We start from the raw sequence: 57671 nt of genomic DNA, 5'->3' as shown, positions 1-57671 counted from the left end.
TTGGACAGAAACACTCATGTGGCAGAACAGCCCGCTTGACGACCGATGCGGACCCACCATCTATGAAGGAGCGGGGTCGGTCAAGACCCTTGGTAGTGCTGTGTTTCTTCGGTTTTCGGCGGCATAAGGTCAGACGCGTCTAACGGTGGAGGGGTCAAGGCTGGCCGGAGGCCACCCCGCCAGGGGGCTTGGCCTTGACGACGACACCGGGCGCGTCAGGCTGGTCATGCCGAAAGCCGGCACCACCACACAGATTCACGTAACCAGAAGCAGAGATCCTTTCACCGCGGGAACACCGAAGACCAGCCGTGTTCACCAAGAACCGGGGCGTACCCGGCGGCGTGCCGAAGACTCGGCCGCCGTTCATCTATTCGCGTGTCAGCATGGTGAGCTACGACCGTGACCGGACAGGATCAATCAACCCGACGACCACGCCCGAACACAGGGGGTCAGGGTGGGTTCGATCCGTGGCCGGTCACGTCCGAGCCCGCTCACGCCACGCCCACACGACGCTGCTGGGCCAGGGCACGGATGTGCCCGTCGCGCAGGCCGTAGAACACCAGCGTGAGCAGTCTGCGTGCCACCGCCACGGTGGCGATGTTGCGGCCCCGACGCTGCCGGATCCCCTCCCGGGTGGCCACCAGCCAGCCCGCGTCCGCGGGAACCCGCTGGGCGGCCTCGACCACCGCCCACCGCAACAACGTCGAGCCCTGCTTGGTGATCCGACCCCGACGCACCTTCACATCCGACTCTCGATGCCGCGGCGTCAACCCGGCCCACGAACACAAGTGCCGGGGCGTGGCGAACCGGTGCACATCGCCGATCTCGGCCACCAGCACCGCGGCCAGCACCGGGCCGACACCGGGGATGGCCTGGACCGTGGCATACCCGGGATCGCCTGCCAGCCGGGCCGCGATCACCCGGGTCGTCGTCGCGATCTCGAAATCGAACGCCTCGATCAGCCGGCACAACGAGTTCACCCGCGCCCGGTACGGCGGGTCCAACGCGGCCTGGGCCAGCAGTTGCCGGCCCCGGACCCCGAACAGGTCGGTCACCGGCACTCGCAGGCCCTGTTTGGCCAACACCGCGTGCACGCTGGCCTTCAGCCCAGTGCGCTGACTCACCAGCTTCGCTCGATGCCGCACCAGCTCGCGCAGCTCCCGCACCGCCGGCGGGGCGACCCAGGCCTCGGGCAGCCGGCCCATCCGCAGCAGATCCGCCAGGTCCGCGGCGTCCCGCACGTCGTTCTTGACCCGCCGGTAGGCGAATCCCTTGATCCCCAACGGATGCGCCAAATGCACCACGGCCCCGTGTTCGGCCAGCACATCCGCGGCCCAGTACCAGCCGTAGGTGGCCTCCACCACCACCTCCGGCGCCACGCCGGCCTTGCCGATCTCCTCAGCCAACCGCATCGGATCGTTCACGATCCGAACCACGTCCAGCTGCTCACCGGTCGCGGTCTGCCGCACGATCACCGACCGGAACCGATGCAGGTCGATCCCAACGAACTGTTTGCCGTCATACTCAGACACCAGGGGCCTCCCTTGCGTGAGAAGTTGAGCACCCTGAGCATCCCGCTCGGGACCCACCAGGAGCGAGGCCCCGCTCCTTCATCCCATCAACCGACGTTGTCAGTACCGGCAGGATTGACGCCGTGTCGGCCACTCCGAACGCAAGAGCAGCACGTGGTGATCGACAAGACGGTGTGCGGAACACGGACCTTCGACTGGTCGAAGTCCTGGACCTGCGACAAGCTGCTCCCCACGCTGCTTCCGCCCGGTGCGAGCCTGACCGTGGTCCAACCCGATGGGACTACCCTTACCTACGTCGGAGAGGAGGACCCGCTATGAGCGGCTACAGCGCGAGCGCGCCCAGCGAACTCTACGAGGACGGCGGCTTCGACCTGCACGTGACCAGCCCCTCAGACGTGACTACTCTCGTCACCCGCCTTGCCGATCCCTTGACCGGCACGGCGCACATCGAGTTCGAGCAGGGCGAGGGCGTCGTCCAGGCGCATGTCGAGGGCGCGTACGGCTACCTGTTCCACGTCGATGAACGCGGCGCCGCCTACAGCCTGGGCGACCCGGATTCGCCCGCGGTGGACACGGACGAGCAGTCCTTCCCCGCCGGTGGCGGAATCACCATCAACGCCCTGAGCGGCGTGCTGACAGACCTACTGACGAGCAGCAGCCGTCCCACAACCATCGAGTGGCACCCGCTCGACGCTCCTAGCCAGGCATTGACACCCGCCCGACCGTGACGGCTTGTGCCCCTGCCCATTCGCGCGAGCCTGACTTGCTACAGCACGAGACCGCCCCCTCGACCTGTTTTTGCAGGCGAGGGGGCATTTTTGTGCCCCGTCGGGATTACCGCCAGTGCGATTCGAACGCGCACTGAGGTGATCTCACCAAGATCGGTCTGAGGCGGTGGGTGGGCTGCCTCTGACCTGCTTGAAGTGTTGGGATGGCCTGGGGTGAGACGTGGAGTCCCTGGTAAAAGACCTCTCGCCAAAGATGATCTTCGCCAGAAGGACTCCACGTGATCGCCCATCGCGCCATCCTCGATGTGCCCCGCGCACTCGCCCGGTACGTCGGTCGGTTATTACGGGCCGAACGCCGCGAACGCGGCACGCGCCGTGACAGCAGGGCATTGACCTGTTTCCAGCAAGGCGGTGCTTGCCCTGCGCTGGTTCCGGGACGGCCGCGATGTCCCCGCGTTGGCCCGCGACCACGGCGTCTCCCGCGCGACCGGTTACCGCTACCTCGACGAGGCCATCGCAGTGCCGGCCACGCCCGCCCCGGACCTGCACGACGCCCTGCGCCAGGCCAAAGCCAGCGGCGCGACCCACCTCGTCCTCGACGGCAAGCTGTTCGCCGCAGACCGGTTTGGCGAGAAGGCGACCAGTGTCAAAGGAGAGCGAATCGACGCCTGGTACTCGGGGAAAGCGCACGACCACGGCGGCAACTGCCAGGTCGTGATGGCCCCGGACGGCTTCCCGCTGTGGGCCTCCGACGTCGAGCCCGGCTCGACCCACGACCTGACCGCCGCCCGCGAGCACGTGCTGGGCGTCCTGTACTGGGCGGCCTCCCAACTGGGCCTGCCCACTCTGGCCGACGGCGGCTACGACGGAACGGGCATCGGAGCGCTCGCCCCGGTCAAACAGCCCCCTGGCAACCAAGTCCTCGACGCGGACGCCAAGGCGTACAACGCCCTGCTGCGCGACCTGCGCGCCCTCGGCGAGCGCGGATTCGCCCTGCTGACCAGCCGCTGGCGGGCATTTCGGCATACCACCACCAGCCCCCGCAAGATCGGCGACATCGTCAAAGCCGCACTCGTCCTCACCCATTTCGAACACGGCTGGCTCACATGAAACTCGCTGAGACCACTCCACCCATCACCGGTTCGAAAATGTTTCGGAAGCAGTGGCCCTATGGTCCTTCAGGAGTGCCGCTGGGTGATGTTGACCATCCAGCTGATCCCAAACTTGTCCACGAGCGAGCCGGCCTCGTCACCCCACGACTGCCTCTCCAGAGGCAGCGTCACGGTGCCGCCGGCGGACAGCTTCTCGAAGTAGTCACGGAGTTTGGCGTCGTCACCCCCGAGGAAAAGCGCGACGTTGTTGCCCGGCCTGAAAGGCACCCTCTCCGGGACGTCCCAGGCCATCACCGTGTAGCCGTCTGAGGTGCTGAGCACGGAGTGCATGACCTTGTCGGCATCGGCGTTGGGCGCCTCCGGCGAGCCGAAATCGCCGTACGTGCCCAGCGCCAGCTTGCCGCCGAGGACTTCCTGGTAGAACTCCATCGCCTGCCGTGCGTTCCCGTTGAAGGCGATGCACGGGTTGAGCTGGGATCCCATCTGATGCTCCTTGCTGTGAGTGCGGACAGCTCGCACCATAGCGACGGACACTGACAATGTGATCGCGAGCCAGCGTCGCGACCTCGACATCCTGGCGGAACCAGCGCAGGCCTAGCACCGCCTATCGGAAGCAGGTCAACGCTCTGAAGTTCTTGCGGGTGCCGCGTCGGCGGCGTTCGGCGCACAGCACCCGGCTGACCCGCCAGGTCAGTTCGCGGGGCACGTCGAGCATGGCACGACAGGCAATCACGTGGAGTTCTTTGGGCAGATGGATCTTGTGGTGAGAACTCATCTACCGGGACTCCACGCCCATCTCCAGCACCGTCCGATAGAGACGATCTGCCCGTGTCATTCGATCAGGCACTGATCCTTGCCGAGATCACCTCGCTGGACGGGTTTTGCTCGGTTGAACGACGTTGCTATCCAGCTGGGCACAAGGTGCTCGCTGCAGTAGTTGTTCCGGCCAAATTGATTAGAGGTGCGCCACTCTGTATCTGGCCTTTGTTTAGCGAACAGACACTGCGTGTAGTTACGTCATCGGCTTTGATGTAGTCGATCGTGCGGTCCGACTCGGTGAGCACTACATACCATTTATCGCTGGTGGATAGCACGTATCCGACGATGGACTGCGGTTTTCCGTCCACTTTAACGTTAAGCGATTCAGGGGGGAGCCACACACTCCGGACGGCGCGACTTAAGTCGACCCCTTCGATAGGGATGGTGTAACACTGCAATATTAGTCCAACCAGTGGAATTGCCAGCAGGGAGCACTGGAGGCCGTAGACCGCCCGCCAGCGCGGCCTGCGCTTCCGTAACGCCCGGCAGACGGTTAAGAGAGTATTGCGCTGATTCTTACGCCAATCTTCCAGCAATCCCCTGTTGGTCAACTCCCTTTCGGGAGGTTTGATAACCGTTGTGCCGACTCTAATCTCATCGGACCACCCCTCCTCAAGGTCCTTGAGTTGATCGGCGATCATCTTCTTTAGCTCCGCATCGTCTATGCGGCGCAGCCTGGCCGGAGCGGACGCGATACCGCAAATAAATGCGAGTGTCGCGACCCATAGTGGCCAGTGATGGAAAATGTCGACGAGGTGACGTGTCATGAACGGATAGGCCCTTGACCAGGCAAACTGGCCCTGTCTCAAGTTGTCCAGATGGTGAACTAGGCTTTCTTCGAAGTGTTGAAGGTCGGACCCTAGTCTTAGTGTCTGACCCCAGAGTGCCTGCCACCAGGAATTCCATGTGAGGTTTGTAGGGGTGAGTAATATCATTGCACCAAAAGCCACAACTGCCAGCATTGGGCGTCGCGCCACGATAAAGCCGACTAAGAGAAGTGGGAGATATTGTGGAAGCAGCGGGATTAGGGTGCCTAGCAGTGTGCCTGCGAGCCCGCCGGACGATGCAATCTTGGTCGCCACCACGGGATCGTAGTTGGCGACCAATAGTAGTCTTGTGGCAGAAGCGATTAGGATGACAGGGGACGAGCGAATGATGGCCATGAGCCATGGTGGGATCTTCAAATCGTGACCAGCCCCGCTCGATCGGCGGCCTTGGCGAACCGGTCAGCGGACAGCTTGGTTTCCTCGCAGAGCTTGACCGCTTTGCTGAGATGCTCTTTACGGTAGGCGGCTGTCAGGGGCGCGACCGTGCCGAGCCCGCCAATCATGGCGAGTACGGCCTTGGCGAAGTCGAATCTACTGGTTGGTGGCCAAGTGTCGCCCTGCAATGAGGAATGACGGAGTGTCCGCCGCGGCAGCGCGCCGACATCGGAGGTGGCGAGGCTGACGACGGCAAGCAAGACCGTGATGTTCACGCCGAGGGATATCCGCATGCGCTGCGTGTGGCCGGCGGTCCCGCGGAGAAGGGGCAAACGCATAACCATGTGTCATACTGCACCAACGCGGTCTTCGCGATGTCATCTGACACATTCACGACATGATCAGAAGTCAACGTCGCTGCTGACGGCGGCGCTGAGGGTCGATGCGGTGGCGAACAGCGTGTCTTCGAGGTCGGTGACGCGCTGGCGTACCGCCAGCCGCACATGGGTTCGTTCCCAGTACGGCAGCCGCTGGTCGAGAGGCCGCGTGTCCCATGCCAATTCCAGCGCGGGCAGCGCCACGGCGACAGCGTCGATCACGGCGATGATCGCCGTGACTAGCTCATACAGCAGCGGATCGGTCGCCTCCGTGTCGATCGTCGACCGGATTTCCCGCAGCGTGTCGCTGGTGACCGCGAGGCGGCGCAGCCGTCCCAGCCAGGCCCCGTCCAGCAGATCCCTCGGGGCTGATCATGGCGATGCGTCGGGGTGAGGTGCTCGGCGTGCCGTTGGACTGCATTGATCTGCTCGACAAGGAGCTGGACATCAGCTGGCAGTTGCAGCGGGTGGGAAACAAGCTGCTGCACAGGGAGACCAAGACAGAGGCCTCTGAAGACACGCTGCCGATCCCGCCGATCGCCGCCACGGCGATCCGGCTGCGGCTCAAGGAACGCGAGCTGGACCGGTAGGAAGCCGATGTGTCCTGGCAGGAATCGGGGCTGCTCATGACCACACGGCACGGCACCCCGATCGAGCCCCGCAACTTCCTCCGATCGTGGGACCGGCGGTGCGAGAAGGCCGGGGTGCCCAAGATCACGATCCACGACGGGCGGCGGTCGTGTGTCTCGCTGCTGGTGGAGATGGGGGTGCATCCTCGGGTGATCATGCGCATCCTGCGGCACGCGAACATGAAGATCACCATGGAGCTGTACGCCGAGGCATCTGACGAGAGTGTGCGTGAGGCGCTGGACAAGCTCAGCGAGGGATTCGACTGAGCTGCTGTACTGCCAAAGGAAAGGCTCTGTTTGGAATAGTCCAAACAGAGCCTGACCTGCAGTGGGCGATACTGGGATCGAACCAGTGACCTCTTCGGTGTGAACCAAGGACGGCATGGTGCGCTGACCTGCGGAAACACAACTTCCGCAGGTCAGCGCGGAACCGTTCAGAGCGGTTGAATGCAGTTCAGGACTGTTCGGCGCGCCTGCCTGCTCCCCAGTTGCTCCCCGCGCTGCTCCCCAGCTGACCGAAGCCGCTTCCAGTCGCTGCCGATCTGTACATTGAGCTCGCCGACGCACGGCATAGCGACCGGCCTCAAGGAAGCCCTCTATGAGTAGTGACATGCCACGCTCGACCAGGGTGGATGCGGTTATCGGCACGCACAGCGTCCGCGTTCTCGGCATCACCGCACATCCCACCCATGCCTGGGTGATGCAGCCGATCCGCAACCTACTCATGGATCTCCAGGACGCAGCAGACCTCGCGCGGGTCAGGTTCCTCATCCGTGACCGCGACGCCAAGTATCCCGCGTCGATCGACGAGATCCTCAGCGCCACAGGAATCACCACGGTGCTGACCGGTGTCCGGATGCCCTGCACGAACTCGATCACCGAACGCTGGTTCAAGACACTCCGCACCGAGTTGCTAGACCGCACGCTGATCTGGAACCAGGCCCACCTACGGCACGCGGTTCGTGAGTACGAGCGGCACTCCGACCAGCATGGGGCCTGCTCTGGCCCATCGGCGGACGGCGGCTTGGACGAGTTACGCGAGTTCTGTCCCAGCCGGCGTGTCAACTCGGTGTTCTCCGCCAGCAGCGCGGCGTTCTCCGTCTCCAACTGCGTGACTCGTGCTTCCCGCTCCGCCAGGCGCGCGAGCAACCGCTCCAGCGACACACCCCGGGCCTGGGGGACCGACACGCCAAAATCATGCCAGGTCGGCCGCAGGCATCGAGAACCGGCGCAACAAGCCTGAACAGTTACCCAGGCCGATGGTGCACACCAGCCGAAGGCCCGGCTGTTCATTCGCCGGGGTGACAATGGCTGCGGCCGGCGTGATCGCCGGGGTGGAGGGCCACGATGACGGACAAGACCGGTGACTCGCGGTGGTTCGTGCGGGTCGTGGGGTGGCTGTTGCGGCGCAACCGGACGGCGATGGCGGTCGGTGTGGGGTTGTTCCTGCTGGCTGTGGTGTGCGGTTCGCTGCCACCACATTCGGCACTGTTGGCGGTGCTGTTCGTCCTGGCGTCGTGCCTGGTGCTCACCGCCGCGGTGGCTGGCAGATCCCGCCTGCGGTGGTTGCCGCTGATCGTGTTCGCGGTGACGATCTTCGGCGGCCTCATGACCAGCGTCTGGGTGGGCCAGGCCGTGGTGCAGACCGCCGGCCACGACGAAACGTGCCAGTACGTGAACTCCACCGAACAGCAGAGCCAGGACTCGAACGACGTGACGAGGACATCGACCCGGTGGGTGGTGGCCTGTCCGGACGGCACGCACACCTTCAGCACCGACGAGGGTGCTGAGATCGCCAATCCGGACGGGTCCATCACGATGCGCACGGCAGGCCCGCTGTTCACCGTCCTGCCCGTCAGTCAGGCCAACGACTACGCGCTCTGGTACCTGTCGTTGTCCTCCCTGGCCGTCCTGTTCGGCTGCCTGATCACGGCCCTGATCGCACCACGCCCGGCGGACGATCCGTTCTCCCGGCGCCTGGACCGTCCGACGACCGGGGCGTGACGTGAGTCGGCCAGTGCGGACCGTGCCGAACCGGCCTGGTGGACAGGCTGCCGATCATGTGTGGTCAGGGGCGGAACCGGGGGCGGCCCGCCCCTGCAGAGCGTTGGATCGAGAATTCAGTACGCTGTGAGTGCGGTCGTTGCTTCACTGCCGACGGATTCGGCCGATGGCGTGTTCGCTGAGGTGATGTGGCCGCCGGTAATAGGCAGCCCGCGGGCCGGGGCGTTTTGCGATTCTCTCAGGCGACCGTAAGCGCAGGCGGATGGTTGGGCGCACACCCGCTCGCCGGCAACGGGGAACGTTCGCTGTCGTCGCGGTCCGCCCTGCTATCCCGTCGGAATCAGGCCTGCCAGCGGGACCGAGTCAGACCGCACAGGTAGACATCGTGAAAGACGTCCCGGTGCCAGATGCGCTCCGCCAGCCGTCCCTCTCGCTGAAAGCCGGCCCGCGACAGCACCCTGATCGACGCGGCGTTGTCCACCAGCACCGTCGCCTCGATCCGGTTCAACGCCATCTGCTCGAATCCCAGACGCACCACGGCCCCGGCAGCCTCGGACATCAGGCCCCGACCCCAGTACGGCCGCGCGAGGTCGTAGCCCAGGATCGCGAAGTGGTGCTCGCGGTTCCAGCAGGTGTATCCGCAGGTGCCGATGATCTGGGCGGCGCCGGCCAGCAGCAGCCGCCACCGCATCGCCTCGCCTTGCTGGTACTGCGCCACGCTGCGGACCGCCAAGTCCCGGGCCTGATCGATGTGGGTGAAGGTGTCGAACGCGTAGTACCGGGTCACCTCGTCGTCGGAGAAGATCTCGAACAGCCCGTCCGAGTCCGACTCGGTGATCCGCCGCAGCCACATCCGGGCGGTATCCAGCATGGGCAGTTCGGTGAACACATCCTCGACAGCCACCACGTCATGCTCTCAGTCAGCGCTCCGACCAGATAGCAGTGTTCCCGCCCGGCGGCATGAGCGGATGTTCAGCTACAGCAGCCCAACGCTCATGCGGCGTAGCGACGGGGTCCCTGAGAATGGGCAGCGCTCTTGACAGCGTTCGAGTCGGGCTTGCCGACAAGGGGAGGAACGCCTTTCCCTCCATATTCAACATATAGCGCACCGGGGCTCTTGCGGCAAGACCCGGGTCTTGCCGCACAATCACCGGCCGTGCCCAGAACCTGCGAAAATGGGAGCTGCGAAGTGCGTGTGTTGTCGACGACCCGGTCGTGCGGGGATGCGACGCCAGACCGGACGGGGGACGGCCGGTAATGGACGTTGACGTGATCATCGTGGGCGCCGGCCCGACCGGACTGATGCTGGCCGGCGAGCTGCGCCTGGCCGGAGTGCGACCGCTGGTGCTGGAGCGGCAGCCGCGCCTGCGAGAGACCCCGAAGGCCAACGGTTTCTCCGGGCAGATCCTGGAACTGCTGCGCTACCGAGGCCTGCTGGACCGGATGGAGGCAGCCAGTACCGACCGCAGCCACCCGGCTCCCGGGTTCCCGTTCGGCGGTGTGCATGTGGACCTCCCGCACCTGGCAGACCCCCCGTTGCGGGTGCTGGGGCTACCGCAACCGCGACTGGAGCGGCTGCTCGATGAGCGTGCTCGCGAACTCGGCGTCGACATCCGCCGCGGACACGAGGTGGTCGGTGTCAGCCAGGACGATGCCAGGGTGACCGCGGATGTGCGCGGCCCAGGTGGGCCGTATCGGGTGACCGCCCGATACGTCGTCGGGTGTGACGGCGGGCGCAGCCGCATCCGCGACAGTGCCGGCATCCCGTTCCCCGGTACTACCTATCCGGAGGTCAACCGGCTCGGCCAGGTCACCGTGCCCGACTCGGTAACCGTGCTCGACAACGGCGACCTCGACGTGGCCGGGCTGGGCAGGATCCGCGCGGGCTTCACCCGGACAGACCGCGGTGTGTTCGCGTGCGGGCGACTCGCCTCCGGGTGCCTGCTCATCCAAACCACCGAAGACGAGCCCGTCGGTGTCGACGACGACACGCCGATGACCCTGGCCGAGCTCCAGGACAGCATCCGCCGCGTGCTCGGCGCGAACCTCCCCTTGGGAGAACCGCTTCGGCTGTCGCGCTACCAGTTTCAGGCTCGACAGGCCGAGCGGTACCGCGACGGGCGGATCCTGCTGGCCGGAGATGCCGCCCACCTGTTCCCCGCCACGGGCATCGGCATCAACACCGGCATGACCGACGCGGTCAACCTCGCCTGGAAATTGGCCGCGGCTATCCACGGCTGGGCCCCGGCCGGCCTGCTGGACACCTACCACCACGAACGCCACTTCGCCGGCGCACGCGCGCTGCTGCAGACCCAAGCCCAGGTGGCGCTGCGGCGCGGACACGACCCAGCCGCCGATGCGCTCCGGGAACTCTTCCTGGAGCTGCTCACAGACGAGCAGCCCTTGCGCCGTATGGGAGCGCTGATCGCCGGCGCCGACATCCGCTACCCGCTCCCCAACCCCAACCACCACGCCCTGGCCGGCGCCTTCGCACCCGACCTCACCCTGCGCACCGACCAGGGCACCACCAGCGTCGCGGAACTCATGCGCACCGCGCGGCCCATCCTTCTCGACCTCGCCGACCGCCCGGACCTGCGCGAGACGGCACGAGACTGGCAGCACCGCATCGACATCCGCACCGCCGAAACCGACCACCGACCAGCCGACGCCCTCCTGATCCGCCCGGACGGCCACATCGCCTGGGTCGCACCCACCGACGAACCCACCGATACCGCCGCCCCCGCGCTGCGAGAAGCACTTTCCCGCTGGCTTGGCACATCCCAGAAAACGACAATGCCTGTCATCAACCGGCGCGCCTGACCGGCCGACCGAACACGGCCAGCAGCCCACAGCAGTCGCCGTTCGGCCAGACGCCGCGCCCGCCCGGCCGGAGATCCGCTCGTCGGCATGAGCGAGCATCTGTGGCGCGAGCCGAGGTCGGCTGTCCCGTGTTCCGCCTGGCCTCCGAACCTGGGTCAACTCGGCTGCTCCCAGAAGTCCTAAGTGCTCACCTCAGGCGCAGCCACCACGCGCGTCCGTTCAGGGTCGTTGACCTGCGGTTCAGCACAGTTGCGGTCCGTTGAGCGCAGTTGGAAGAGCCCATAGGTGTGAACCAAGGACGACATAGTGCGCCGACCTGCGGAAATGCAACTTCCGCAGGTCGGCGCGGTTCAGTTCAGAGTCGTTGTGCGTAGTTGGGGACCGTTCAGCGCACATGTTTGCTCCCCATTTGCTCCCCGCCGGGCTCCCCGGGGCTGGACGTCGTCGATCAACAGGGCGGCTGTGCATGCAGTCCACGCTGTCCTGTCCCGGCGGAGTTGTCAGCGGGTATGCGTGTCGTCTGACCTGTGTGGACGTGGTTTTCGGCACGCACAGCGTGGCCGTCGACTGCACCCCTCTATTCCAGTCGGCGACCATGAGACAGGCCCTGATTCCCCCATCCCCTCGCACAAGCTTCTCATGGGGAAACCCGAGTGCCCCCGCACTCTGACGTCTTGACCGAACCCCCCGCGCCTGGGTGTTCACTCAAGTGACCGACACATCGCATAGTAGTCATGAGTCACCCGGTGCTGTCAGTAGGTTGAACAGGCATCACCTTGGTGTCAGTAGAATGACGCTCCTTGGATGTGGTGGCCGCGCTGAATACGCAGGTCACGGGGGGTGCGCTGGATTGGTGAACCCAAAGCGTCACTATGCGTGACTGAACCCGTGCGACATCGCTAGGATCTCCAGGTGACCGAGCCGTCACGTGATGACGGCACGCGGGCGACAGGACCGGGGGTGAGTGGTGTCAGGGCCGGCCGGAGAGGGCAGCGGCGAGCTCAAATGGGGGATCACGCTTCCGCTCACCGGGTTTTCCCTGCGGGAGCATCGCCGGTTGGTCGAACAGCTGCCGGAATTCGGCTACACCGACGTCTGGACCGGCGAAGGTACCGGTGTCGATGCCTTCACGCCCCTGGCCGTGAGTTCCGCCTGGGTGCCCTCGCTCCGGCTGGGGACCGGTGTCGTGCCGGTGCACACCCGTGGGCCGGCGGTGCTGGCGCAAACGGCGGCCACGCTCGCCGAAACCACCGATGCGAGCGTGCTGCTCGGTATCGGAACGTCCGTTCCCGAGCATGTGACCGACATCAACGGCATCCCGTACACGAAGCCGTACGCCACCGTGCGGGACACGCTCAGGTTCCTCACCACGGCGATGCGTGGGGAAGTGGTGTCCGGTGAGTTCGAGACGTTCTCGGTCCGTCGTTTCCAACTGGCCCAGCCGCCCGTCAATCCGCCCAAGGTTATTCTCGGCGCACTCCGGCCACGGATGCTCGCTCTCGCCTTCGAGGAGGGCGACGGCGCGATCACCAACATCCTGCGCGCCACAGATATCCCGCAGGTCATCTCCGCGATCGGCTCGCCGAACCACGGCAAGGAACTCGTGGTCAAGATCTTCGTATGCCCGACCGAGGACGCCGAGTTCGCGCGTGGTGCGGGTCGCCGGTTCCTGGCCTGGATCCTCAACCGAAACGTGTACAAAGCTTTTCATGAGTGGCTTGGAAACGGTCAGCCGCTCGCTGAAACACACGCGAAATGGGCTGCGGGCGACTCCCTCGGCGCGGAGCGCGCACTTCCCGAGGAGCTCGTGGACGAGCTGTGGATACACGGCTCACCCGAAAGCTGCGCCAAACAGATCCGACAATTCGTCCAACCCGGCGTGACGGCGGTACTGCTGTATGTGGCGTCGACGCCGGAACTACGGAACGACCCCGGCTCACTTCGAGACGTCCTCCGCACCCTGGGACCTGCCGCCCGCTGACCTCGGACAGGAGTTGCTCGTGTCCACTCTCGCCGACCGCCGCGCGCGGGTGGCTGACTTCTTCGCGACGCTGCCGGTATCGCAGGGCATCCACACCGAAGAGACCGTCATCGGCGATCGGCCCGCGACCTGGACACACCCGCTGGGACGGACCGACGATCGGGCGGTACTGCACTTCCACTTCGGTGGCTACTGGGCGGGATCGGCCCGGTCGTCACTGGCCATCACGTCCTACCTCGCGGCTGCCACCGGCTCACCGGTGCTGTCATTGGACTACCGGCTCGCGCCGGAGAATCCCTTCCCGGCCGCGCTGGAGGACGCCGTCGCCGCCTACCGGTGGCTTCTGGACCACGGGCATCCCGCGGGCCGCGTCGTGTTCCTCGGTGAGTCGGCGGGCGGTGGTGTGGTGGCGGCGGCCCTCGCCGCCGTGCGGCAGGCAGGCCTGCCCCAGCCCGCTGCGGCGGTGTGTCTTTCCCCGTTCGTCGATCTCACTGTCACTGCGGACTCCTATCGACGCTGCGCCGACAGCGACGACGCCTTCAGTCACGAACAAGCCGAAGAGGCCGCCGCGTTCTACCTGGGCGGCCACGATCCCCGAGACGCGTTCGCCTCTCCGGTCTTCGCCGACTTCGCCGGACTGGCCCCCCTGCTCATCCAGGCCAGCGAGGACGAGGTGCTCGCGGACGACGCGAGAATGCTGGCGGACCGGGCCACCGCGACCGGCGGCCACGCGACACTGGAGACCTGGTCCGGGATGGGCCACATGTGGCACGTCTTCGTACCGACCACACCCGAGTCCGTCCAGGCCCTCGACAGCGCCGCGTCCTTCGTGCGCAAGCATCAGAGCTGACCAGGCGTCTGGCGGTACGCGTCCGTCGTCCACGAAAGGAAGCGCATGGACGAGCCAGGCCCGCGACAGGCGTCACCAGCCGGTTATCTCGGCTTCTACCTGGTGTTCTTCCTGGTCGGAACCGAGACGTTCCTGGTTTCCCCGCTGCTTCCCGTCGAGTCCCTACGATTCCTCCTCCGCGACCGCGACAGCAAGTACACCGCCTCCTTCGACGCCGTCTTCGCAGCCGAGGAGATGAACGTGCTGCTCAGCGCACCCCAAGCTCCGCGGATGAACGCCCACTGTGAGCGAGTGATCGGCGCCATCCGCCGGGAGGTCCTCGACCACGTTTTGGTCACGAACGAGACCCACACCCGACGGGTCCTCGCCGAGTACCAGGATCACTACAACAGACATCGACCACACCGCTCCCGAGGCCAGCTGCCACCCGATGTCCAGGAGCAACCCTGCGCCGTCCAAGACTTCGAGGCCCGCAGGCTGGTACGGACCCGGGTTCTCGCGGGAGTCATCCACGAGTACCGCTACGCATCCTGAGCTGCAGCGACGACTTTTCGAGCCTCACAGGCTGAACGCGAACCGCCACGGCTAGTCACTGTCGGCACCGTCGCCTTGGTTGCGAGATCGCTTGGGCACAAGGTTGGCGAACACCTCGCTGGCCTGCCGCAGCGGCTCGGGTATGGAGTCCAACGCCCCGATCCCGCGAGCCCGGGCTTGCGCGCGCCGGCGTGCGGACCACAGCTCCTTGTTCAGCAAGCCGTTCAGGAACATCACGTTCACGCGCCAACCACGGTCCTTGACAACCCCCAGGTTCTTGGCCAACTCGCTGCGGATCACCATGTCGGACAGGAACTTCGTGTGCACGTCCAGCCGACGTCCCCCACTGGTGTCCTGGAGAATCTCGTTGGCCAGGCGAACCTCGTCGATCAACCTGTTCCGCATGGTCGGGTCCGGGAGATACCGCGCCCGCCGGAACAGCCCGCGGCCGGGCACGTGCCGGACCAGACCGTGCGCGACGAGCGCGTCACGATGCCAGTGGAAAGCGTTGCGCCGCCGAAGCCGACGTATCACCAACTTGCGCAGCGACACCGCCTCGGGCTCGTTGGCCAACTCGGCGAGCAGTTCGTCGGCCCAGGCCAGACCGACAGGAGCGGGATCGACCAGGTCGATCACGTGTATGGCCCGGCGAATCTCGGCCCAGCTAAACACCATGTGCGGGCTGCGCCGGAGCAGCAGTTTGCCGCGCAGCGCGAGTTCACCGAGTTCGGCCAGGTCGCAGCCGACCTTGGCCTGGACGGAGTCGATCATCTTGCCGGTGTCGGAGAGCGAGAGCAGCGCGAATTCCTCGGGCAGCGTCAGCCGGCCAGCCATGTGTTCGTCCTTCCCGGGCTAGAACCTGTATCGAGGTGGAGAGCCATTGGTTGATCGCGGCAATGTGGACGGTTGCTTCGCCAAAGCCACCTGGGCAACCAGTGTGGGGGCTGGAGTCCGAATCTCAGACCGTGACGCTCTCACCGACCTCAAGGGACATCAGCGGCACGCCGGTCAGGTCACCTATGACCTGTGCGAACGAGGCACCCCCACCTTCGCTCACGGTCTCGTGCCTACCGGTCCGAGGCCGGCGGGCCGACCGCCGCCGCGCTGGCCCGGCTCGCCGAACTCTGGACCGTCACCAAATCAGCCAAGCCCGGAGTTCGGTGTCGGAACTGCGCGGGTGACCACGGACTTCTCAGGGATCAGCAGTTCCCTGATGGCAGCAGCGATCTCGTTCTGCCATCGGTCGCTGTCGTAGACCGCCGTGTAGAGCGCACGGCGCTGCTCCTCGTCGTCGAAGCGTCTGATCCACACATAGCCGTCCGCGTCCTCCTCGTCGATGAACGACGCGGTGACTGACATGCCCTTCGACTCCTGAAACGGGATGACGACGTCTTCCATATAGCGGACCCAGTCGGCGCGGCGGCCGGATCGGGTCTGGTACCGGCGAATTTCGTAGAACATCTCAGTCCTCCTTGACCCGCAGGACGAGCTTGCCTCGGGTGCGGTCGGTCTCGCCTCGCACGTGTGCCACGGCGACCTGCTCCAGTGGGAAGACCGCTTCGACCCCCACCGACACCTCTCCGGCGTCGATGAGACCGGCGATCCGAGTCAGGGCCGGTCCGTCGGGCTCGACGAGGAACGCGCTGGCACGCATCCCCTTGGCCTCGGCCGCGGCGAGCAGTTCGGCGGAGACGCCGGACGGGATCGCGACGATCAGACCGCCGGGGCGCAGCACGTTCAGCGAGCGGGTGCTGGTGTTGTCGTGTCCGTCGCCGACCAGGTCGACGACGACGTCGACGTCGCGGACGGCGTCCTCGAAGCGGACGGTGGTGTAGTCGATGAGTTCGTCGGCGCCCAGCTTGGTGAGCCAGTCATGATGGCCACGGCTGGCGGTGCCGATGACGTGGGCACCGAGGTGTTTGGCGAACTGGACGGCGAAGTGCCCGACGCCGCCCGCGGCCGCGTGGATCAACACTCGCTGACCGCGCCTGACGTCGGCGGTGTCGACCAATGCCTGCCAGGCGGTGAGAGCGGCCAGCGGCACGGCGGCGGCCTGCTCGTGGCTGACCGTCGCGGGCTTGCGGGCGAACTGCCGGGCCGGCGCCGTGACGTAGTCGGCGTAACCGCCTGCGGCGCGGGGGAACCACGGCATGCCGTAGACCTCGTCGCCGGGCTTGAGCGTGGTCACCCCGAAACCCGTCTCCTCCACCACGCCGGAAACGTCCCAACCGAGGATGAACGGCGGTTCGCCCAGCACGCCGGCCATGCCGTTGCCGGAGCGGGTTTTCCAGTCCACAGGGTTGATGCCGGCGGCATGCACTCTCACGAGGACCTCGGTCGGTAGTGGTACGGGACGAGGGATCCGCTCGACCCGCAGCACTTCCGGACCGCCGAAACCGTGCTGGACCGCCGCGCGCATCGAGGATGCGGACATGCTTCAACTCCTACGGTGAAATGTGATGAAAGACCGTTATGCGGCCTTTCTCGGTACATCGCCACGGTATCCGCAGGGATATACTTACCCGCAAGGGTTACTGCTTCCCTTTGGGAAGTATGCTGGTGAGGGGTGTTCAATGACGACGCAGTGTCAGACGGGCAGGCACAGCGACCACGACGTGTACGCGGCCCAGTGTCCCTGCCGCGCCATGCTCGACCTGCTCGCCAACAAGTGGTCCGCGCTGGCCATCGGCGCGTTGGAGGACGGTCCGCTCCGCTTCGGTGAACTTCAGCGCTGTCTGCAGGGGATCAGCCCCAAGGTGCTCACCCAGACACTGCGCCGTCTTGAGGAGTCCGACCTCGTGGTCCGGACCGTCTACCCCGCCGTGCCGCTGCATGTCGAGTACGCCCTCACCCGACTCGGTCTCAGCGCCGCGGTCCCGCTCGGTCTGCTCCGGACCTGGGTCGAGGTGAACATCGACAGCGTCCCGGCCGCTCAATGCGAATCGTCCCGAGAGGGCGTTTTGTGAGTTTCTTGCAGTTCGTCGCCGCGGGATGGTGTGGTGTTCTGGCTGGTGGTGAGGCCGCCCGGTGCTCGGCTGCGTGGCTGGCCGTGGGCGAGTGTGCTGCTGGCGGTAGCCACGCGGGGCGCGGCGTGGACGGTGGCGGCGCTCGCGCCGGCCGTCGTGAAGACCGATGCGTGAAGGTCAGGACCGCAACGGCGGGGGTTCCAGCGAGAGGGTTCGCGTTCTGTGGCCGGGTGCGGTGACGAGCGTGTGACGATGTGAAACATTTCCCTCCATGTCGGATAGGCCAATCGAATGTGGTGATGGTCTTCGTTTCGATCAGGTCTTTCGCAGCGTCATATCAGTTCGGAGGTTCCGCCTGGGTCGCGGGTGTCGGATTTGGCGCGGTGGCGTAAGGGGGGCGTGCCGCGACCGGGCACCGGATGAACCGGTGCCCGGCCGCCACGCTAAATGGCGCCTTCAGCTGTTCAGCTCCACTGCTGGTTGGCGCCGTTGTTGCAGGTCCACGCAGTGACCTGGGCGCCCGAGCCGACGTTTCCGTTGCTTGCGTTGGCGTCCAGGCACAGGGACGTGTTGGCGGCGTTGTGCAACGTCCCGTCGCCGGGGGCGATCCACTGCTGGTTGCTGCCGTTGTTGCAGGGGTACGCCGTGACGTTGGCGCCCGGGCCGACGTTTCCGTTGCTTGCGTCGGCGTCCAGACACAGGCCAGGGCTGGCGCCGTTCACGATCGCGAACGACGTCGCGGTCGTCGCGGCAGACGCGGGGCCTGCCAGGGCTGTCGTGGCCACTACCGCCGCACCGATGGCTGCCGCCGCAGCGATCTTCCTGATGAGTTTCATGCCTATCATTTCCTCGTGTTCTGATTTCCAGGGCTCGCGGTGACCGCTGACGCCGGAAAGGGTCAACGCCCTCCTGGACGTCGTCGGCCGTGGATGCCATAGGGAAGTCCAAGCCGACAGGTACCGCTGGTGAGCCGTGCCATCACGCTATGCGCGGACGCGCTTACTGTGAATGATTGATGATCCGTGTTTCTTGCGCGATAGTTCAGGTGCGGCAGGCTGTACGAACCGCCACACGGTCAGGTACCGACGAACGACCACGGGTAGGCCCCGGTCGGGGTGCCGAGGCCGGTCTCGGTGTCGAATCCCGACCCCACTTCGGGCACCAACGGGTTCGGCGGAGTCACGGGCAGCCGGCCGAGCACGCTGTAGAGCTTCGCAACCCCGCCGCGGCCATGGACGACGGTGGAGGGTGTCGCGCCGTTCGGCAGTGTGTACGTGGTGACGTCGCGCAACGCCGGACCGTGGGCCCGCTGGTAGAGCACCGGGTTGGCAAAACCGAACGGCTTACCCCCTCGAGCTTGCTGGGCCAGCGCCTGCACACCGGCGAACAGCGGGGTCGACAGGCTGGTACCGCCCAAGTCGGCCTCGACATAGCGCCAGGTGCTCGGGTCCGTGGTCGGCGAACCGGCCAAGGCTGTACCGCCGACCAGCAATCCGGTCGCGAAATCAGCGTCCATGGCGACATCCGGTCCGACTCGGTCCAGCTTGCCGTCAGGCCCCGTGGCCAGCTTGACCGGCACGACACCACGTTGGTACCACGGCTGCGGCTCGCCCAGCGCCCAACCGCCGCCCGCGCCCCCGCCCGGCTGGACCGGCTGCTGCCAGGACGTGCCGTCGGCCGACAGCGTGTTCACCCCGTCACCCCAGCCGGTCTCCCACTCCCGCCTGCCGTTGCGGCCGATCGCCAGGGAGGTGCCACCAACCGAGGTCTCCCAGCCGCCGCTCGACGCGGGATTGAGGTAGCTCCCGGTACGGTCGTTGCCGCCGTCCCCGCTGGCGAAATAGAACCCGACCCCCTGCGACGCCCCCTCCTGGAACGCCTGGTCATATGCCATCCGCATGCCGGGCGCGAGGCTGAACGCCAACGACAGCGATACGATGCTGGCGCGCGTGTGGTCGAGGATGTAGCCCACGCTGTCCAGCGGCGTCGAACCCTCCCATGTGGACAGTCCGACCGAGACGATGTCCGCGTCCGGCGCCATGCCGTGCACCGCCTCCACGTCCAGGGTGGTCAGGGTGTTTCCGGAATGCTTCGGCCACGGCCTGGCCGAGGCGATCGACGCTGTCGCACTCGGCGTCCAGCGTGGCCAACAGCCGCAACGCTGGAGCACTCATGGCTCCTGCGGCGCCGGATTTCCCCGCTGGCCCAAGGCGATCCGCGCGATCCCGGGATGGCCGACTCCACGGCCCGCGCTGCGGCGCTGCTGGCGGGCATGATCGGACAAAGCCCCGCCACGGCCCTGCGGGAACTGATCAACGCCGCGACACATACCGCCAACGAGTCAACGGCTCAGCTCACTGGGCACGGGCTGCTGCCAGTTCGCCGCGCGCTCGGCGGCGGTAGTGCAGCGGTGACTCGCCCACCTCACGTTTGAACGCGTTGCTGAAGGCGCTCTCCGACGTGTAGCCCAGTTCGGCTGCCAGCGACTGAACGGGGACGTCGCGGACGCGCAGAGCCCGCCGCGCCAGCAGCATCCGCCAGCGGCTGAGGTAGGCCAGCGGCGGCACGCCCGCGACGGTGCGGAAGCGTTCGGCGAACGTTGTCCGCGACATCGCCGCCTCGCGCGCCAGTTCCTCCAGGCCCCAGTGCTTTCCGGGTTCGGCGTGCATGAGGCGCAGCGCCGGCCGCAGCCGCTCGTCGGTCAGCACCCGCAGCCAGCCCGGGGGCAGCTCGGCCTGGTCGACATAGGCCCGCAGCACCTCCAGCAGCAGGAGTTGCCCGTGCTGCCGGATCGCGAACGCCGAGCCCAGCCGGGTCCCGGTCACCTCCTCGAACAGCCAGTGCAGCCTCGCGCCCATGGCACCCGTGGGGTCGGCCGCCGCCCGGATGTGCCCCAGCGGCGGAAGCGCCGCCAACAGCAGCGCGTCACCGGCCTGGTTGAGCTCGACACGACCGGCGACGATGAGGTCGCCCACGCCACTGTTGGCACCGATGAGGCGGGCGGAGGAAAAACCCACCTCGGGCAGGATCTCGCGGCGTGGCCCGTCGCCGACGCCGCCCTCGATCTGCACCCACGTCCGGCCGTTGAGGATCGCGACGTCGCCCGGCACGAGCTCGATCGGTCCGTCCACGCCGTCGGTGGACAGCCGGGCCCGACCGCGCACCATCGCGAAGAACTTCAGCGGGAAACCGGCGGAGGATGTCAGCGGGACGGCGGTGGACACGCGGGCCACCCAGGGGCCCCGCTCTCCGATACCACTGGACACCATGCCGCGGACCACCCCGCGGACCTCGACGAGGTCCAATGCCTCGGACAGTTGGTCATCGACCACCGCCGTACTATCGCGCAAGTAATACGGACCGTCAATCATTCACAGTACGAGCGGCCGGACATAGCGTAACGACATGCCTCACAACACAAGCGGCACCCGATCGGCCTCGGCTCCACGGCGGCGCCCACGGCCGACGACATCCTGGAGGGCGTCACCTGGGCTCCGGTCGGTGAGATGAAGACCGTGACCGGATGAGCCGGTCTGGTGTGTGAACCGCTTGGAGCGGTTGGTTGGTCTGCTGGCCGCCCGTCTAACCGCAGCCCACTACGACCTTAGCCCGCAGTGTCGCCAGTTGTCGGAATTCATGGTCAGCAGTACTCCGGATTCACCAACTCGTCAGGATGTCCACGTGGAACTCACGAAACACACGCACTCCACCGTCGTCTTCACCAAGGACGCCTCTACCCTCGTGATCGACCCGGGGGCGTACACGCCCAACTCAGCGGAGCTCGTGGCCGGCACGACAGCCGTACTCATCACGCACGACCACCCTGACCACTTCGATGCCGGCATCCTGACGGCAGCTCTCGATGCGCAGCCATCGCTGCGGGTGTGGGCACCCGCAAACGTGGCGACCGAGCTCGGCTTGCACGACGGTCGTGTCGTGGCGGCTTCCGCCGGCGACAGCTTCGAAGCCGCAGGATTTCATGTGGCCGTCTTCGGCGAGCACCACGCGGTCGTCCACGCCGACCTCCCGCTCATGACCAACCTCGCCTACCTGATCGACGACACCGTGTACCACCCCGGCGACTCCTACTTCGTGCCTGGCGTCGCGGTCCAAACGCTGCTGGTGCCGGCGAGTGGCCCGTGGACCAATCTCGGCGAGGGCATCGACTTCGTGCGGGCCACAAAGCCGTCGCGCTCCATCCAGATCCACGACCTCACGCTGAGCGAAGGTGAGGGTGCCTCGTTCGCACAGTTCATTGGTGACCTGACCGGCGTGCCGCTGACGACCCTTGAGGTCGGTGAGAGCGTCACGGTCTGAGATTCGGGCTCCGCCCTACCGCGTGTCCAGGGCTGGCGTGAGGACTTCTGCCCACGCTATGACGCTGCGGCGTCACCGTAACTTCGATTCGAGCCGTAAAGGAACTTCATGCCCGTGACTTCCCCGCTCAGTCCCGACGAGCTGAGCACCGACCTCGAGTTCACCGGCGCGCGCGTCGTCGTCACCGGCGGAACACGAGGCATCGGCGCCGCCACCGCGGCCCTGCTGGCCGAATCCGGCGCCCGAGTGGTCGCTATCGCCCGACGGTCGGCCCCCGTCCCCGCCGGCGTGCACCTGATCACCGCCGACCTGGCGACTCCCGACGGCACCCACGTGGCAGCCGCCGCCGCGCTTGACTACCTCGGCGGCATCGACGTGCTCGTCGACAACGCCGGCGGCAACACGCAGGTCCCCGACGGCGTCCTCGCCGCCACGGACAACGACTGGCACGCGAATCTCGAGGCCAACCTGCTCTCGGTGATCCGGCTCGACCGGGCTCTGGTCCCGCACATGACCGCTCAAGGCAGTGGGAGCGTCGTGCACGTCTCCTCCAACGCGGCCCGCTTCCCGCAGGCCAACGGCGTCCCCTACGCCGCCGCCAAGGCCGCCCTCAATTGCTACAGCAAGAGCCTGGCCACTGCCTGCGGTCCGTACGGCGTCCGCGTCACCGCGGTCATGCCGGGCGTGATCGAGACCGACGCCGTCGAAGCCAGCCTCGTGCGGGCGGCGGAGCGGACCGGCCGCGATCTCGACGCCGTCCGTGCGGAATTCCATCAACGCCTGGCCGCGCCGATCGGCCGCCCCGGGCAACCGCGCGAGGCCGCCGAGCTGATCGCGTTCCTTGCCTCGCCGCGCGCCTCATATCTCACTGGCGTCGCCATCTCGCTCGACGGAGGACTTCTACCCACGCTATGACGCCGCGACAGGCCTGATCAACCGCAAATGTGGACCATCCGATGAGGACCCCGACCTGCTGCTCGCGCGGTCCTCCGGCCACGGTTGCCGGTCGGCGGCCTCACCGTAACCTCGATACAGGCTCGCGTCTGGGGAGGACGGACACATGGTTGGCGCGCTGACGCTGCCTGAGGAATTCGCGTTGCTCTCGCTCGCCGATACCGGCAAGGCGATCGACTACGGCCAGGCCATGGCCGGCTGCGCGTTGGCGGAACTCGGCGAGCTTGCGTTGCGCGGCAAGCTGCTGATCCGGCCGCACAACTTCACGGTGTTCGGCCTGAAAGGGTCCGCCCCGAGCGCGGCGAAGATCGAACTGGTCGACGCCGCTCCTGTTGGCCTGGCCTGGGCCGACGAGCTGCTGGCCGAACTCGTGCACACGGGCGAGACGGTGGCGGTGTCCAAGTTGTTGCGGCGGCGGCGCCGGCGCGACGCGTTCGCCTTGCATCGCGACGCGCTCGTCGCGCGCGGTCTGGTCCGGCAGGTGCCGGTCAGGGGGCTGTTCCGGCGGGAGCGGTACTACCCGGACCCGACCGTGCGGAACGGGTTGATCGACGAGGTTCGCCTGGCCACCGGCGGGGAACGTCGCCTGGACGGGCACATGCTGTTTCTGTCCGACCTGGTGGTCCGCGGCGACCTGCACAGGGGCCTGCGGATTTCGCTGAAGAGGGACCCGCGGAGGTCGGATCTCATCAAATCCATCCGCGAGCGGAACCGGGCTCGCTGGATGTGGGTGGTGGAATCCGTGCCCGAGCCGCTGCGGGAGACCAGCGAGAGCCTCGCCTCGTTGTTGTGGTTCTTGACCAGGCGGTCGGGGGACGATGGCGGTGACTAGTCATGACGGTTCGGCCCAGAGGCCTGTGCCTGTGGGGTTTCATTACTCACGCGTGGTGTTGACCTGCTGTTTCGTGTGGTCAGCCAGTCGTGGATGATCATCGACCGTGATCTTGCGGCTGCTGTATATGATCTTCTGTCAGCTTGTGGCTTGGCTGAGCCTGCTCACCCGGTCCTCGGTGGCCAAGGATGTGGAGATCTTGGTCTTGCGGCATGAGGTCGCAGTGTTGCGTCGTGGGGCGGACCGGCCGCGAATGTCCTGGGCGGATCGGGCGATCCTGTCCGGCTTGGCGCGTGCGTTACCGCGCCTCCTGCGGTCGCATCGGTTGGTGACGCCGGGCACGCTGCTGAGATGGCATCGCCGGTTGGTGGCCCGGAAGTGGACCTACCCGCGACGGGGTGGTCGGCCGCCGACCGATCCCGGTGTGGTGGCGCTGGTGGAGAGGCTTGCGCGGGAGAATCCGCGCTGGGGCTATCAGCGCATCGTGGGTGAACTGCGACACCTGGGTGACCGGGTCAGTGCGGCGACGGTTCGTCGGATTTTGGCGGCGGCTGGGTTGGGGCCGGCGCCGCGGCGGGCGGATGACCGGTGGCGCGACTTCGTTCGCGCTCAGGCGCGGGGAGTGTTGGCCTGTGACTTCTTCTCCGTGGACACGGTCAGTCTGCGTCGGCTGTACGTGTTCTTCGTGATCGAGGTCGGGAGTCGGGTTGTCCACGTGCTGGGTGTGACCGCGCACCCGACCGGGGCGTGGGTGGCGCAGCAGGCGCGGAATCTCCTAATCCAGTTCGACGAGCGTGGGCAGGTCTTCCGATTCTTGATCCGTGACCGCGATACCAAGTTCACCACTGCTTTCGACGACGCGTTCACCGCGGAGGGCGTGACAGTGATGAAGACGCCGGTGCGAGCACCGAGGGCGAATGCCTTTGCCGAGCGGTGGGTGCGGACCGTCCGCGCCGAGTGCACCGATCGCCTGCTGATCATCGGTGAAGGTCATCTCCGCGCCGTGCTGAACGAGTATGTCGACCACTACAACCGGCACCGGCCGCACCGAACGCTGGCGCTGGCAGCGCCGCGTCCAAGACATGACCAGCCACCAACTGAAGGACCGGTACATCGCCGAACCGTGCTTGGAGGGCTGCTCAACGAGTACCACAGAGCGGCCTGAACTCACTCCGCCGGTCCAGGTGAACCGCCAGGTCAGCGCGGTGAGCCGAGTTTTGAAACCCTTCAGGCCGGGCTGAACCCGAAGGAGTGGACACCGCGAGAGCTACGCCACAGCTTCGTGTCACTGCTCTCGGACGGAGGGCTGTCGGTCGAGAAGATTGCGCTGCTGATCGGTCATAGCGGGACGGCGGTGACGGAGAAGGTCTACCGCCATCAGATCCGGCCGGTGATCCGCGATGAGTCGGACACGATCGACCGACTGTTTCCCGACTCAGCGGCTTAGTCAGGCAGTTAGTCAGGCAAAGACAAAATCAGGCCCTGTCCACTCTACTGTGGACAGGGCCTGACCTGCGTGGGCGATACTGGGATCGAACCAGTGACCTCTTCGGTGTGAACGAAGCGCTCTCCCCCTGAGCTAATCGCCCCTCTGGAGTTGTGTTCCCCGCTCTCGCGGTGATGTGGATACCTTACAACATCACCCCCGCAAACGCGAAAACGGGGGGTCCAGTAGCGGGTGGTGGATGCCGAACCAGCCCGCTACCAGGGAGAACATGCCGAGCAGCCAGAGGGTGGCGAGGATGACGAGTCCGGTGGCGGCGAGGACGAGCAGGCGCAGGGGGAGGGGTTGGCGGCCGAGCCAGGCGGTCCACTGGTCGTAGCGGGCGCGGGCGTAGGCGAGGACGCGGCCGGCCCAGGCGAATTCGGTGGCGAGGATGGCGAGGCCGGCGAAGACGACGAGCCAGCCGGGGCCGGGGTAGGGGATGAGGATGACGCCGAACACCAGCACGGCGCTGCCGCCGATGGCGACGCCGACGCGGCGGGCGGTGCGGAGCGGGCTCAGTTGGTCACTTCTCCGTTGGCGATGACGTCGGTGGGCTTGGCCGGCAGGCCGCGGCCGGGTTCGAGGGAGATGGCGAACTTCTGGTGTTGTGCGGCCGCATTGTCCCATTTGATCAGTTCGGCCGCACTGCTGGCGACGTCGAAGGAGCTGAGCGCGATGGGGGTGCCGGTGGACAGGCCCCAGACGACGTAGGTCTGGTCGGCGGCGTTGTTGGGGCGCAGCCCGGTGGGCAGGACGGCGGCGGAGGTGGGGGAGGAGAGCAGCACGGCGGCTTCCTGCCCGTCGCCGGCCCGCAGCACGGTCCGGTGCATCGCGGGGTCGCCGAGCACGGCGAGCAGCTGCGACTGGGTCTGCTGCTGCCCGGTGAGGTTGCTCACCTGCCAGCCGAGTGCGCCGACGGCGACGGCGAGCACCAGGACGACCGCGGCGGCGGCGAGTCGCGGGACCCGGCTGCGGGGCCGTGGGAGGGCGACGATCTCGGCGGGTCGCCCGTCGGACGGTGTGGACAGCGAGGAGCCGATGCGGAACGGCAGCGGTTCGTACGCCTCCTGCGGGGTGTGCGCGACGGACCCGAGGACCTTCTGCCGCAGCCGTGTGGGCGGGTCCTCCTGCGGCAGCGAACCGCCCAGCAGCGCGGTCACCTGTTCGGTGGAGCGCACGATTTCCTGGCACACGGGGCAGCCGGGCAGGTGGGCTCGCAGCGCCTGCTCGTCGTCGGGTTCCAGGGCCCGCAGCGCCCAGCCGACGGCCAGTTCCTCGTTCGGACAGCGCCCGTCCTCTCGCGGCGTGTTCACCGCTGTGCCCCCGTCCGCACGTCGGTCGTCCCGTCTCCGTCGCCCAGCAGCGACGACAGCAGCCCCCGCAGCCGCCTGAATCCGGCGAAGGTCCGCGACTTGACGGTGCCGAGCGGCACGCCGGTCAGCGCGGACACCTCGCACTGGGTGTAGCCGCCGAAATAGGCCAGCGCGATCACTTGGCGCTGCTCGTCGGGGAGCAGCCCGAGCGCCTCCCGCACCTGGCCGCCGACGACACCGAGCAGCGCCTGGACGTCGGCGCCGGGGCCGGGCGGCACCAGCCGTTCGGCCACCTCGTCGGCGCCGGGCACGGTCTTTCGGCGCCGCACCGCCTCCCGCCGCACCGCGTCGACGGCGCGGTGGTGCACCAGGGTTAGCAGCCAGGTCGCGAAGCCGCCGCGGCTCGGGTCGAAGCGTCGCGGGTCGCGCCAGAACGCGAGGAAGGCCTCCTGCACCACGTCCTCGGCGAACTCCGGGTCCACGCACACCCGCCTGGCCAGCGAGTACGCCGGCCGGCAGTGCCGGTCGTAGAGCTCGGCGAACGCCGCCTGGTCGCCGTTCGCGACGCGGCCGACCAGATCGGCGTCGGCCGCGGTGGACCTGGCCGGTGGGACGGGCACGTCAGCCACCACGGAAATCCTCACGTCCAACATTCGCGCAACATGCGGTACCGGGTTCAGGTTAAACCCAGCAAGATGGGGGTCGCCGAACCACAGGGTGCACGGAGCGTGGTTGGCCGGTCGCTCAGGGGCACAAGTCTGGCCCGGACGGGTGAAGTCGGTCGTCTCCGCGAGCGGTGTTCCTCACTTCGGCGTCACAACTGAGGAGCTCGGTCGTTTGCTGGCCGGGAAGGGAGCAGAAGGGTAACGACGATGCGCAACGACCATGTGACGCTCCGCTCGACCGCGGTGTTCGACCTGCTCGCCCCGCGCACGCCCGCGGTGCCCGTGCAGGTGGAGCTCCGCTACGACACCCGCGACCCCTATGCCGTGGTCGCCGCCTTCCGCACCGGGCGCGCCGGTTGGGTGGAGTGGGTGTACGCCCGCGATCTGCTCGCCGACGGTCTGATCGCCGAGGCCGGTGACGGCGACGTGCGGATCAAGCCGGCCACCGACGACCCCGAGGTCGTGGTGATCGAGCTCAACTCGCCGTCCGGGCACGCCACCTTCGAGGCCGCCTCCGAAGAGCTGGCCGACTTCCTGGACAGAACCTACGACGTGGTCGTGCCCGGCAACGAACACCTCTGGGTCAACGTCGATCAGGCGCTCACCCACCTGATCTCCAACGACATGAGCTGACCTCCCCGGACATCCCCTCTGACCTGCGGCGATGTCCTTGGTCGACCCCCGATTTGATCCAGAGCGGGACCATCGGATAAGGTTTCACCAGCACCACGGAGAACGGATCCCAGCCGGGAGATGAACCCCAGGGTTCACAATCGGAGATCCACTCCCGAAGTCGCATGCGGACGTAGCGCAGTTGGTAGCGCATCACCTTGCCAAGGTGAGGGTCGCGAGTTCGAGTCTCGTCGTCCGCTCGGGTAACGGCCCCGCGTCATTCGGGCCGGAGTTCCCGGAGTACCATCCGGGACAACGGCGGAGTGGCCGAGTGGCTTAGGCAAGGGCCTGCAAAGCCCTGTACACGGGTTCGATTCCCGTCTCCGCCTCGGGCGATTAGCTCAGTGGGAGAGCACTACCTTGACACGGTAGGGGTCACTGGTTCAATCCCAGTATCGCCCACCAGTTATATACGCTGGTGACAAGAACGACCGACGATCTTTGTCGGTCGTTTTTTGTGTTCCGGGAAGATCAAATGGGGCCAAAATGGGGATGGGCTCCTCGCACGGCATCCCGCGGCAACGCGTCGATCATCACTCGTACGTGTGGAAACCAGGAGGCGAGCCTGGCCTGCTCCTCCGGCAGCAGCGCCGCCAGCGATGACTGCCACCGGGCCTCGGTCACCTCGATGGCCTGCCGGCGCATCTCCGGTGTCACGTGGTCGTAGACCCGACCCATGCCCTTCATCTTCTGTCCGAGACGAGCCCTGCGCGCGACCTCGGGCACGCCGTCCGCGGCCAGCCGGGGCGAGTGAGTGTGGCGGCCCTCGTGGAACGTGAACCGCGGCAGAGTCGCGGCATGTGGCCTTCGGTGTACGGATCGTTCGGCAGGAGCCCGTCCCACGTCGGCCGCCAGTGCCGGAGCTGAACGGCGGGTACTTCAGGTGAGCCGTTCGGCTCGAACTCGCCACTGGTCACCCTGAAGTCGCCACACGGGCTCGTCGGAATCATGCGCGATTTCGCCGCAGTCTTCATGATCGTAGCGGTCCGCGGTTGGAGGCCGTGCTTCTCGTTGAAGGCGGCAAGGAGCTGCTGGACGTAGACGGCCCGAGGTAAGGGCGTGATTGTGAACGCTCGCTCCACATGTTCGCGTCGACCACACTGTCGAGTCACGGTCGACTTGCTGCGCCGCCGCGGGAGCGTGTGGTTAGATGGCCGAGTCCGACTGGACCAAGGGGGGGCAAACGGGGGGCGCTAATGACGGCTGGGTCTGCGCGGAAGTCACGCTCGGAACATGAAGCATTTCGCCGGCTTTTTTCGAGTTTGCGGGGTTCCGTCTCGTATCGGGCGTTGGCCGAGCGCACAAACTACGACCACAGTCATCTGGCGAAAGTCGAACGCGGGGAACGGGCGCCGACCCGTGATCTGGCCGAACAGCTGGACCGCGCGCTGGGGACGCGCGGGGAGCTGGCGGCGATTTTCCACCGCCGGCCGGCGCAGTTGCCGGCAAGCGCCGCCTTTTTTGTGGGTCGGCGCGCGGAGTTCGAGAGAATCGACGAGGCGGTGGCCCGGGCGAATGGCGACAGCTGTCCCATCCTGATCGCACTGTGTGGGTCGCCAGGGGTCGGCAAGACCAGTATCGCCCTGCACTGGTCCCGTGAAGTCGCTGGTCAGTACCCCGACGGCGTGCTGTTCGCCGACCTGCGCGGCTACGCCGGGACGGCGGCGGCGCTGCCGTCCACCGTGCTCAAGGAGTTCCTGCTGGCATTGGGAATCGCGGCCGGTTCCATCCCGGAGGACGAGAACGCGCGGGCGTCGCTCTATCGGAGCATTGTCGCCGGGCGTCGACTGCTGATCGTTCTGGACAATGCCAAGGACTCGGCCCATGTTCGGCCGCTGCTGCCCGGTGCCTCGGACTGCGTCGTCCTGCTGACGAGCCGGCGTCGCCTTTCCGGGCTGGTGATCAGGGAAGGCGCGGTCATTGTTCCGGTCCAGCCGATGGATTCGGCTGATGCGGGCGCGATTATCGGCAGAATCGTTGGCGAGGACCGGGTGGCCGCCGAGCGGCAGTGGGCAAATGAGCTCGTGATTCGGTGTTCTCATCTGCCGCTCGCATTGAGGGTCGCCGCGGAACGGGTCGCCAGGAATGATCACCGGACGCTGGCGGATCTGGTTCTCGATCTCGAATCTGCGGGTGACCGGCTGGATTTCCTGTCGGCCACGGAGGACGATTCGACAGCGGTGCGGGTCGTTTTCTCGTGGTCCTACGACTATCTGGCCGCGGACACCGCGCGGATGTTCCGGCTGCTGGCCCTGCACCCCGGCCCGGACTGCGGCGTGGCCGCCGCCGCGGCGCTGGCCGGCTGGTCCGTCACCCGCACGCGGCACCATCTGGACCTGCTGATCAGCATGCACCTGCTGGAGCGGACGCCGCGCGACCGCTACCAGTTCCATGAGCTGACCCGGGCCTACGCCCTGGAGCGCGCGCACGTCGACGAGCGGGAGACCGACCGTCGCGCCGCCCAGCGCCGGCTGTTGCTGTGGTGCCTGGCCATGGCTTCGGCGGCGAACCAGGCCATGGCGCCGTACCGGCGGCGCTCCCCGCTGGCGGCCAGCCGGGAGCGGTTGGTGGCGGTCGAGTCGCGGGCCGGGGCCGCGTCCTGGTGCGACGAGGAGCTGGCGGCGCTGACCGCGATTGTCCGGACCGCCGCCGACTGGGGCTTCCCGGAGTTCGCCTACCAGCTGCCGATCGCCATGTGGGACCACTACTGCCGGCGTGGGGCCTCGCCGACGTGGCTGGAGATGAACGAGGTCGGCCGGGTCCAGGCCCGTGACCTCGGTGACGACGCCGGCCACGCGTGCATGCTGCACAACCTCGGCCACGGCTGGCTCGACCTGCGGCGGTTCGAGCGGGCCCGGGAGTACTTCGACGCCGCGCTGGCCATCCGCTGCCGCATCGGCGACCGGGCGGGCCAGGCCTGGAGCCTGCTCGGCCTCGGCACCGTCGCGGCCGAGCTCGGCCAGCACGTGGCCGCGCCGCGCCTGCTGGCCGAGGCAGTCGAGATCTTCGCCGATCTCGGCGACCGCTGGGCCGGCGCCGTGGCCATCGCCCACCAGGCCGAGCTCGGCCGTCGGCTGGGCCACGCGGACGAGGCCCGCTCGCAGCTGGAGCACGTGCGGTCCGTCCTGCACGAGGTCGGCGACCACCTCGGCGAGAGCTACGTCCTCGACATGCTGGGCCGGCCCGTCGTCGAATGCCAGCACGCCGCCACCGCCCGCTGCGACGACGACGGCCGCTCGGCCGCCCTGCACGTCCTGAGCCGCATGAGCCGCCAAGATGAGGAACACTCGGAAGTGCTGACGCGGACCGACATCGTCGTCCGCCGAACCGCCTGAGCCACCTCACACCCGGCTCGGCCCCATGAACTGTCCGTCCTGGCCTTCGGCCTCCTGACCACACGACTTTCGACCCCGCTGGCGTCAGCCGGCGGGGTCTATTCGCAGGTGGAGTGCTATTTCTTCGCGGTGTGGCCGGGCTGGCCACAAATGTCCACACGGTTGGCCGCCGTCGCGGACGTCGAAAGTGCATAGTGACTGTCACGCGGCATAACCGCGGAGGCGGTGGGACGTAATCGAGCGGGGTGGCTCGAAGCGTCCACGGTGTTGTCGACGCCGCCGACGGGAAACTGGGTTCCGGAGCACGGGGGGTTGACTTCGCTATGGTTGATCAACTGGTCGCCGCCCGCGGTATTGATTCCGCGGTGGAGATGGTGTCTATTGGGCTGTTGGTCGCGGGCGACTCGCCGCGGCTGGATGGGGCGAGTGACGAGCATTCTCGGCTGCTCGCCGATTCGAACGCGGTGTTGCCGCCAATTGTGGTGCAGCGATCGTCGATGCGGGTGGTCGATGGTGTGCACCGGCTGCGGGCGGCGATACTGCGGGGCGACACCCAGATTCGGGTGCGCTTTTTCGAGGGTGATGACGACAGCGCGTTCATCCTAGCTGTCGAATCGAATGTCGCGCACGGGCTGCCGTTGTCGCAGGCCGACCGAATGGCGGCGGTGGCCCGGATCGTGGTGGCCCGGCCGGAGTGGTCGGACCGGAAGGTCGCGGCGGTCGCCGGGGTGTCGTGGACCAGCGTGGGCGCGGTCCGGCGCCGTTCGAGTGACCAGCCCGGGCAGTTGAACGCCGGCGCGCGGATCGGCCGGGATGGCCGGGTCCGGCCGGTTGACCAGGTCGAAGGACGACTGCTGGCCAGCGAGCTGATCAAGAGCCGGCCGGAGGCGTCGATCCGGCAGATCGCCGCGGCCGCCGGCGTCTCGCCGGCGACGGCGCTGGACGTGCGCAACCGGCTGCGAGACGGGGCGCACCCCGTGCCCGACGGTCTGCGCGCGTCGCGGCCCGAGAAGAAAACGCGGGAGAGTGCCCGGACCGACGGTGCGGTTCGCAGTCGGAATGCACCGGCCGGCCCCGACTTCGACACGGTGCTGCACATGCTGCGAAAAGATCCTTCATTGCGTTTCTCCGAAGCGGGACGTGCTCTTCTGCGGTGGCTGGACGCGCAGACGACGGGTGTGGTCCAGTGGAAGCAGTACGTCGACAATGTGCCGTCGCACTGCGTGGAGGTGATCGCGGAGTTGGCGCGCCGCAATGGCGAGGCGTGGCTCGAGATCATGCGCTATCTCGAACAGCGCGCTTCCTGAGACTCAGCAACTTTCGGGTTTGGTTTGGGGTGCTCATGTCTGAGGTCCGTAGGCTGCTGCTCGACCGCCTTCTGCAGGCCGAGGGGCTCGGTCCGGCGGAGGAGTTCGGCATTCCTCGCCGGGACGGCGCCACGGCAGCGCTGTCGTTCGGGCAGGAGCGGCTCTGGTTTCTCGACCAGCTCGCACCGAATACCGCAACTTACAACAGTGCGCTTGTTTTTCGCTTGTCCGGCACTGTGCGGGCCGAGGATTTGCGCGGGGCGCTGCAGACGGTCGTCGACCGGCACGAGACGCTGCGGGCCTCGTTCCCGGTCGCGGCCGGCCGGCCCGACGTCCGCATCGAGCCGGGCCACCGGATCGAGCTCGCACGGCAGGACGCCGAGGGACTGGGCGCCGACGAGGTCGAGGCGGCGATCCTGGCGTCCGTCGCCGAACCGTTCGACCTCGCCACCGGGCCGCTGATCCGCGCGCTGCTGATCCGCACCGCGCCCACGGCCCACACGCTGGTGGTGACGGTGCACCACATCGCCTTCGACGGCTGGTCGCAGTCGGTGCTGGTGAAGGAACTGACCACGGCCTACAGCCAGCTGGTCGGTGGCAGCGCGACCGTGCTGCCACCGCTGCCGATCCAGTACGGCGACTTCGCGGCGTGGCAGCGGACGCAGTTCGCCGACGGCCACCTGGACAAGCAGATCGCGTACTGGCGTGATCACCTCGCCGGCGCGCCGGCGTTGCTGGAGCTGCCGACGGACCACGCCCGGCCCGCCGCGCAGACCTTCCGCGGGGCCCGGTCCGCGGTGACGATCCCGGCCGACCTGACGCGGCGGCTGCGGGACCTCGGCCGGCAGCACGACGCCACGTTGTTCATGACCCTGTTCGCCGGGTTCACGCTGCTGCTGTCCCGGTACAGCTCACACACCGACATCACGGTCGGCACGCCCGTCGCCAACCGGACCCGCACCGACCTCGAACCGCTGATCGGCTTCTTCGTCAACACCCTGCCCATTCGGACCCGGCTGGACGACGACCCGACGGTCGCGCAGCTGCTGGACCGGGTCCGCGGCAACGCCCTCAAGGCGTACGACCACCAGGACGTGCCGTTCGAGAAGCTGGTCGAGGAGCTCGCGCCGGAACGCGACCTGAGCCACTCGCCGCTGTTCCAGGTCCTGTTCATCCTGCAGAACACGCCCACCAACGAGGTGCGGCTGCCCGGTCTGACCGCTGAGGTCGTGGACGTTGACCCGGGGGTGGCCAAGTACGACCTCACGCTGTCGCTGAAGGAACAGGGCGACGTGATCAGCGGCGGCATCGAGTACAGCCTGGACCTGTTCGAGCCGGCCACCGTCACCCGGCTGACCGGGCATTACCTGAACCTGTTGCGGGCGCTGGCCGATGCCGGTTCCGGCACGCGGGTCAGCCGGCTGCCGATGCTGTCGCCGGACGAGCACCGGCGCATCACCCGGGACTGGAACGCCCAGCCGGCGCCGGCGCCGATCAATCCTGGCCTGCACCAGTTGTTCGAGGCGCAGGCGGACAAGACGCCGGACGCGATCGCCGCCCGGCACGGGGAGAACCGGCTCTGCTACCGCGAACTCGACGAGCGGGCGAACCGGGTGGCGTGGTGGCTCATCGACCACGGCGCGAAGCCGGGCGCGATGGTCACGCTGCTCGTCGACCGATCGCTGGACACCTTGGTGGGGCTGCTGGCCATCCTCAAGTCCGGCGCCGCCTACCTGCCGCTGGATCCGTCGCATCCCCAGCAGCGCCTGCACCACATCCTGGACGACGCGCGGGCATCGCTCGCGCTGACCCAGACCCACCTGCGATCCCTGCTGCCGGAGACCACGACCGCGCTCGCCCTCGACGACGACGGCGAGGTCGAGGGCCGCTCGACCGAGCGGCCCGATGCCCGCACGACGGCGCGCGACCTCGCATACGTCATCTACACCTCGGGATCCACCGGCAAACCCAAGGGCGTGATGATCGAGCACGCCAGCATCGTCAACCACATGCTGGCCTCGATCGAGATGTACAACGCGACCGAGCAGGACGTGCTGCCGGCGCTGACCACCATCTCCTTCGACATCTCGGCGTTGGAGATCTTCATGCCGCTCAGCTGCGGCGCGACGGTGGAGATCGTCGACGAGGACACCGCGGTCGACGGCGACCTGCTGCACGGCCTGCTGGCGCGGTCGAACGCGTCGATCGTCCAGGCCACGCCGTCCGGCTGGCGCCAGCTGCTGGCGTCCCAGTGGCCGGGCGACCCGACCCTGCGGGCGCTGTGCGGCGGCGAGGCGCTGCCGGCCGACCTGGCGCGCCAGCTCGGTGCGAAGACCGGCCGGCTGTGGAACATGTACGGGCCGACCGAGGCCACTGTCTGGTGCTCCAGCGCCGTGGTGGATCCGGACGCCGAGCGGGAACCGGCGATCGGCCGCCCGCTGCCCGGCCACCGGCTGCACATTCTTGACCGGCACGGAAATCCGACGCCGGTCGGCGTGCCGGGCGAACTGCACATCGGCGGCCTGGGCCTGGCCCGCGGCTACCACGGCCGGCCCCGGCTGACCGCGGAGCGCTTCATCCCCGACCACCTCTCCGGCGAGCCCGGCCAGCGGCTCTACCGCACGGGCGACCTGGCCCGGTACGAGGCCGACGGGACGATCCGGTTCCTCGGCCGCGTCGACCACCAGATCAAGCTGCGCGGTTTCCGCATCGAACTCGGCGAGATCGAGCACACGCTGACCCGCCACCCCGAGGTGCAGGCGGCCGCGGCCGTGCTGGACCAGCCGACGCCGGACAACGCCCGGATCGTCGCGTACGTGGCCACCGCCGACGGCTCGACTCCGGCGACGCTGGCCGACCACCTCAAGACCAGCCTGCCCGACTACATGATCCCGGCCGCTGTGGTCGCGCTCACGGCCATCCCGTTGACCCCCAACGGAAAGCTCGACCGGGCGGCGCTGCCCGAGCCGACGTTCGCCGGCGGCGACCACACCGGCGCCCGCGACGAGACCGAGCAGCGGATCCTCGACCTGTGGTCGGCCACGCTCGGCCGGCCAGCCGAGTCGATCGGCGTCCACGACAGCTTCTTCACCCTCGGCGGCCACTCGCTGCTGGCGATGGCGCTGCTCGCCCGCCTGCGGGAAGCCTTCCCGGAGCGGAAGATTCCCCTCCGAGCGTTCTTCCACACGCCGACCGTCGCCGGCATCGCGGCGATCGTCGCCGGCGCGGGGGAGAGCCCGGCCCGGACCGGGCCACGGCGGCGGTCCGAGCCGGCCGGGCTGTCGTTCGGGCAGGACCGGTTGTGGTTCCTCGACCAGCTCGCACCGAACACCGCGACCTACCACAGCACCGTCATCCTTCGCTTGCGGGGCAAGGTGAACGTCGCGGCGCTGCGCACCGCGCTGCAGGTGATCACCGACCGGCACGAGACGCTGCGCACCGCGTTCGCCGTCGACGACGGCCAGCCGAAGCCCCGCATCGACGGCGAATTCCGGCTGCGGCTCGGTGAGCACGACGCGACCCGGCACCGCGCCGACGACGTGGCCGAGCTGGTGAAGGCCATTGCCACCAGGCCGTTCGACCTCGCCACCGGGCCGCTGGTGCGGGCCCATCTGATCCACACCGCGCCCGATGCGCACACGCTGGTGCTGACCGTGCACCACATCGTCTTCGACGGCTGGTCGCAGACGGTGCTGATCAACGAGCTGACCGCGCTGTACGGGCACCTGGCCGGCGGCGACGACCGTCCGATCGAGACGGTGCTGCCGCCGCTGCCCATCCAGTACACCGATTTCGCGGCGTGGCAACGAGACCTGTTCGCCAACGGCCAGCTGACGGACCAGGTTCGCCACTGGCGCGAGCATCTGGCCGGCGCCCCGCCGCTGCTGGAGCTGCCCACCGACCGCCCCCGGCCCCACGCGCAGACCTTCCGCGGCTCCCGGGCCCCGCTGACGATCCCGCCCGAGCTGACGAACCGGCTGCGCGAACTGGGCCGGCGCCAGGACGTCACGCTGTTCATGGTGTTGTTCGCCGCGTTCAACGTGCTGCTGTCCCGGTTCGGCGGCCGCACCGACATCACGGTCGGCACGCCGATGGCCAACCGGACCCGCACCGAGTTCGAGCGGCTGATCGGGTTCTTCGTGAACACGCTGCCGATCCGGACCCGGCTCGACGACGACCCGACCGTCGCCGAGCTGCTGGCCCGGGTCCGCGACACCGCGCTGAAGGCCTACGAGAACCAGGACGTCCCGTTCGAGAAGCTGGTCGAGGAGCTCGCGCCGCGGCGCAGCCGCAGCTATCCGCCGCTGTTCCAGGTGATGTTCATCCTGCAGAACACGCCGGTGACCGAGCTCCGGCTGCCCGAGCTGACGGCCGAGATGGCCGACATCGACCCGGGCGTGGCCAAGTACGACCTCACGCTGTCGCTGAAGGAGCAGGGCGACGCCGTTGTCGGCGGCATGGAGTACAGCCAGGACCTGTTCGAGCCGGCCACCGTCGCCCGCCTGACCGAGCACTACCTCAACCTGTTGCACGCCTTGACCGCCGCCGACCTCGACAGCCGGGTCAGCCGGCTGCCGGTCGACGGTCCGACCGCCTGAAGGGGAGCACCGCCACCGTGGACTACTCGATCATGTTCTTCTCGAGCACCCCGCGTCAGCGGGGTCGCTACGACCTGGTGCTCGAGGCCAGCCGCCTGGCCGACGACCTCGGCTTCGCCGCGGTCTGGGTGCCGGAGCGGCACTTCGGCGACTTCGGCGGCATCTTCCCCAACCCGGCGGTGATGGCCGCCCACCTGGCCGCCTCGACCCGCCACATCGGCCTGCGGGCCGGCAGCGTGATCACGCCGCTGCACGAGAGCATCCGGGTCGCCGAGGAGTGGTCCATGGTGGACAACCTCAGCGGCGGCCGCGTCTCGGTGTCGATCGGCAGCGGCTGGAACGCCAACGACTTCGCCCTCGCCCCGGACCGCTTCGCCGACCGGCGCGAGGTGATGTGGGAGCAGTTCGGCGAGCTGCGGACGCTGTGGTCCGGCGGGCAGGTCGAACGCCGCAACGGCGCCGGCGAGACGCTGCGTGTGGGCATCCAGCCGCAGCCGGTGCAGGCCGAGATCCCGGTCTGGGCGACCAGCGGCGGCAGCCGCGGCACGTTCGAGCAGGCCGGCCGGCACCGGGTGAACGTGCTGACCCACATGATCGGGCAGGACCTGCCCGCGCTCGCCGACAACATCGCCGCGTACCGGGGCCAGCTCGGCGGGGCCGACGGCCTGGTGACGCTGATGCTGCACACCTACGCCGGCGCGATCGGCGAGGACGTGCGGTCGACCGTGGGCGAGGCGATGCGCGGCTACCTGCGCTCGGCGCTGTCGCTCAAGCAGAGCGAGCTGTCCGGGCGGGGCCGGTCCGACGTGTCGGCCGCGGCCGAGGACGAGGAGATGGTCAACGAGCTGCTGGACGTGGCGTTCGACAAGTACTACGAGCACGGTTCGCTGCTCGGGTCGGTGGAGAAGATCGGCGAGATGATCGAGAGGGTCGGCTCGGCCGGGGTCGGCGAGATCGCCTGCCTGGTCGACTTCGGCCTGCCGCCGGAGGCCGTGCTCGACGGCATCAAGCGGTTCGCGGCGCAGTTCCTGGGCTGAGCGATGACCGCCATCTACACCTCGATCCCGCCGATGCGGGCGGGCGAGGCGCTGGACCGCTACCGCGGGCGGATCGTCGACGTGGCCGGCCACACCGAGGAGGCCGGCTTCGCCGGCATCCTCACGTTCACCGACAACCGCAGCCTGGACCCGTGGCTGCTGGCCCAGCTGATCATCGGGCACACCGACCGGATCGCCCCGCTGGTCGCGGTGAACCCGGTCTACAGCCACCCGGTGGCGGCCGTCCGGATGATCAACACGATCGGCGGCCTGTTCCGCCGGCGGGTCGACCTGAACCTGGTCAGCGGCGGGTTCGCCCGGCACCTGCGGGAGGTCGGCTGTGCCCTGCCGCACGACGACCGGTACGACCGGCTGCGGGAGTACGGCGAGATCGTGCAGCGCATGCTGCTGGAGGAGCGACCGCTGAAGTTCGCCGGGGACCACTACCGGCTCAACGGCGTCCGGCTCTCGCCGCGGCTGCCGGCCGACCAGGTCACGCGGCTGTTCCCCAAGATGTTCGTCTCCGGCGCGTCCGACGCCTGTCGCCGCACCCAGCAGGCACTCGGCGCGACCCGGCTGGCCTATCCGCAGGAGATCGACAACCAGCCGGCCGGCCTGCCGTTCGCCGGCAGCGGTGTCGGCTTCGGGATCATCGCCCGGGACAGCTCGGAGGAGGCGTGGCGGGTGGCCCGCGAGCGGTTCCCGGTCACGGCGGAGGGCGAGCAGCTGCACGACCTCTCGGCCACCCGCACCGAATCGCGGTGGCACCGCAACCTCGCGGACGACGTCTCGCGGTCGCCGGTGCGGGAGGACGTCTACTGGCTCTACCCGTTCCGGTCGTCGCGGACGTTCTCGCCGTACCTCGTCGGCAGCCACGCCGAGGTCGGTGAGCTGCTGCAGCGCTATTTCTCGCTGGGCGTGTCCACCGTGATCCTGGACGGCCTCCTCGACGAGGAGGACCTGCACCACGCGGCGATCGCCCTCAAGCTCACGGCCGACCGGGGAGGAAGGGCGAGCCATGGTTCGGACCCTCTATGACTTGTTCGCGGCCTCGGTGGCCCGGCACGGCGACGAGGTCGCGATCGAGGTGGGCGAGGACCGCCTGACCTACCGGGAACTGAGCGACCTGGCCGACGGGCTGGCCGCCGCGGTGCTCGCGGAGCACCGCACGGCGCCTCGCCGGATCGGGCTGCTGGCCGCCGGTCGGACCTTGTTCGCGTATGCCGGTTACCTTGCGGTGCAACGGCTTGGTGCCACGGTGGTGCCGCTCAACGCCGCCTTCCCGGTGGCGCGGAACGCGGCCGTCGCCGCGGCGGCCGGGCTCGACCTCGTGCTGGTGGAAGACGGCATGGAGGTGGAGCTGCCGGCGCCGATGCTGTACCGGTCGCCTCGATCCGCGCCGGCGGCCGCGCTGCCGCCGTACCGCGGGAATGCCGACGACATCGCGTACATCCTGTTCACCTCGGGTTCGACCGGCGTCCCGAAGGGCGTGCCGATCCGGCACGGCAACGTCACCGCGTATCTGGGACATGTCGTGCCCCGCTACGACATCGGCCCGGGCAGCCGCGTCTCGCAGACCTTCGACCTGACCTTCGACCTGTCGGTCTTCGATCTGTTCGCGACGTGGGCCGGCGGCGGCACGCTGGTCGTGCCGAACCGGGCCGAGCTGATGGCTCCCTCGCGGTACGTCGCGGGCCGGGAGCTGACGCACTGGTTCTCGGTGCCGTCGGCGGTGTCCTTCGCCCGCCGGCTGCGGGCGCTGCCGCCGGACAGCATGCCGACGTTGCGCTGGAGCCTGTTCTGCGGCGAGCAGCTGACCCGCAACCAGGCCGAGGCCTGGCGGGCCGCGGCGGTGAACGGCGAGCTGGAGAATCTGTACGGGCCGACCGAACTGACCATCAGCTGCGCCGAATACCGGCTGCCCCGAAACGTGGCCGACTGGCCACACACGGCCAACGGGACGATACCGATAGGCAACCTCTATCCCGGCCAGGAACAGCTGCTGATCGGCCCCGACGGACCGTCGGATACGGCGGGTGAGTTGTGCGTTCGCGGCCCGCAGCGTTTTCCCGGGTACTTGAACGCAGTCGACAATGTGGGCCGTTTTGTGCGCTGGGACGGCGGCGAGGTCGTCGTACTCGACGAAACCACACCGCTGACCGACGATTTGTGGTACCGGACCGGTGACTGGGTCGTGGCCGACCACGGCGGCCTGGTACACCAGGGCCGGGTGGACCAGCAGATCAAGATCCGAGGCTTCCGGATCGAGCTCGGCGAGGTGGAGGCCGTGCTGCTCGCGCAGCCCGGCGTGCGGGACGCCCTGGTCCTGGCCGTGTCGGAGGGTGCGGACGAGCCCCGGCTGGCCGCCGTGTGCACCGGGGTCGGGCTCGCGCCGGACGTCCTGCTGACCGCCCTGCGGACCCGGCTGCCGGCCTACATGGTGCCGGCGGAAGTGGTGATCCAGGACGATTTTCCGCGCAATGCGAATGGGAAAGTCGATCGCAAGGCGATTCTGCGCGAACTGGTGAGCCCGGCCTGATATCGGCGTGTTCGACTGACCAGTGCGGGCAGTTGAACGGCGGTGGCGTCGAGCGGGGGAGCCGTCCTATTCTGACCCGGTCGCCTTCGTTGTGGGAGACGTCCTCGTATTTGTCCGAGCGCCGGTTCTCGGCAGTCGGGACAGGGGCTGATCGAAGCCGAAAAGGAGAGCTCCAGTCATGCGGGTTGACCATGTTCAGTTCTATGTCGGCGATATCGACGCCGCGTCCGCCGAGTTCACCGAGAAGTACGGCCTGACCCGCTACGCCGCCGCCGGCCGGCCGGCCGGCGTGCGGTCGGTGGCGCTCGGCCAGCAGGACGTCCGGTTCGTGCTGGTCGCGGCCGGCGGCGAGGACCACCCCGCGGCCGGCTTCGTGGAGCGGCACGGCGACGGCGTGGCCGACATCGCGCTGCGCGTGCCCGACGCCCGGGCGGCCTTCGAGGAGGCAGTGGCCAAGGGGGCGTCCGTGGTCGCCCGGCCGGAGACCCGCGACGGCGTGACCACCGCGACGATCGGCGGCTTCGGCGACATCACCCACACCTTCGTGGACCGCGCCGACGGCGTGGACGAGCGGCTGCTGCCTGGCCTCGTGCCGGGGGCCGCCGCGCCGGCCGGCCGGTTCGGCGAGATCGACCACTTCGCGGTCTGCCTGGAGGCCGGTCAGCTGGCCCCGACGGTCGAGTTCTACGAGCGGGCGTTGGACTTCGAAATGATCTTCACCGAGCGCATCGAGGTCGGCCGCCAGGCGATGAACTCGCAGGTGGTGCAGAGCCGGTCGGGCGCGGTCACGCTGACCCTGATCGAGCCGGACGTGACCCGCGACTCCGGCCAGATCGACTCGTTCCTCAAGGACAACGACGGCCCGGGCGTGCAGCACATCGCCCTGACCACCACCGACATCGTGGCCGCGGTCGGCGGGCTGGGCGCGGCCGGGGTCGAGTTCCTGCGCACCCCGGGCGCGTACTACGACATGCTGGGCGAGCGGCTGGAGCTGACCAAGCACTCGGTCCCGGCGCTGCGCGAGCTCAACGTGCTGGTCGACGAGGACCACGACGGCCAGCTGTTCCAGATCTTCGCCCGCTCGACCCACCCCAGGAACACCTTCTTCATGGAGGTCATCGAGCGGATGGGCGCCCGGACCTTCGGCAGCGGCAACATCAAGGCCCTGTACGAGGCGGTCGAGCGACAGCAGGCCGACCGGTGACGGTCTGCCTGGCCGACATCGAGCGCCGGGCGGCGCAGCGCGTGCCCGCCGCCGTGTGGGACTTCGTCACCGGCGGCAGCGGCGACGAGAGACTGTTGCGGGCCAACCGCTCGGCGTTCGACGAGGTGGCGCTGCTGCCGCGGCTGCTGCGCGGGATCGGCGCCGCCGCGACCGACACCACGCTGTTGGGCCGGCCCGCGGCGATGCCGGTGGCGGTGGCGCCGATGGCTTACCAGAAGCTCCTGCACGCCGAGGGCGAGCTGGCCGCCGCGCGGGCCGCGGCTGCGGCCGGTGTGCCGTTCACGGTCAGCACGCTCAGCAGCTGCCCGGTCGAGGAGATTGCCGAAACCGGTGCGGACCTGTGGTTCCAGCTGTACTGGCTGCGGGACCGCGAGCTGATGGCCGACATTGTCCGGCGGGCCGAGGCTGCCGGCTGCCGGGCCCTCGTGCTGACCGCGGACGTGCCGATCATGGCCAGGCGGCGTCGCGACCTGCGCAACGAGTTCACGCTGCCGGCCGACGTGCACGCCGTGCACCTCGCCGGTGGATCGGCGACCGAGGCCCACCGCCGGCGCGGCGCGGGCTCGGCCGTCGCCGTCCACACCGGCGTGATGTTCGACCCCACCCTGACCTGGTCCGACCTCGGGTGGTTGCGTGAGCGGACCGAGATGCCGTTGGTGGTCAAGGGAATCCTCCACCCGCAGGACGCCGGCGCGGCGATCGACGCCGGTGCCGGCGCGGTGGTGGTGTCCAACCACGGGGGACGGCAGTTCGATGGCGCCCCGGCGGCCGTGGCCGCCCTGCCCGGGGTCGTCGCCGAAGTCGCCGGCCGCGCGGAAGTGTTGCTGGACAGCGGAGTCCGCACGGGCACCGACGTCCTCCGCGCGATCGCGCTCGGCGCCGACGGGGTGCTGCTCGGGCGGCCGGTGCTGTGGGGGCTCGCGGTGGACGACGTCGGCCTCGTGCTGTCGACGCTGCGGACCGAGCTGGTCGAGAGCCTCGTGCTGACCGGGTGCGCGGAGCTGGCCGCCGCCCGGGAGCTTGCAACGGTGGGAGCGACATGATCGACATGACCACGGCCGACCTGAACGGCGCCCTGGAGGACGCCGGGCTGGCGTCGATGAACTTCCTCAACGAGATCGCCGGCCGCTACCCGGACGCCATCGCCTTCGCCGCCGGCCGCCCGGCCGAGACCGACTTCCGCCTCGACGACCTGCACGAGCACCTGGACCGGTACTGCCGCTACCTGCGGGAGGAACGGGGGCTCGGCGAGGCCGAGGTGCAGCGCACGATCTTCCAGTACGGCCCGACCAACGGCGTCATCCGGGAGCTGGTCGCCCGCAACCTGCACGTGGACGAGGGCATCACCGTGGACCCGGAGTCCATTGTGGTCACCGTGGGGTGCCAGGAGGCGATGTTCCTGACGCTGCGGGCGTTGCGGGCCCGCGAGGCCGACGTGCTGCTGGCTGTGGCCCCCACCTACGTCGGCCTGACCGGCGCGGCCCGGCTGGTCGACCTGCCGGTGCTGCCGGTGGCGACCGGCACAGCGGGAATCGACCTCGACGACATGATGCGGACCGTGCGCGCGGCCCGGCGGACCGGGCTGCGGGTACGCGGCTGCTACGTGATGCCGGACTTCGCCAACCCATCCGGCGCGAGCATGGACACCGACACCCGCAAGCGGCTGCTGGACGTGGCCGAGAGCGAGGACTTCCTGCTGCTGGAGGACAATCCGTACGGGCTGTTCCACACCGGCCAGGACCGGCTGCCCACCCTCAAGGCGCTCGACCACGGGCGGCGCGTGGTGTACCTGGGCTCGTACGCCAAGACCGCGCTGCCCGGCGTCCGCGTCGGCTACGTCGTCGCCGACCAGCCCGTGCGCACCCGCTCGGGCGAGACCCGGTCGCTGGCCGAACAGCTCGGCAAGATCAAGAGCATGGTCACCGTCAACACCTCGCCGGTGGCCCAGGCCATCGTCGGGGGCAAGCTGCTGGCCACCGACTGCAGCCTCGCCGCCGCGAACGAGGGCATCCGCGCGCGGTACGCCGACAACATGGCGCGCATGCTCGCCGGTCTGGCGCGGCGGTTCCCGGCCGGCGGGCCGGTCACCTGGAACGCGCCGGCCGGCGGTTTCTTCGTGGTGGTGACCGTGCCGTTCCCGGTCGACGACGAGCTGCTGGTGCACTCGGCCGAACAGCACCGTCTGCTGTGGACCCCCATGTCGCACTTCTACGGCGGAACCGGTGGGGAGCACCAACTCCGGCTGTCGGTCAGCGTGGTGACGCCGGCCGAGATCGAGACCGGTCTGGACGCGCTGGCCGCGCTCGTCGCCGAGCGCCTCGGCTGACCACCCGCACACGTGAGTCACGGCTTCGAAAGGGAGAACGGTGAAGGGCACGGACCGTTGTTTGCATGAGTTGTTCGAGGCTGTGGTTGATGGTGTGGGTGGTGGTGCGGCGGTGGTGTGTGGTGGTCGGGTGGTGGGGTTTGCGGAGTTGGATGAGTGGTCGAATCGGGTGGCGTGGTGGTTGCGTGGGTGTGGGGTGGGTCCTGAGGTTGTGGTGGGGTTGTGTGTGGGGCGGTCGGTGGAGTTGGTGGTGGGGTTGTTGGGTGTGTTGAAGGCGGGTGGGGTGTATTTGCCGTTGGATCCGGGTTTGCCGGTTGGGCGGTTGGGGTTTGTGTTGGGTGATGCGGGTGTGGGTGTGGTGGTGACGGAGCGGGGTTTGGTTGGTCGTTTTGGTGGTGTGGGGCGGGTGTTGTGTGTGGATGATGGTTCGGTGTTGGCGGGTGTGCCGTCGTCTCGGGTGGTGTCGGGGGTTCGGGCGGGGAACGCGGCGTATGCGATTTACACGTCGGGGTCGACCGGACAACCCAAGGGCGTCACCGTCCCGCATTCCGCCATCGTCAACCACATCTCGTGGATCACCTCCGAGCTCTGGTCCGGCGAGCCGTTGCGCTTCCTGCAGATCACCTCGCCCAGCTTCGACGCGGCCGGCTGGGAGTTCTACGGTCCGTTGACCACCGGCGGCACGCTCGTGATGGCGCCGCCGCAGTTCAGCGTGGACAGCAAGGCCCTGCGTGAACTCGTTGTCGCCGAACGGATCGACGTGCTCGGCCTGCCGCCCGCGGTGCTGCGCCAGTTCGTCGCCGACGGCGGCCTGACCGGCACCTCGCTGCGGTGGATGGTGTGCGGCGGCGAGGCGCTCGACCACGAGCTCGTCGCCCAGTGCCAGGCCCAACTGCCGGGCCTTCAGGTCGTCAACCTCTACGGCCCCACCGAGACCACCATCAACTCCACCTTTCACCTGCCCGTGGGCGACGTCTCCGAGGGTATGGTGCCGATCGGCCGCCCCATCACCGGCACTCGTGTGTACACAGTGGACGAATCACTGGAGCTCACGGCGGAGGGAACTCCCGGCGAGCTGCTGATCGGCGGCGCCGGGGTCGCCCGCGGCTATCTCGGACGGCCGGCGCTCACCGCGCAGCGGTTCGTGCCGGACGCGTTCAGCGGCATCCCGGGCCAGCGGCTGTACCGCACCGGTGACCGGGTCACCACCGGCCCCGGCGGCGAGCTGGAGTTCCTCGGCCGGATCGACGACCAGATCAAGCTGCGCGGCTTCCGGATCGAGCCGGGCGAGATCGAGAGCGTGCTCGGCGGCCTGCCCGGGGTCACCAACTGCGCGGTCGTTCGCCGCGACGACCCGCGTGCCGGCGCGCGGCTGGTCGCCTACCTGACCGGCGACGCCGACATTGATGAGCTTCGCGACGCGCTGCGTGACCGGCTGCCGCACTACATGGTTCCGTCGCTGTTGGTCCGCCTCGCGGCGCTGCCCCTGACGGTGAGCGGCAAGATCGACCGGAACGCGTTGCCCGAGCCCGGAACCGCCGTCGAGCCGCGAGTCGTGGAAGGGCCGCGCGACCCGGTGGAGCAGGCGCTGGTCGAGCTCGTCGCCGATGTGCTCGGACTGCGCCCGCAGGACGTCGGCGTACATGACGACTTCTTCGACCTCGGCGGCCATTCGATGGCCGCGACCAAGCTGTCCTCGGCCGTACGTGCGGTGCTGGCCGCGGAACTGGCCCCGGTGGATGTGCTGCATCAGCGCACGGTTGCCGGCATCGCCGACCTTGTGCGGTCCCGTGGAGCGGCCGGGACGTCCGCGCCCGTCGTCCCGGCCGACCGCAGCGCCGGCATCGCGCTGTCGGCCGGGCAGCAGCGGATGTGGTTCCTGGAACAACTGTCGCCCGGACTGTCCACCTACACGGTGCCGTTGGCCTATCGGCTGCGTGGCGAGCTGTCGACCGAACACCTCCGGGCCGCCGTGGCCGATGTGGTGGCCAGGCACGAAGTTCTGCGCACTGTCCTGCCGACCGTCGACGGCCGTCCCGCGCCGGCGATCCAGTCCGATGTGGATGTTCCATGGGAGGTCGTCGACGCGACCGGTCTCTCCGAGGCCGAGGTGGTCGACCGCGCGGAGCAGCTGGTCCGATGCTCCTTCGATCTGGCGACGGGGCCGGTGATCCGGGCCAGTCTGCTGCGGATCGGGCCGGCGGACCACCTGGTCGTGATCGCGATGCACCACATGGTGTTCGACGGTTGGTCGGTGGACGTGTTCACCCGTGAACTGGTGCACCACTACGAAAGCCGGGTGTCCGGCGTCGAGGCCGCACTGCCTGCGCTGTCCCTGAACTACGCGGATTTCGCGGCCTGGCAACAGGAATGGCTGGGCACGGAGGCCGCCGAGGCGCAGGCCCGGTACTGGCAGGATCGGCTCGTCGACGCGCCGACCGTGCTGGAGCTGCCGTCCGACCGCCAGCGACCGGCGGTCCAGACGCATCGTGGCGGAGTGGTCGAGCTGACCATTCCGGGCGATCTCGCCGCCGCCGTCCGGTCCCTGGCCGCCCGCGAGGGCGTGACCACGTTCATGACCCTGTTGGCCGCGTTCGATCTGCTGGTCGCCCGGCACACCGGGCAACGCGACTTCCTCATCGGTGTCCCGGTGGCCACGCGCGGCCGGGCCGAACTGGAGCCGCTGATCGGGTTCCTCGTCAACACCCTCGCCCTGCGGGCGGATCTGTCGGACGACCCGTCGGTCGGCGAGTTGCTGGCCCGGGTCCGCCAGACCTGCCTCGGCGCGTACGCGCACGCCGACCTCCCGTTCGAGAAGATCGTGGAGACCCTTCAGCCCGAGCGGGACCCGAGCCGCTCGCCGGTGGTGCAGGTGATGTTCGGCTACGAGATGGCCCCGGCGCCGTCGCGGCCGATGGCCGACGTGGCGGTGGAACTCACGCGCCTGCACAACGGCGCCGCCATCTGCGACCTGATGCTGAGCCTTGAGGACGACGGCGACGGGGTCGCCGGGCGCATCACGTACAACTCCGACCTGTTCGACGCCGCCACCGTGCGTCGCCTGGCCGGCCACTACCTCACCCTGCTCGAGTCCCTGACGACGGCGCAGCCGTCGTCGCGGGTGTCCGGGCTGACCATGCTGACCACCGCCGAGAACGCCGAGATCGCCGACCGGCTGTCCGATGTGGACTGGCCGGAGGACCGTTGTTTGCATGAGTTGTTCGAGGCTGTGGTTGATGGTGTGGGTGGTGGTGCGGCGGTGGTGTGTGGTGGTCGGGTGGTGGGGTTTGCGGAGTTGGATGAGTGGTCGAATCGGGTGGCGTGGTGGTTGCGTGGGTGTGGGGTGGGTCCTGAGGTTGTGGTGGGGTTGTGTGTGGGGCGGTCGGTGGAGTTGGTGGTGGGGTTGTTGGGTGTGTTGAAGGCGGGTGGGGTGTATTTGCCGTTGGATCCGGGTTTGCCGGTTGGGCGGTTGGGGTTTGTGTTGGGTGATGCGGGTGTGGGTGTGGTGGTGACGGAGCGGGGTTTGGTTGGTCGTTTTGGTGGTGTGGGGCGGGTGTTGTGTGTGGATGATGGTTCGGTGTTGGCGGGTGTGCCGTCGTCTCGGGTGGTGTCGGGGGTTCGGGCGGGGAACGCGGCGTATGCGATTTACACGTCGGGGTCGACCGGACAACCCAAGGGCGTCGTCATGACCCACCGGGCCGCCCGCCGCCTGATCTGGGCCACCAGGTCGGTCATCGTCGGCGACGGCGAGTTCCCCCGGCGCATCGGCCTCAACGCGCCCGTCTTCTTCGACAGCTCGGTCAAGCAGTTGGGCTGGCTGCTGGGCGGCGCGACCCTCGTGATGGTGCCCGAGCAGGCCCGCCGCGACCCCGAACTGCTGCTCGACCTGATCGAACGTGAGCGACTGGACCTGCTCGACTGCACGCCGGCCCAGCTGGAGATGCTGCGGGCCATCGGCAAGCTCGACCGCATCCCGCACGGCATCCGGCTGCTGATCGCCGGCGAGGCGATGGGCGACGGCCTGTGGCAGGAGATGGGCGACGGCCGCTGGCGCGCCTTCAACCAGTACGGCCCCACCGAGTGCAACACCGTCTCGGCCGCCGTGGTGGACGCCGCCCGCACGCCGGTGATCGGCAGGGCTCTGCCCGGATACGACATCTTCATCGTCGACGGCGACGGAAACCTCGTCCCCACCGGTGTTCCCGGCGAGCTGGTGGTCGGCGGCGGCCGGCTGGCCCGCGGCTACCACAACCGCCCCGCGCTCACCGCGCAGCGGTTCGTGCCGGACGCGTTCACCGGCCGACCGGGCCGGCGGCTGTACCGCACCGGTGACATCGCCCGATACCTGCCGGACGGCAACGTCGAGTTCATCGGCCGCCGCGACAACCAGATCAAGTTGCGCGGCTACCGGATCGAGCTGGGCGAGATCGAGGCCGCCGTCTCCCGCCAGGCTGGGGTGACCCGCTCCGTGGCGCTGGTGCACGAGGACTCCGGCGGCACCAAGCGCATCGTGGCCTACTACCAGGCCGCGCCGGACGTGCGCGAGCAGGACCTGCTGGCCGCGCTGGCCGACGATCTGCCCGACTACATGGTTCCCGCCGCCCTGGTGCGGGTGGACACCTTCGCGCTGACCGCCAACGCCAAGATCAACCGAGCGGCGCTGCCGGCCCCGGACTTCTCGTCCGCTCCGGCGGCGGGCGACTTCGCGGCGCCGCGCGACCCGGTCGAGGAGCTGCTGGCCCTGCTCTGGGCCGAGGTGCTCGACCAGGACCGGCCGGTGGGCATCCACGACGACTTCTTCCGGCTGGGCGGGCAATCGCTGCTCGCCGTCCAGCTCATCGCCCGCGTCAACCAGGCGTTCGCGGTGGAGCTGTCGGTGCAGGCGCTGTACGCCGACGCCACCCCGAGCGGAACCGCGCAGGCCCTGCGGGCGCTGGCCGAGCCGGAGCTGCTGGCCCGGCGGGCGAAGATCATCGTCGCGGTGGAGGGCATGACCGACGCCGAGGCGGCCGAGGCACTGCGCGAACTGACCGGCCAATCGCACTAGCCAAGCCCACGCCCGCGGCCGACCACGGCCCGGGCGCAGACATATAGGAGCGATCACCCCATGTTGGCAGCCGACCAGACCTTTGCGGACGTCGTTCCCAACGCGCTCGCGCGCTACTCGGCGGGTGTCCAGGCCGCGGCCGGGCGCCTCGCGGCGGGGCGCGCCACCCAACCCCTCGTCCCGCTCGCCCCCGACTGGACAGCGGCCGACTTCGGCGAGTTCACCGCCGTCACCGACGTCGGCCTGACCGAGATCGGCCCGCGCACGCACCTGCTCGACCTGATGCGCAATCCGGGCACCCGCACCACCAAGACCATGGCCTCGCTGCTGATGATCGCCCGCGCGGTCAGCCACATCCGCCGGACCGGCGAGCGGTTGCTGCTGCTGACGCCGACCTCCGGCAACAAGGGCACCGCGCTGCGGGACGCGGTGGCCCGCGCCTACGCCACCGGGATCGCGACGCCGGACGAGCTGCGCATCGTCACGGTGGTGCCGGAGGCGTCGCGAAACAAGCTGCGGGACAGCCCGCTGACCGCGGATGCCGCGCTGCGCAAGGCGAATCCCCTCGTGCTGGCCCAGGTCGACAAGCCGGCCGACGTCAAGCAGCTCGCCGTCGAGATGAACGAGCACCACGCCGAGGAACTGTTGGCGCGGACCGGTTTCCGTCTCTGGTACACGCTCGACCTGGACAACTATCGGGTGGCCGACGCCGTCCGCGCGTTCGTCGAGGCCGAACTGCTGCCGATCACCGCCGACTCGGCCCCGCGGCTGCACCTGCACGCCGTGTCCAGCGCGTACGGCCTGCTCGGCTACCACGTCGGCCACCAGGTGCTCACCGACGGCCTGGCCGGCTTCGCCGCGCCGGCCACGCATCCCGGCTTCTTCCTGGTGCAGCAGTTGGCCACCGCCGACATGGTGACCAGCGTGCTCGGCGCCGAACTGCCGGCCTACACGCACGACCCGGCGGCCGGCGTGTGGCGGCAGCGGGAGGCCGCGGCCTTCCCGGCCGAGACCGACGACCCGAACGAGGTCATCGACCCCACCTTCTACACCAAGGAGCCGCCGACCAGGACCGCGGTCAACGAGATCGTGGCCCGGCACGGCGGCGGCGGGATCGTGGTGTCCAGGCGCGAGTGCCTGGCCCGTTTCGACACCGTCCGCGGCCTCGCCGCCGAGGCCGGCATCGAGATCGCCGCCGACCCGTCGCTGATCCGCGAGTGGTCGCTGGTCAAGGCGCTGACCGGGCTGCTGGTGGCCCGCGAGCGTGGCCTGATCGCGCCCGACGCCGACGTCGTCGTGCACGCCTCCGGCTACTACAGCGACCAGATGATCGACCCGGTCCGCGACGACCAGCTCAGCCCGGTCCGCACCGCCGCCGACCTCGCCCAGCTCCTGTCCTCCGCGGCCGGCCGGTAACCGCCGCGATCCCGAAAGGCGACAGCGATGTTCCGCACCATGCTCAAGTCCAAGATCCACCGGGCCACGGTCACCCAGTGCGCGCTGCATTACGTCGGCTCGGTCACCATCGACGCCGACCTGATGGACGCGGCCGACCTGCTGGAGGGCGAGCTCGTCCACATCGTCGACGTGACCAACGGCAGCCGGCTGGAGACCTACGTCATCGAGGGGCCCCGCGGCAGCGGCGTCATCGGCATCAACGGCGCCGCCGCGCACCTGGTGAACACCGAGGACCTCGTGATCATCATCGCCTACGCGTCCGTCGCCGAGGAGCGGGCGCGCGAGGTGAAGCCCAATGTGGTGTTCGTCGACGGCGACAACCGCGTGGTGGACAAGGACAGCGCGCTCGCGGCCGTGCCGGCCGGCTACGGCCTGGTGTCCGGCAGCCGGCCCGAACTGGTCCAAGGATGACCGCCTTCGGCATCGCCGGCATCGGCGCCGCGCTGGGCCGGCGCACCCGGGTCGCGGACGTCGCCCTGGAGTACACCGAGGATCTGCGCCGGCTCCGCGCCTGGGGATTCCGCAGCTTCCACGAGGCCGAGCCGGACGTGCAGCCCAACGATCTCGCGGTGCGGGCGGCCGAGGCGGCGCTGGCGAGAACCGGGATCGCGGCGACGGAGCTCGACGCCGTCGTTCTGTGCACGACGGGGCCGTCGGAGTACCTGTACTGGGACGCCGCGGCGGCCGTGCAGGGCCGGATCGGCGCGTGCAACGCGGAAGTCCTGCTGGTCAGCCACGCCTGCACGTCGACCGTGATGGCCTTCGACCTCGTCGCCGGCAAGTTCGCCACGCACGCGGACTACCGCACCGTGCTGGTGGTCGGAGTGAACCGCGTGTGCGAGCCGTACTGGAACCGAATGGACTCCAACACGGCGGTGTTCTCCGACGGCGCCGCCGCGGCGGTGCTCAGGCGGGGCGAGAGCCGATGCCAGTGGCTCGTCACCGAAACCGTCACCGACGGCTCGTTGGCCGATCTGCTGCTGCTGGACCGGGGCGGCGTCGCGCAACCGTGGGAGGACGGCGAGCAGTCGCCCGCCCCCGTCGCCCCCGCCGTGCAGCGGCTCCAGTCGTTCTACGGCGAGGACACGGCCGCCATGCAGCGGTTCGGCGAGCTCACCGTGCAGCGCACCAAGGACGTCGTGCTGCGGGCGTGCAAGCGGGCCGACATCGAGGCGTCGTCGATCGCGCGGCTCATCCACCTGAACGACAACATCGTCGCCCTGTCCAGCCTCGCGGCGGCGCTGGACATCCCGCTCGCCCGCACCAACGCCGAGATCGCCATGGAACACGGCCACGCCGGCTGCGCGGACCAGCTGCTCACGCTCGACCTCCACCTGTCCGGCGGCGCGCTCGTCGAGGGCGACCTGGTCGCGCTGACCGCCATGGGCAGTGGCATGCACTGGTCCTGCACGCTGCTGCGGGTCTGATCCGACGTCCACCGAAGGGAGACGATCGCGTGTCCAATCACCGAACCCCGCTCGCCACGGCCAGCACGCTGCCGGAGCTGTTCCGCGGCGTCGCCGCCGCACGGTCGACGGCGCCGGCGGTCGTCGACCGGGACCACGTCCTCGACTACCGGGAACTGGACCGGGAATCCGACGTGGTCGCGGCCCGGCTGGCCGACCTCGGCGTGCGCCGGGGCGACCTGGTCGGGCTCATGCTGGACCGGGGCGCGGACATCCCGGTCGGTGTCCTCGGCGTGCTGAAGGCCGGCGCCGCCTACGTGCCGCTGGATCCCGCCTATCCGGCGGAGCGCCTGCGGTACATGGTGTCTGACGCCGGGCTCCGGGTCGTCATCGGCGACCCGGAGTCGGCGGCCGACCGCGGCCTGACCGACATCGCCGTCATGGCCCCGCATGTCGACGACGTGCTGGACCTGCCGGTGCCGCGGCCCCAGCTGGACGGCGCCGATCCGGCGTACGTCATCTACACGTCCGGATCGAGTGGGCAGCCCAAGGGCTGCGTGGTCTCGCACCGCAACGTGTTGGCGCTGCTGCGGGCCGCGCTGCCGCTGTTCGACGTCGACCACCGGGACCGCTGGGCACTGTTCCACTCGTTCAGCTTCGACGTCTCCGTCTGGGAGTTCTGGGCCGCCGTGGCCACCGGCGCCACGGCGGTCGCGGTGCCGGCGGAGGCGGCGCGGTCGGCCGAGGCGCTGCTGGACCTGTTGGCCGGCCGGGAAGTGACCGTGCTCGGGCAGGTTCCCTCGGTGTTCCGCGCGGTCGCCACGGCCTACGAGGACACCGGCCGGCCGCCGCTGTCGCTGCGTTATCTGGTGTTCGCGGGGGAAAGCGTGAACCTGGAGGTCATCAGCGGCTTCCTCGCGTCCTACCGGGGCACGCCGCCGGCGGCGGTCAACATGTACGGCCCGACCGAGGCCACCGTGTACGCGACCCACCGGCTGCTCACCCGAACGGACTTCGACGGCCCGATCGCGTCGCCGATCGGCGACGGCCTGCCGCACCTGACCCTGGGCATCCGCGACGAGCAGTTGCAGCCGGTACCCGACGGCGAGGTCGGGGAGCTGCTGATCGCCGGCGCCGGCGTGACCGACGGCTACCTGAATCGCCCGGAGCTGACCGCGGAGCGGTTCGTGACGCTGGACGGCGTTCGCCACTACCGGACCGGTGATCTGGCGCGGAAGCTCCCGGATGGGGCGTTCGACTACCTCGGGCGGGCCGATCAGCAGATCAAGCTGCGCGGATACCGCATCGAGCTGGGCGAGATCGAAACCGCGCTGCGGGCGTGCGACGGCGTCCGCGACGCCGCGGTCACGGTGGTCACGACGGCGGCCGCGGCCCAGTTCCTGGTGGCCTGCGTGGTGCTGGCCGATCACGCCGGCACGGACCGAACCACGTTGCTGCGCAAGCACATGCTGACCGTGCTGCCGCGGCACACGGTTCCGGACCGCTACCAGGTGGTCGACGAGCTGCCGCTGACCGGGTCGGGCAAGCTCGACCGGCGGGCGCTCGGCGCGATCGCGTCCAGACGGCGGCGCTGACCGAACGAAAGGGGGGCCCGGTCCAACGGACCGGGCCCCCCTTTCGTTGTGCGCTCTGCGCGGGCGTCATCACCGCCAGGGTCGTCACATAGACGCGGCGGGCGTAGGGGGACAGTGGTCGTCCTTGCTCGATTGTGGTCGGCCGATCAGCGCCGCGCACCGGTCGAGGCTCTCCAACAGCTGCTTGATCTTCTGCAGGAACGACATCGCCTCGCGGCCGTTGACCACACGGTGGTCGTAGGCGACGCCGATCGTCGTGCAGTCCTGCTGGACGACGGATCCGTCGGCGTCGAACTGGAGTTCCTGCTCGGTGCCGCACAGCACGACCATCGCCGACTGACCGGGGAAGACGATGGGCCGCGCCAGCACCACGCCCGGCTCGTTGTGCAATGAGAGCGTGATGTGGGCCCCAGCGAAGTCCTCCTCGCGGAAGTCCTGGCGCACCGCCTTGATTCGGAACTCCATGAGCCGGTCGGCGACCTCGTCGACCCGCAGCTCGGCCGCGCCCGGCACGACCGGCAGGAACAGCCCGTTGCCCACGTCGATCGTGACCGCGACACCAGGGCTGTCGGGCACCCGGACGAACCGGTCGTCCGCCCGGCCGGCGAACAGCATTGGCAAGTCCTTGCGCTGCAGGGCGATCGCCTTGATCAGCAGCTCGACCAGACCCACCGGATCAGCATCGTCCGATGTGGACAGACGGTCCAGCGGGGCGAGCCGGACCTTGATCGCGGCGAACGCCGTCGGCACGTCCCGGTGGGACTCGGTGACAACCGCCGCGATCGCCCGCTGCCGCCGGGAAAGCTCCACAGTGGACTCAGTCGCCGGGGTCCGGGTCGCGTCGACGAGGGCCTGCACATCGGACGTCTTGATGACCTGCTTTCCCAGTGCCCGCAACTGGTCCGGGCCGATGCCGTGCCGATCGGCCAGTTCCTGCGCCGGCCGCGACAACACGAACGAGGCCGGCTGGTCCGCCTCGGCGGCCGGGACGTCCACGCCCTGCGCCAGCTGCTCCTGCCGCTCCTGCTCGGAGTCGAACAGCCACGCCAGCGTCTGCCCGACCCGGTGCTCGGTGCCGGCGTCGACCAGTCGGTGCAGCACCGCCGGCCGGTCCAGCTCCAACTCCTCGATGGCCTTGGACGTCTCCACCTCGGCCACGACCGACCCGGCCGGCACGGTGTCGCCGTCGGCGAACATCCACTCAACCAGCACGCAGGTGTCGTCGTTGTTGTTGAACTTGGGCAGCTTCAGCTCACGCACGGAGGGCCTCGATCACTAGGTCGCGGATGTCTTCGGCCTGAGGGAGCACCTCGCGCTCCAGATGGGCGGCGGTGGGGATGATGCTGTCGGCCGCGGACAGCAGCGCCACCGGCCGGGCCAGCCGGCCCCACAGACGCCGGTAGACCAGCGTCGCCACCTCGGTTCCCCAGGTGCCGCCGGCGCTGGAGTCCTCGACGACGCAGACCAGGCCGGCCGAGCCCAGCAGGTCCAGCAGCGGCTCGACGGCGAACGGGTACAGCCGGCCGGGCACCACGATCCGGCAGCAGATTTCCTCCTGCACGAACAGTTCCCGCGCGGCGGCCAGCACCCGGGCCGACAGGCCGCCGGGGGCGATCAGGACGCAGTCGCACGGCGCGTCGTCGCGCAGGCTGACCACGGTCGTGCCGGATTCGGGGTCGACCAGCTCGTAGCCGAACAGCTCGTCGACCACGCCGTCCTGGTGCATCCGCTGGCCGTACAGCACCTTGTCCTCGAACAGCACGGCCGGCCGGCCGTCGGCCATGGCCAACTCCAGCAGGCTCGCGTTGTCCAGGAAAGGCGACATCTCGTACACCGACAGCCCGGGCACGCCGATGAAGTGCTTCTGCAGGCTCTGGCTGTGGGTGGGGCCGTAGCCGCGGCCGCCGCCGGTCGGGCACCGTACGACCACCGGCATCGGCACGGTGTGGCCGTACATGGACACCGACTTGGCGGCGAAGTTCACGATCTGGTCGAAGGCCAGCGCGACGAAGTCGGAGAACATGATCTCCACGACCGCCTTGCCGCCGGACAGCGCGAGGCCGTTCGCGACACCGACCAGAGCGCCTTCGCTGATCGGTGTGGCCAACACCCGGTCCGGGTGCCGGGTCGACAGCCCCCGCGTCGCCTTGAACGCGCCGCCGTAGGGATCGACCACGTCCTCGCCGAGCAGGTACACGCTCGGATCCCGGTCCAGCAGGCCGCCCAGCGCCCGGTTCAGATTCTCGACCACCCGCTCCATCGCGGTCACGCCCTTTCCCAGACGGACTTCGGCCGCGCGAGCACGTCGTCGACCACGCGGGCGACCCGGTCCCGCTGCTCGCCGTCGATCCGGTCGAACAGGTCCGGGTCCGCGGCGCGGTAGGCGTCGTGCCAGTCGTGCGCACGGGCCTCCTCGCGGGCGGCGGGGTCCCGGGTGTCGTCACCCTTGCTGTGCGGGCCGATTCGCCGCACGTCGAACTCGACCACCGCCGGGCCTTCCTGAGTGCGCACCCGGTCGATCACCGGGGCGAGCCGGGCGCGAAGGTCGGTGATGTCGTTGCCGGTCAGGCGGACGTGCTCGACGCCGAAGGCCGCGGCCCGGCCGGCGATGTCGCCGGCCATGTTCGCCGCGATCGGCGTGCTCTGCGCGATCTGGTTGTTCTCAACCACGACCAGCAGCGGCAGCCGCCACAGGGCGGCCAGGTTGAGCGCCTCGTAGACGGCTCCCTCGCCCCACGTGCCGTCCCCGACGAAGACCGCCGCGATCGCCGACGGGCTGGTTTTCTTCAGCCGCAACGCGACCCCGGCGGCGACCGGCAGGCTTTCGCCCTGCACACCGGTGGACAGGTAGCCCGGGCGGTGGATGTGCTGGCTGCCGCCGACTCCGCCGCACACCGCTCCGACCCGCCCGGTGATCTCGGCGAGCAGCCCGGCCGGGTCGTCGTAGCGGGCCAGGTAGTGGCCGTGGCCGCGATGGTTGCTGAACACCGTGTCCTCCGCGCGCAGCAGCGGCGCCAGCGCGACGGGCACGTGCTCCTGGCCGAGACATGTGTGCGTGGTGCCGTCCAGTTGCCCGTCGGCGAACAGTCGCAGCAGCGCCCGCTCGAAATGCCGGATCAGCAGCAGCGCGGCCAGATCGGCCGGCGGTGATTCGACGGCGACGGCGCTCGGCCGTTTGGCCTCGGTGATGATCTGCATCGATGAGCCCCTGTTCCGCGGTTGCACCGGTAACCGGATCGTAGCCGGGACCGTGAATAGTGGTCGACAGAATGAATGCGCTCCCGGTGGTGTGGCCCGAGGCCGTTCAACTGTCCAGGGTGGGCGGTTGAACAGCGGGTATGGGTTGTCGCCGGCCCGCTTTCGGCACTACCGTACCGCAGCGTCACGCACCGCCCGGTCGGCTGTTCGACCTATTGTGACTTTTGTTTCGGTGTTGGATGTACAGTGATGAAGCCGCCGCTCCCGGTGTTTTGTGCCCGGTGTGGCGATGGTGTCGCGACTTCGCAGAAGGGCGTTCACTCAATGGCAGAGTTCGGCCACCGTCATGGTTTGTCGCAGGGAATTGCGCTCGGCCGCCGCCGGGTGGTGCGCGATGCGCGGTGAATGGCTCCGCCGGCACCCGTCGTCGCCGGCTGACGCGCGGTCGGCGCTGGTCGCGATCCCGCACGCCGGGGGCGGTCCGTCCGTCTTCGGCGACCTGGCCGGCCGCCTCGGCGACGACGTCGCGCTGTGGACCGCCGAGTTGCCCGGCCGCGAGCGGCGGTTCGGCGAGCCGCCGGTGTCCGATGTGGACACTGTGGTTCGGGCGCTGGCCGACGAGATCGCCACCAGTGTGTCGACGCCCTTCACGTTGCTGGGACACAGCATGGGTGCGCTGCTGGCCTTCGAGACCGCGCGCGAGCTGCGGCGGTCCGGACGGCGGCTGCCGGCCAAGCTGATCGCCGTGGTCAGCACGGCGCCGGACGCGGAGCCCGATCCCGTGCCGCGCCACCTGCTGTCGGACGA

At 68.8% G+C, this 57671-nt stretch carries 51 protein-coding genes, 4 tRNA genes and 2 pseudogenes (1 of these 57 running past the window's edge); 36 read left to right on the top strand and 21 right to left on the bottom strand.

What is annotated here, in order from left to right:
- Positions 1-491: 491 nt before the first annotated feature.
- A complete protein-coding gene (locus JJ691_RS24180) occupies positions 492-1532 on the bottom strand; it encodes an IS110 family transposase (protein ID WP_211767675.1) in 1041 nt (346 codons plus the stop codon).
- On the opposite strand from JJ691_RS24180, the gene JJ691_RS53415 reads away from it, so the two are divergent.
- The 3 genes and pseudogenes from JJ691_RS53415 (at position 1488) to JJ691_RS24165 (ending at position 3370) form a co-directional block, all read left to right on the top strand.
- Complete coding sequence (locus JJ691_RS53415) at positions 1488-1850, top strand: DddA-like double-stranded DNA deaminase toxin (RefSeq protein ID WP_442912764.1); 363 nt, start codon at positions 1488-1490, stop codon at positions 1848-1850. The genes JJ691_RS24180 and JJ691_RS53415 overlap by 45 nt on opposite strands.
- Positions 1847-2260, top strand: a complete 414-nt coding sequence (locus tag JJ691_RS24170) for an Imm1 family immunity protein (RefSeq protein ID WP_211770986.1) — start codon at positions 1847-1849, stop codon at positions 2258-2260. The genes JJ691_RS53415 and JJ691_RS24170 overlap by 4 nt, the downstream gene beginning before the upstream one ends.
- Positions 2261-2538: 278 nt before the next feature.
- Positions 2539-3370: pseudogene (locus JJ691_RS24165) on the top strand (transposase family protein).
- Between the two features lie 68 nt (positions 3371-3438).
- Here the strand turns inward: JJ691_RS24165 and JJ691_RS24160 are convergent.
- The 4 genes from JJ691_RS24160 to JJ691_RS24145 form a co-directional block, all read right to left on the bottom strand.
- Positions 3439-3855 (bottom strand): VOC family protein, encoded by a 417-nt coding sequence (locus JJ691_RS24160; protein WP_211770985.1) that lies wholly within the window; start codon positions 3853-3855, stop codon positions 3439-3441.
- A 419-nt stretch (positions 3856-4274) separates the two neighbouring features.
- A complete protein-coding gene (locus tag JJ691_RS24155; protein ID WP_211770984.1) occupies positions 4275-5273 on the bottom strand; it encodes a hypothetical protein in 999 nt (332 codons plus the stop codon).
- A 98-nt stretch (positions 5274-5371) separates the two neighbouring features.
- Positions 5372-5668, bottom strand: a complete 297-nt coding sequence (locus JJ691_RS24150; RefSeq protein ID WP_211770983.1) for a hypothetical protein — start codon at positions 5666-5668, stop codon at positions 5372-5374.
- A gap of 126 nt (positions 5669-5794) precedes the next feature.
- Positions 5795-5992 carry a hypothetical protein gene (locus tag JJ691_RS24145; RefSeq protein ID WP_211770982.1) on the bottom strand — a complete coding sequence of 66 codons (198 nt, stop codon included), beginning with the start codon at positions 5990-5992 and terminating at the stop codon, positions 5795-5797.
- A 152-nt stretch (positions 5993-6144) separates the two neighbouring features.
- On the opposite strand from JJ691_RS24145, the gene JJ691_RS24140 reads away from it, so the two are divergent.
- Complete coding sequence (locus tag JJ691_RS24140) at positions 6145-6360, top strand: hypothetical protein (RefSeq protein ID WP_211770981.1); 216 nt, start codon at positions 6145-6147, stop codon at positions 6358-6360.
- A 9-nt stretch (positions 6361-6369) separates the two neighbouring features.
- Positions 6370-6666: a tyrosine-type recombinase/integrase gene (locus tag JJ691_RS24135; RefSeq protein WP_211770980.1), complete on the top strand. Its 297-nt coding sequence runs from the start codon at positions 6370-6372 to the stop codon at positions 6664-6666.
- A 735-nt stretch (positions 6667-7401) separates the two neighbouring features.
- On the opposite strand, the pseudogene JJ691_RS53410 reads toward JJ691_RS24135, so the two are convergent.
- Positions 7402-7563, bottom strand: a pseudogene (locus tag JJ691_RS53410) (DUF6444 domain-containing protein); the annotation flags it as partial.
- 183 nt (positions 7564-7746) lie between these two features.
- Between JJ691_RS53410 and JJ691_RS24125 the strand changes: the two are divergent.
- Complete coding sequence (locus JJ691_RS24125; protein WP_211770978.1) at positions 7747-8403, top strand: hypothetical protein; 657 nt, start codon at positions 7747-7749, stop codon at positions 8401-8403.
- Positions 8404-8743: 340 nt separating this feature from the next.
- Here JJ691_RS24125 and JJ691_RS24120 read toward each other — a convergent pair whose 3' ends face one another.
- The gene (locus JJ691_RS24120; RefSeq protein ID WP_211770977.1) at positions 8744-9307 is read right to left on the bottom strand and encodes a GNAT family N-acetyltransferase; all 564 of its coding nucleotides are present in this window, start codon (positions 9305-9307) and stop codon (positions 8744-8746) included.
- A 353-nt stretch (positions 9308-9660) separates the two neighbouring features.
- Between JJ691_RS24120 and JJ691_RS24115 the strand changes: the two genes are divergently transcribed.
- From JJ691_RS24115 to JJ691_RS24100, 4 genes are all read left to right on the top strand, one after another.
- On the top strand, positions 9661-11223 hold the full coding sequence (locus JJ691_RS24115) for an FAD-dependent monooxygenase (RefSeq protein ID WP_211770976.1): 1563 nt from the start codon (positions 9661-9663) through the stop codon (positions 11221-11223).
- Between the two features lie 967 nt (positions 11224-12190).
- Entirely contained in the window at positions 12191-13204 is a 1014-nt protein-coding gene (locus JJ691_RS24110; protein WP_211770975.1) for an LLM class F420-dependent oxidoreductase, read from the top strand.
- Between the two features lie 19 nt (positions 13205-13223).
- A complete protein-coding gene (locus tag JJ691_RS24105; protein WP_211770974.1) occupies positions 13224-14054 on the top strand; it encodes an alpha/beta hydrolase in 831 nt (276 codons plus the stop codon).
- Positions 14055-14099: 45 nt separating this feature from the next.
- Complete coding sequence (locus JJ691_RS24100; RefSeq protein ID WP_211770973.1) at positions 14100-14588, top strand: integrase core domain-containing protein; 489 nt, start codon at positions 14100-14102, stop codon at positions 14586-14588.
- A 51-nt stretch (positions 14589-14639) separates the two neighbouring features.
- Here the strand turns inward: JJ691_RS24100 and JJ691_RS24095 are convergent, their stop codons facing one another.
- The 3 genes from JJ691_RS24095 to JJ691_RS24085 form a co-directional block, all read right to left on the bottom strand.
- Complete coding sequence (locus JJ691_RS24095; RefSeq protein ID WP_211770972.1) at positions 14640-15422, bottom strand: GPP34 family phosphoprotein; 783 nt, start codon at positions 15420-15422, stop codon at positions 14640-14642.
- A gap of 306 nt (positions 15423-15728) precedes the next feature.
- Positions 15729-16049, bottom strand: coding sequence for an NIPSNAP family protein (locus JJ691_RS24090; RefSeq protein ID WP_211770971.1), 321 nt, complete (start codon positions 16047-16049; stop codon positions 15729-15731).
- A 1-nt stretch (position 16050) separates the two neighbouring features.
- Positions 16051-17007 (bottom strand): NADP-dependent oxidoreductase, encoded by a 957-nt coding sequence (locus JJ691_RS24085; protein ID WP_211771679.1) that lies wholly within the window; start codon positions 17005-17007, stop codon positions 16051-16053.
- Positions 17008-17161: 154 nt separating this feature from the next.
- Here JJ691_RS24085 and JJ691_RS24080 point away from each other — a divergent pair, with 154 nt between their 5' ends.
- Together JJ691_RS24080 and JJ691_RS52955 are read left to right on the top strand one after the other, a co-directional pair.
- Positions 17162-17554 carry a winged helix-turn-helix transcriptional regulator gene (locus JJ691_RS24080; protein ID WP_249228146.1) on the top strand — a complete coding sequence of 131 codons (393 nt, stop codon included), beginning with the start codon at positions 17162-17164 and terminating at the stop codon, positions 17552-17554.
- Between the two features lie 45 nt (positions 17555-17599).
- On the top strand, positions 17600-17728 hold the full coding sequence (locus JJ691_RS52955) for a hypothetical protein (RefSeq protein WP_256449417.1): 129 nt from the start codon (positions 17600-17602) through the stop codon (positions 17726-17728).
- A gap of 290 nt (positions 17729-18018) precedes the next feature.
- Here JJ691_RS52955 and JJ691_RS24075 read toward each other — a convergent pair whose 3' ends face one another.
- The 3 genes from JJ691_RS24075 to JJ691_RS24065 form a co-directional block, all read right to left on the bottom strand.
- Positions 18019-18390, bottom strand: a complete 372-nt coding sequence (locus tag JJ691_RS24075; RefSeq protein WP_211770970.1) for an RICIN domain-containing protein — start codon at positions 18388-18390, stop codon at positions 18019-18021.
- 239 nt (positions 18391-18629) lie between these two features.
- Complete coding sequence (locus tag JJ691_RS24070) at positions 18630-19613, bottom strand: S8 family serine peptidase (RefSeq protein WP_211770969.1); 984 nt, start codon at positions 19611-19613, stop codon at positions 18630-18632.
- Between the two features lie 295 nt (positions 19614-19908).
- Positions 19909-20886 (bottom strand): helix-turn-helix transcriptional regulator, encoded by a 978-nt coding sequence (locus JJ691_RS24065; RefSeq protein WP_211770968.1) that lies wholly within the window; start codon positions 20884-20886, stop codon positions 19909-19911.
- A gap of 208 nt (positions 20887-21094) precedes the next feature.
- Here JJ691_RS24065 and JJ691_RS24060 point away from each other — a divergent pair, with 208 nt between their 5' ends.
- The 5 genes from JJ691_RS24060 to JJ691_RS24040 all read left to right on the top strand — a co-directional run bounded on the left by JJ691_RS24060 (position 21095) and on the right by JJ691_RS24040 (position 25104).
- Entirely contained in the window at positions 21095-21871 is a 777-nt protein-coding gene (locus JJ691_RS24060) for an MBL fold metallo-hydrolase (RefSeq protein ID WP_211770967.1), read from the top strand.
- Between the two features lie 108 nt (positions 21872-21979).
- The gene (locus tag JJ691_RS24055; protein ID WP_211770966.1) at positions 21980-22786 is read left to right on the top strand and encodes an oxidoreductase; all 807 of its coding nucleotides are present in this window, start codon (positions 21980-21982) and stop codon (positions 22784-22786) included.
- Positions 22787-22931: 145 nt separating this feature from the next.
- A complete protein-coding gene (locus JJ691_RS24050) occupies positions 22932-23657 on the top strand; it encodes a GOLPH3/VPS74 family protein (protein ID WP_211770965.1) in 726 nt (241 codons plus the stop codon).
- Between the two features lie 106 nt (positions 23658-23763).
- On the top strand, positions 23764-24822 hold the full coding sequence (locus tag JJ691_RS24045; protein WP_211770964.1) for an integrase core domain-containing protein: 1059 nt from the start codon (positions 23764-23766) through the stop codon (positions 24820-24822).
- A 117-nt stretch (positions 24823-24939) separates the two neighbouring features.
- A complete protein-coding gene (locus JJ691_RS24040) occupies positions 24940-25104 on the top strand; it encodes a hypothetical protein (protein WP_249228145.1) in 165 nt (54 codons plus the stop codon).
- Between the two features lie 70 nt (positions 25105-25174).
- Here JJ691_RS24040 and JJ691_RS24035 read toward each other — a convergent pair.
- The 4 genes from JJ691_RS24035 to JJ691_RS24020 all read right to left on the bottom strand — a co-directional run bounded on the left by JJ691_RS24035 (position 25175) and on the right by JJ691_RS24020 (position 27085).
- Positions 25175-25246, bottom strand: a tRNA-Val gene (locus JJ691_RS24035).
- Between the two features lie 50 nt (positions 25247-25296).
- Positions 25297-25770, bottom strand: coding sequence for a TIGR02611 family protein (locus tag JJ691_RS24030; protein ID WP_211770963.1), 474 nt, complete (start codon positions 25768-25770; stop codon positions 25297-25299).
- Complete coding sequence (locus JJ691_RS24025; protein ID WP_211770962.1) at positions 25659-26456, bottom strand: anti-sigma factor; 798 nt, start codon at positions 26454-26456, stop codon at positions 25659-25661. Before JJ691_RS24025 ends, JJ691_RS24030 begins: the two co-directional genes overlap by 112 nt.
- Positions 26453-27085, bottom strand: a complete 633-nt coding sequence (locus JJ691_RS24020; protein WP_249228143.1) for a sigma-70 family RNA polymerase sigma factor — start codon at positions 27083-27085, stop codon at positions 26453-26455. Before JJ691_RS24020 ends, JJ691_RS24025 begins: the two co-directional genes overlap by 4 nt.
- Before the next feature lie 243 nt (positions 27086-27328).
- Between JJ691_RS24020 and JJ691_RS24015 the strand changes: the two genes are divergently transcribed.
- The 4 genes from JJ691_RS24015 to JJ691_RS24000 all read left to right on the top strand — a co-directional run bounded on the left by JJ691_RS24015 (position 27329) and on the right by JJ691_RS24000 (position 28198).
- Positions 27329-27754, top strand: coding sequence for an SsgA family sporulation/cell division regulator (locus JJ691_RS24015; RefSeq protein WP_043716771.1), 426 nt, complete (start codon positions 27329-27331; stop codon positions 27752-27754).
- A 166-nt stretch (positions 27755-27920) separates the two neighbouring features.
- Positions 27921-27993: transfer RNA gene (locus tag JJ691_RS24010), tRNA-Gly, on the top strand.
- A 57-nt stretch (positions 27994-28050) separates the two neighbouring features.
- Positions 28051-28122, top strand: a tRNA-Cys gene (locus JJ691_RS24005).
- Between the two features lies 1 nt (position 28123).
- Positions 28124-28198 (top strand) — tRNA-Val (locus JJ691_RS24000).
- Between the two features lie 66 nt (positions 28199-28264).
- Here JJ691_RS24000 and JJ691_RS23995 read toward each other — a convergent pair.
- Positions 28265-28471 (bottom strand): hypothetical protein, encoded by a 207-nt coding sequence (locus tag JJ691_RS23995; protein ID WP_211770960.1) that lies wholly within the window; start codon positions 28469-28471, stop codon positions 28265-28267.
- A 404-nt stretch (positions 28472-28875) separates the two neighbouring features.
- Between JJ691_RS23995 and JJ691_RS23990 the strand changes: the two genes are divergently transcribed.
- The 14 genes from JJ691_RS23990 (at position 28876) to JJ691_RS23925 (ending at position 53666) form a co-directional block, all read left to right on the top strand.
- Positions 28876-31128: an ATP-binding protein gene (locus JJ691_RS23990; protein WP_331474438.1), complete on the top strand. Its 2253-nt coding sequence runs from the start codon at positions 28876-28878 to the stop codon at positions 31126-31128.
- A 323-nt stretch (positions 31129-31451) separates the two neighbouring features.
- A complete protein-coding gene (locus JJ691_RS23985; protein ID WP_211770958.1) occupies positions 31452-32435 on the top strand; it encodes a ParB/RepB/Spo0J family partition protein in 984 nt (327 codons plus the stop codon).
- Positions 32436-32470: 35 nt separating this feature from the next.
- On the top strand, positions 32471-37033 hold the full coding sequence (locus JJ691_RS23980; protein ID WP_211770957.1) for a non-ribosomal peptide synthetase: 4563 nt from the start codon (positions 32471-32473) through the stop codon (positions 37031-37033).
- Between the two features lie 17 nt (positions 37034-37050).
- On the top strand, positions 37051-38070 hold the full coding sequence (locus JJ691_RS23975; protein WP_211770956.1) for a MupA/Atu3671 family FMN-dependent luciferase-like monooxygenase: 1020 nt from the start codon (positions 37051-37053) through the stop codon (positions 38068-38070).
- A gap of 3 nt (positions 38071-38073) precedes the next feature.
- A complete protein-coding gene (locus tag JJ691_RS23970) occupies positions 38074-39108 on the top strand; it encodes an LLM class flavin-dependent oxidoreductase (RefSeq protein ID WP_211770955.1) in 1035 nt (344 codons plus the stop codon).
- Positions 39089-40609 (top strand): AMP-binding protein, encoded by a 1521-nt coding sequence (locus JJ691_RS23965; RefSeq protein ID WP_211770954.1) that lies wholly within the window; start codon positions 39089-39091, stop codon positions 40607-40609. The genes JJ691_RS23970 and JJ691_RS23965 overlap by 20 nt, the downstream gene beginning before the upstream one ends.
- Positions 40610-40787: 178 nt before the next feature.
- Positions 40788-41813, top strand: a complete 1026-nt coding sequence (hppD, locus tag JJ691_RS23960) for a 4-hydroxyphenylpyruvate dioxygenase (RefSeq protein ID WP_211770953.1) — start codon at positions 40788-40790, stop codon at positions 41811-41813.
- Entirely contained in the window at positions 41810-42877 is a 1068-nt protein-coding gene (locus tag JJ691_RS23955) for an alpha-hydroxy acid oxidase (protein ID WP_211770952.1), read from the top strand. The genes hppD and JJ691_RS23955 overlap by 4 nt, the downstream gene beginning before the upstream one ends.
- A complete protein-coding gene (locus JJ691_RS23950; RefSeq protein WP_249228142.1) occupies positions 42874-44160 on the top strand; it encodes an aminotransferase-like domain-containing protein in 1287 nt (428 codons plus the stop codon). The genes JJ691_RS23955 and JJ691_RS23950 overlap by 4 nt, the downstream gene beginning before the upstream one ends.
- Positions 44161-44200: 40 nt before the next feature.
- Positions 44201-49207: a non-ribosomal peptide synthetase gene (locus JJ691_RS23945; RefSeq protein WP_306291380.1), complete on the top strand. Its 5007-nt coding sequence runs from the start codon at positions 44201-44203 to the stop codon at positions 49205-49207.
- Between the two features lie 60 nt (positions 49208-49267).
- Positions 49268-50623, top strand: coding sequence for a DUF6002 family protein (locus tag JJ691_RS23940; protein ID WP_211770950.1), 1356 nt, complete (start codon positions 49268-49270; stop codon positions 50621-50623).
- A gap of 27 nt (positions 50624-50650) precedes the next feature.
- Positions 50651-51076, top strand: a complete 426-nt coding sequence (panD, locus tag JJ691_RS23935; RefSeq protein WP_211770949.1) for an aspartate 1-decarboxylase — start codon at positions 50651-50653, stop codon at positions 51074-51076.
- A complete protein-coding gene (locus JJ691_RS23930) occupies positions 51073-52092 on the top strand; it encodes a 3-oxoacyl-ACP synthase III family protein (RefSeq protein ID WP_211770948.1) in 1020 nt (339 codons plus the stop codon). Before panD ends, JJ691_RS23930 begins: the two co-directional genes overlap by 4 nt.
- A 29-nt stretch (positions 52093-52121) precedes the next feature.
- Entirely contained in the window at positions 52122-53666 is a 1545-nt protein-coding gene (locus tag JJ691_RS23925) for an amino acid adenylation domain-containing protein (protein ID WP_211770947.1), read from the top strand.
- Positions 53667-53750: 84 nt separating this feature from the next.
- On the opposite strand, the gene JJ691_RS23920 is transcribed toward JJ691_RS23925, so the two are convergent.
- The 3 genes from JJ691_RS23920 to JJ691_RS23910 are packed head-to-tail and all read right to left on the bottom strand — an operon-like array spanning position 53751 to position 56864.
- Positions 53751-54926, bottom strand: coding sequence for a 2-oxo acid dehydrogenase subunit E2 (locus JJ691_RS23920; RefSeq protein WP_211770946.1), 1176 nt, complete (start codon positions 54924-54926; stop codon positions 53751-53753).
- Positions 54919-55926, bottom strand: a complete 1008-nt coding sequence (locus JJ691_RS23915) for an alpha-ketoacid dehydrogenase subunit beta (protein WP_249228264.1) — start codon at positions 55924-55926, stop codon at positions 54919-54921. The genes JJ691_RS23920 and JJ691_RS23915 overlap by 8 nt, the downstream gene beginning before the upstream one ends.
- A gap of 5 nt (positions 55927-55931) precedes the next feature.
- Entirely contained in the window at positions 55932-56864 is a 933-nt protein-coding gene (locus tag JJ691_RS23910; protein ID WP_211770944.1) for a thiamine pyrophosphate-dependent dehydrogenase E1 component subunit alpha, read from the bottom strand.
- A 394-nt stretch (positions 56865-57258) separates the two neighbouring features.
- Between JJ691_RS23910 and JJ691_RS23905 the strand changes: the two genes are divergently transcribed.
- Positions 57259-57671 carry the beginning of a thioesterase II family protein gene (locus JJ691_RS23905; protein WP_211770943.1) on the top strand. Its footprint extends 679 nt past the window's final position, so the window shows 413 of its 1092 coding nt (coding positions 1-413); the start codon lies at positions 57259-57261; its stop codon lies off the right edge, out of view.

Source organism: Kutzneria sp. CA-103260, from assembly GCF_018263855.1.
GTDB lineage: Bacteria > Actinomycetota > Actinomycetes > Mycobacteriales > Pseudonocardiaceae > Kutzneria.
The sequence above is the reverse complement of the archived record's forward strand: the minus strand, read 5'-3'. Positions and strand labels throughout refer to the sequence as shown.

Excerpts from the sequence above, each read along its gene's own strand:
- JJ691_RS24100 (WP_211770973.1), top strand. The coding sequence starts at position 14,100 with ATGGACGAGCCAGGCCCGCGACAGGCGTCACCAGCCGGTTATCTCGGC.
- JJ691_RS24090 (WP_211770971.1), bottom strand. The coding sequence starts at position 16,049 with ATGTTCTACGAAATTCGCCGGTACCAGACCCGATCCGGCCGCCGCGCC.
- JJ691_RS24160 (WP_211770985.1), bottom strand. The coding sequence starts at position 3,855 with ATGGGATCCCAGCTCAACCCGTGCATCGCCTTCAACGGGAACGCACGG.
- JJ691_RS23910 (WP_211770944.1), bottom strand. The coding sequence starts at position 56,864 with ATGCAGATCATCACCGAGGCCAAACGGCCGAGCGCCGTCGCCGTCGAA.
- JJ691_RS24080 (WP_249228146.1), top strand. The coding sequence starts at position 17,162 with ATGACGACGCAGTGTCAGACGGGCAGGCACAGCGACCACGACGTGTAC.
- JJ691_RS23940 (WP_211770950.1), top strand. The coding sequence starts at position 49,268 with ATGTTGGCAGCCGACCAGACCTTTGCGGACGTCGTTCCCAACGCGCTC.
- JJ691_RS24085 (WP_211771679.1), bottom strand. The coding sequence starts at position 17,007 with ATGCGCGCGGCGGTCCAGCACGGTTTCGGCGGTCCGGAAGTGCTGCGG.
- JJ691_RS24015 (WP_043716771.1), top strand. The coding sequence starts at position 27,329 with ATGCGCAACGACCATGTGACGCTCCGCTCGACCGCGGTGTTCGACCTG.
- JJ691_RS23915 (WP_249228264.1), bottom strand. The coding sequence starts at position 55,926 with ATGGAGCGGGTGGTCGAGAATCTGAACCGGGCGCTGGGCGGCCTGCTG.
- JJ691_RS24140 (WP_211770981.1), top strand. The coding sequence starts at position 6,145 with ATGGCGATGCGTCGGGGTGAGGTGCTCGGCGTGCCGTTGGACTGCATT.
- hppD (WP_211770953.1), top strand. The coding sequence starts at position 40,788 with ATGCGGGTTGACCATGTTCAGTTCTATGTCGGCGATATCGACGCCGCG.
- JJ691_RS24075 (WP_211770970.1), bottom strand. The coding sequence starts at position 18,390 with ATGAAACTCATCAGGAAGATCGCTGCGGCGGCAGCCATCGGTGCGGCG.
- JJ691_RS24050 (WP_211770965.1), top strand. The coding sequence starts at position 22,932 with ATGGTTGGCGCGCTGACGCTGCCTGAGGAATTCGCGTTGCTCTCGCTC.
- JJ691_RS23970 (WP_211770955.1), top strand. The coding sequence starts at position 38,074 with ATGACCGCCATCTACACCTCGATCCCGCCGATGCGGGCGGGCGAGGCG.
- JJ691_RS23985 (WP_211770958.1), top strand. The coding sequence starts at position 31,452 with ATGGTTGATCAACTGGTCGCCGCCCGCGGTATTGATTCCGCGGTGGAG.
- JJ691_RS23995 (WP_211770960.1), bottom strand. The coding sequence starts at position 28,471 with ATGGGTCGGGTCTACGACCACGTGACACCGGAGATGCGCCGGCAGGCC.
- JJ691_RS53415 (WP_442912764.1), top strand. The coding sequence starts at position 1,488 with ATGCAGGTCGATCCCAACGAACTGTTTGCCGTCATACTCAGACACCAG.
- JJ691_RS24095 (WP_211770972.1), bottom strand. The coding sequence starts at position 15,422 with ATGGCTGGCCGGCTGACGCTGCCCGAGGAATTCGCGCTGCTCTCGCTC.
- JJ691_RS24115 (WP_211770976.1), top strand. The coding sequence starts at position 9,661 with ATGGACGTTGACGTGATCATCGTGGGCGCCGGCCCGACCGGACTGATG.
- JJ691_RS24125 (WP_211770978.1), top strand. The coding sequence starts at position 7,747 with ATGACGGACAAGACCGGTGACTCGCGGTGGTTCGTGCGGGTCGTGGGG.
- JJ691_RS23980 (WP_211770957.1), top strand. The coding sequence starts at position 32,471 with ATGTCTGAGGTCCGTAGGCTGCTGCTCGACCGCCTTCTGCAGGCCGAG.
- JJ691_RS23930 (WP_211770948.1), top strand. The coding sequence starts at position 51,073 with ATGACCGCCTTCGGCATCGCCGGCATCGGCGCCGCGCTGGGCCGGCGC.
- JJ691_RS23950 (WP_249228142.1), top strand. The coding sequence starts at position 42,874 with ATGATCGACATGACCACGGCCGACCTGAACGGCGCCCTGGAGGACGCC.
- JJ691_RS24030 (WP_211770963.1), bottom strand. The coding sequence starts at position 25,770 with ATGGGACAATGCGGCCGCACAACACCAGAAGTTCGCCATCTCCCTCGA.
- JJ691_RS24170 (WP_211770986.1), top strand. The coding sequence starts at position 1,847 with ATGAGCGGCTACAGCGCGAGCGCGCCCAGCGAACTCTACGAGGACGGC.
- JJ691_RS23965 (WP_211770954.1), top strand. The coding sequence starts at position 39,089 with ATGGTTCGGACCCTCTATGACTTGTTCGCGGCCTCGGTGGCCCGGCAC.
- panD (WP_211770949.1), top strand. The coding sequence starts at position 50,651 with ATGTTCCGCACCATGCTCAAGTCCAAGATCCACCGGGCCACGGTCACC.
- JJ691_RS24055 (WP_211770966.1), top strand. The coding sequence starts at position 21,980 with ATGCCCGTGACTTCCCCGCTCAGTCCCGACGAGCTGAGCACCGACCTC.
- JJ691_RS23990 (WP_331474438.1), top strand. The coding sequence starts at position 28,876 with ATGTTCGCGTCGACCACACTGTCGAGTCACGGTCGACTTGCTGCGCCG.